This is a genomic window from Tsukamurella strandjordii (assembly GCF_039525985.1).
GTDB classification, from domain to species: Bacteria; Actinomycetota; Actinomycetes; order Mycobacteriales; family Mycobacteriaceae; genus Tsukamurella; species Tsukamurella strandjordii.
On record NZ_BAAAII010000006.1, the window covers coordinates 400,095 to 456,774 of the forward strand.

At 70.0% G+C, this 56,680-nt stretch carries 54 protein-coding genes (2 of these 54 only partly in view); 37 read left to right on the forward strand and 17 right to left on the reverse strand.

Annotated elements, in window-relative coordinates; genetic code table 11:
• Window positions 1-669, reverse strand: partial view of a class I SAM-dependent methyltransferase gene (locus ABD108_RS13095; RefSeq protein ID WP_220659296.1) — the 5' portion only. The gene continues 162 nt to the left of window position 1, outside the view; only the first 669 of its 831 coding nucleotides appear in the window; the start codon lies at window positions 667-669; its stop codon lies beyond the left edge, outside the window.
• Between the two features lie 108 nt (window positions 670-777).
• Between ABD108_RS13095 and ABD108_RS13100 the strand changes: the two genes are divergently transcribed.
• The 4 genes from ABD108_RS13100 (at window position 778) to ABD108_RS13115 (ending at window position 4,366) form a co-directional block, all read left to right on the forward strand.
• The gene (locus ABD108_RS13100) at window positions 778-1,440 is read left to right on the forward strand and encodes a flavodoxin family protein (protein ID WP_343930509.1); all 663 of its coding nucleotides are present in this window, start codon (window positions 778-780) and stop codon (window positions 1,438-1,440) included.
• 43 nt (window positions 1,441-1,483) lie between these two features.
• Entirely contained in the window at window positions 1,484-1,942 is a 459-nt protein-coding gene (locus ABD108_RS13105) for a DUF2505 domain-containing protein (RefSeq protein ID WP_255585891.1), read from the forward strand.
• Window positions 1,935-2,642 carry a nitroreductase family protein gene (locus ABD108_RS13110; RefSeq protein WP_220659293.1) on the forward strand — a complete coding sequence of 236 codons (708 nt, stop codon included), beginning with the start codon at window positions 1,935-1,937 and terminating at the stop codon, window positions 2,640-2,642. The genes ABD108_RS13105 and ABD108_RS13110 overlap by 8 nt, the downstream gene beginning before the upstream one ends.
• 113 nt (window positions 2,643-2,755) lie before the next feature.
• Window positions 2,756-4,366 (forward strand): hypothetical protein, encoded by a 1,611-nt coding sequence (locus ABD108_RS13115; RefSeq protein ID WP_305110914.1) that lies wholly within the window; start codon window positions 2,756-2,758, stop codon window positions 4,364-4,366.
• An 8-nt stretch (window positions 4,367-4,374) separates the two neighbouring features.
• Here the strand turns inward: ABD108_RS13115 and ABD108_RS13120 are convergent, their stop codons facing one another.
• Window positions 4,375-5,163, reverse strand: coding sequence for an SDR family NAD(P)-dependent oxidoreductase (locus ABD108_RS13120; RefSeq protein WP_343930510.1), 789 nt, complete (start codon window positions 5,161-5,163; stop codon window positions 4,375-4,377).
• A 50-nt stretch (window positions 5,164-5,213) separates the two neighbouring features.
• On the opposite strand from ABD108_RS13120, the gene ABD108_RS13125 reads away from it, so the two are divergent.
• On the forward strand, window positions 5,214-6,704 hold the full coding sequence (locus ABD108_RS13125; protein ID WP_220659290.1) for a flavin-containing monooxygenase: 1,491 nt from the start codon (window positions 5,214-5,216) through the stop codon (window positions 6,702-6,704).
• A gap of 35 nt (window positions 6,705-6,739) precedes the next feature.
• On the opposite strand, the gene zwf is transcribed toward ABD108_RS13125, so the two are convergent.
• From zwf to ABD108_RS13145, 4 genes are all read right to left on the reverse strand, one after another.
• The gene (gene zwf, locus ABD108_RS13130; RefSeq protein WP_220659639.1) at window positions 6,740-8,260 is read right to left on the reverse strand and encodes a glucose-6-phosphate dehydrogenase; all 1,521 of its coding nucleotides are present in this window, start codon (window positions 8,258-8,260) and stop codon (window positions 6,740-6,742) included.
• 89 nt (window positions 8,261-8,349) lie between these two features.
• The gene (locus ABD108_RS13135; RefSeq protein ID WP_220659289.1) at window positions 8,350-8,853 is read right to left on the reverse strand and encodes a M23 family metallopeptidase; all 504 of its coding nucleotides are present in this window, start codon (window positions 8,851-8,853) and stop codon (window positions 8,350-8,352) included.
• Between the two features lie 101 nt (window positions 8,854-8,954).
• Window positions 8,955-10,013 carry a M48 family metallopeptidase gene (locus ABD108_RS13140; RefSeq protein WP_220659288.1) on the reverse strand — a complete coding sequence of 353 codons (1,059 nt, stop codon included), beginning with the start codon at window positions 10,011-10,013 and terminating at the stop codon, window positions 8,955-8,957.
• A 9-nt stretch (window positions 10,014-10,022) separates the two neighbouring features.
• Window positions 10,023-11,210 carry a multidrug effflux MFS transporter gene (locus ABD108_RS13145; protein ID WP_343930648.1) on the reverse strand — a complete coding sequence of 396 codons (1,188 nt, stop codon included), beginning with the start codon at window positions 11,208-11,210 and terminating at the stop codon, window positions 10,023-10,025.
• Between the two features lie 231 nt (window positions 11,211-11,441).
• Between ABD108_RS13145 and ABD108_RS13150 the strand changes: the two genes are divergently transcribed.
• Window positions 11,442-12,806, forward strand: a complete 1,365-nt coding sequence (locus ABD108_RS13150; protein ID WP_220659286.1) for a dicarboxylate/amino acid:cation symporter — start codon at window positions 11,442-11,444, stop codon at window positions 12,804-12,806.
• A 102-nt stretch (window positions 12,807-12,908) separates the two neighbouring features.
• On the opposite strand, the gene ABD108_RS13155 is transcribed toward ABD108_RS13150, so the two are convergent.
• Window positions 12,909-13,721: an alpha/beta fold hydrolase gene (locus ABD108_RS13155; protein WP_220659285.1), complete on the reverse strand. Its 813-nt coding sequence runs from the start codon at window positions 13,719-13,721 to the stop codon at window positions 12,909-12,911.
• Between the two features lie 16 nt (window positions 13,722-13,737).
• Window positions 13,738-15,222, reverse strand: coding sequence for a carboxylesterase/lipase family protein (locus ABD108_RS13160; RefSeq protein ID WP_343930511.1), 1,485 nt, complete (start codon window positions 15,220-15,222; stop codon window positions 13,738-13,740).
• Window positions 15,223-15,310: 88 nt separating this feature from the next.
• Between ABD108_RS13160 and ABD108_RS13165 the strand changes: the two genes are divergently transcribed.
• The 10 genes from ABD108_RS13165 to ABD108_RS13210 all read left to right on the forward strand — a co-directional run bounded on the left by ABD108_RS13165 (window position 15,311) and on the right by ABD108_RS13210 (window position 24,075).
• Window positions 15,311-15,907: a TetR/AcrR family transcriptional regulator gene (locus ABD108_RS13165; RefSeq protein ID WP_343930512.1), complete on the forward strand. Its 597-nt coding sequence runs from the start codon at window positions 15,311-15,313 to the stop codon at window positions 15,905-15,907.
• A gap of 89 nt (window positions 15,908-15,996) precedes the next feature.
• Window positions 15,997-17,535, forward strand: a complete 1,539-nt coding sequence (locus ABD108_RS13170) for an alanine/glycine:cation symporter family protein (protein ID WP_343930513.1) — start codon at window positions 15,997-15,999, stop codon at window positions 17,533-17,535.
• A gap of 266 nt (window positions 17,536-17,801) precedes the next feature.
• Window positions 17,802-18,650, forward strand: a complete 849-nt coding sequence (rpsB, locus tag ABD108_RS13175) for a 30S ribosomal protein S2 (RefSeq protein ID WP_220659281.1) — start codon at window positions 17,802-17,804, stop codon at window positions 18,648-18,650.
• 48 nt (window positions 18,651-18,698) lie between these two features.
• A complete protein-coding gene (tsf, locus tag ABD108_RS13180; RefSeq protein ID WP_220659280.1) occupies window positions 18,699-19,523 on the forward strand; it encodes a translation elongation factor Ts in 825 nt (274 codons plus the stop codon).
• A 193-nt stretch (window positions 19,524-19,716) separates the two neighbouring features.
• Window positions 19,717-20,112, forward strand: coding sequence for a VOC family protein (locus ABD108_RS13185; RefSeq protein WP_305110903.1), 396 nt, complete (start codon window positions 19,717-19,719; stop codon window positions 20,110-20,112).
• Window positions 20,085-20,870, forward strand: coding sequence for a helix-turn-helix domain-containing protein (locus ABD108_RS13190; protein WP_305110901.1), 786 nt, complete (start codon window positions 20,085-20,087; stop codon window positions 20,868-20,870). Before ABD108_RS13185 ends, ABD108_RS13190 begins: the two co-directional genes overlap by 28 nt.
• A 10-nt stretch (window positions 20,871-20,880) precedes the next feature.
• Complete coding sequence (locus tag ABD108_RS13195) at window positions 20,881-21,804, forward strand: SGNH/GDSL hydrolase family protein (RefSeq protein ID WP_305110900.1); 924 nt, start codon at window positions 20,881-20,883, stop codon at window positions 21,802-21,804.
• 1 nt (window position 21,805) lies between these two features.
• Complete coding sequence (gene pyrH / locus ABD108_RS13200; protein ID WP_343930514.1) at window positions 21,806-22,573, forward strand: UMP kinase; 768 nt, start codon at window positions 21,806-21,808, stop codon at window positions 22,571-22,573.
• 48 nt (window positions 22,574-22,621) lie between these two features.
• Window positions 22,622-23,179 (forward strand): ribosome recycling factor, encoded by a 558-nt coding sequence (frr, locus tag ABD108_RS13205; protein WP_220659275.1) that lies wholly within the window; start codon window positions 22,622-22,624, stop codon window positions 23,177-23,179.
• Window positions 23,180-23,181: 2 nt separating this feature from the next.
• Window positions 23,182-24,075, forward strand: a complete 894-nt coding sequence (locus tag ABD108_RS13210) for a phosphatidate cytidylyltransferase (RefSeq protein WP_220659274.1) — start codon at window positions 23,182-23,184, stop codon at window positions 24,073-24,075.
• Here the strand turns inward: ABD108_RS13210 and ABD108_RS13215 are convergent.
• Complete coding sequence (locus tag ABD108_RS13215; protein WP_305110898.1) at window positions 24,072-25,346, reverse strand: MFS transporter; 1,275 nt, start codon at window positions 25,344-25,346, stop codon at window positions 24,072-24,074. The two genes, ABD108_RS13210 and ABD108_RS13215, sit on opposite strands and share 4 nt — an antisense overlap.
• Window positions 25,347-25,395: 49 nt before the next feature.
• A complete protein-coding gene (locus tag ABD108_RS13220; RefSeq protein WP_220659272.1) occupies window positions 25,396-25,776 on the reverse strand; it encodes a LapA family protein in 381 nt (126 codons plus the stop codon).
• Between the two features lie 57 nt (window positions 25,777-25,833).
• On the opposite strand from ABD108_RS13220, the gene rlmN reads away from it, so the two are divergent.
• Window positions 25,834-26,949: a dual-specificity RNA methyltransferase RlmN gene (rlmN, locus tag ABD108_RS13225; RefSeq protein WP_220659271.1), complete on the forward strand. Its 1,116-nt coding sequence runs from the start codon at window positions 25,834-25,836 to the stop codon at window positions 26,947-26,949.
• A gap of 42 nt (window positions 26,950-26,991) precedes the next feature.
• Here the strand turns inward: rlmN and ABD108_RS13230 are convergent, their stop codons facing one another.
• A complete protein-coding gene (locus ABD108_RS13230; protein ID WP_255585837.1) occupies window positions 26,992-27,255 on the reverse strand; it encodes a DUF2631 domain-containing protein in 264 nt (87 codons plus the stop codon).
• A 125-nt stretch (window positions 27,256-27,380) separates the two neighbouring features.
• On the opposite strand from ABD108_RS13230, the gene ABD108_RS13235 reads away from it, so the two are divergent.
• Window positions 27,381-27,692, forward strand: a complete 312-nt coding sequence (locus ABD108_RS13235) for a DUF952 domain-containing protein (RefSeq protein ID WP_343930515.1) — start codon at window positions 27,381-27,383, stop codon at window positions 27,690-27,692.
• 1 nt (window position 27,693) lies between these two features.
• Here the strand turns inward: ABD108_RS13235 and ABD108_RS13240 are convergent, their stop codons facing one another.
• Window positions 27,694-28,677, reverse strand: coding sequence for a DUF1707 SHOCT-like domain-containing protein (locus tag ABD108_RS13240; RefSeq protein WP_343930516.1), 984 nt, complete (start codon window positions 28,675-28,677; stop codon window positions 27,694-27,696).
• 45 nt (window positions 28,678-28,722) lie between these two features.
• On the reverse strand, window positions 28,723-30,555 hold the full coding sequence (locus ABD108_RS13245) for an SIP domain-containing protein (RefSeq protein ID WP_343930517.1): 1,833 nt from the start codon (window positions 30,553-30,555) through the stop codon (window positions 28,723-28,725).
• A gap of 110 nt (window positions 30,556-30,665) precedes the next feature.
• Between ABD108_RS13245 and dxr the strand changes: the two genes are divergently transcribed.
• From dxr to ABD108_RS13270, 5 genes are all read left to right on the forward strand, one after another.
• Window positions 30,666-31,808, forward strand: coding sequence for a 1-deoxy-D-xylulose-5-phosphate reductoisomerase (gene dxr, locus ABD108_RS13250; protein WP_343930518.1), 1,143 nt, complete (start codon window positions 30,666-30,668; stop codon window positions 31,806-31,808).
• A gap of 88 nt (window positions 31,809-31,896) precedes the next feature.
• Entirely contained in the window at window positions 31,897-33,135 is a 1,239-nt protein-coding gene (locus ABD108_RS13255; protein ID WP_343930519.1) for a M50 family metallopeptidase, read from the forward strand.
• Between the two features lie 16 nt (window positions 33,136-33,151).
• On the forward strand, window positions 33,152-34,303 hold the full coding sequence (gene ispG, locus ABD108_RS13260) for a flavodoxin-dependent (E)-4-hydroxy-3-methylbut-2-enyl-diphosphate synthase (protein WP_343930520.1): 1,152 nt from the start codon (window positions 33,152-33,154) through the stop codon (window positions 34,301-34,303).
• A gap of 33 nt (window positions 34,304-34,336) precedes the next feature.
• The gene (locus ABD108_RS13265; protein WP_343930521.1) at window positions 34,337-35,170 is read left to right on the forward strand and encodes a GNAT family N-acetyltransferase; all 834 of its coding nucleotides are present in this window, start codon (window positions 34,337-34,339) and stop codon (window positions 35,168-35,170) included.
• 50 nt (window positions 35,171-35,220) lie between these two features.
• Entirely contained in the window at window positions 35,221-35,697 is a 477-nt protein-coding gene (locus ABD108_RS13270) for a DUF456 domain-containing protein (RefSeq protein ID WP_343930522.1), read from the forward strand.
• Here ABD108_RS13270 and ABD108_RS13275 read toward each other — a convergent pair whose 3' ends face one another.
• Window positions 35,698-36,072 carry an ion channel gene (locus ABD108_RS13275; protein WP_305110886.1) on the reverse strand — a complete coding sequence of 125 codons (375 nt, stop codon included), beginning with the start codon at window positions 36,070-36,072 and terminating at the stop codon, window positions 35,698-35,700.
• 38 nt (window positions 36,073-36,110) lie between these two features.
• Here ABD108_RS13275 and ABD108_RS13280 point away from each other — a divergent pair, with 38 nt between their 5' ends.
• Window positions 36,111-36,842, forward strand: a complete 732-nt coding sequence (locus tag ABD108_RS13280) for an SDR family NAD(P)-dependent oxidoreductase (protein ID WP_220659261.1) — start codon at window positions 36,111-36,113, stop codon at window positions 36,840-36,842.
• On the opposite strand, the gene ABD108_RS13285 is transcribed toward ABD108_RS13280, so the two are convergent.
• The gene (locus ABD108_RS13285; protein WP_343930523.1) at window positions 36,843-38,138 is read right to left on the reverse strand and encodes an acetyl-CoA C-acyltransferase; all 1,296 of its coding nucleotides are present in this window, start codon (window positions 38,136-38,138) and stop codon (window positions 36,843-36,845) included.
• 124 nt (window positions 38,139-38,262) lie between these two features.
• On the opposite strand from ABD108_RS13285, the gene ABD108_RS13290 reads away from it, so the two are divergent.
• The 5 genes from ABD108_RS13290 (at window position 38,263) to ABD108_RS13310 (ending at window position 44,146) form a co-directional block, all read left to right on the forward strand.
• A complete protein-coding gene (locus ABD108_RS13290; RefSeq protein WP_343930525.1) occupies window positions 38,263-40,101 on the forward strand; it encodes a penicillin-binding transpeptidase domain-containing protein in 1,839 nt (612 codons plus the stop codon).
• 55 nt (window positions 40,102-40,156) lie between these two features.
• Window positions 40,157-40,717, forward strand: coding sequence for a GNAT family N-acetyltransferase (locus tag ABD108_RS13295; RefSeq protein ID WP_343930526.1), 561 nt, complete (start codon window positions 40,157-40,159; stop codon window positions 40,715-40,717).
• Between the two features lie 191 nt (window positions 40,718-40,908).
• Window positions 40,909-41,769: a type I methionyl aminopeptidase gene (map, locus tag ABD108_RS13300; protein ID WP_220659257.1), complete on the forward strand. Its 861-nt coding sequence runs from the start codon at window positions 40,909-40,911 to the stop codon at window positions 41,767-41,769.
• 2 nt (window positions 41,770-41,771) lie between these two features.
• The gene (locus ABD108_RS13305) at window positions 41,772-43,301 is read left to right on the forward strand and encodes a cobyric acid synthase (RefSeq protein ID WP_343930527.1); all 1,530 of its coding nucleotides are present in this window, start codon (window positions 41,772-41,774) and stop codon (window positions 43,299-43,301) included.
• Between the two features lie 11 nt (window positions 43,302-43,312).
• Window positions 43,313-44,146 carry an alpha/beta fold hydrolase gene (locus ABD108_RS13310; RefSeq protein WP_220659255.1) on the forward strand — a complete coding sequence of 278 codons (834 nt, stop codon included), beginning with the start codon at window positions 43,313-43,315 and terminating at the stop codon, window positions 44,144-44,146.
• A 113-nt stretch (window positions 44,147-44,259) separates the two neighbouring features.
• On the opposite strand, the gene ABD108_RS13315 is transcribed toward ABD108_RS13310, so the two are convergent.
• Both ABD108_RS13315 and ABD108_RS13320 read right to left on the reverse strand, forming a co-directional pair.
• Window positions 44,260-45,657 (reverse strand): mycothione reductase, encoded by a 1,398-nt coding sequence (locus ABD108_RS13315; RefSeq protein ID WP_343930649.1) that lies wholly within the window; start codon window positions 45,655-45,657, stop codon window positions 44,260-44,262.
• Between the two features lie 14 nt (window positions 45,658-45,671).
• The gene (locus tag ABD108_RS13320; protein WP_343930528.1) at window positions 45,672-46,664 is read right to left on the reverse strand and encodes an alpha/beta hydrolase; all 993 of its coding nucleotides are present in this window, start codon (window positions 46,662-46,664) and stop codon (window positions 45,672-45,674) included.
• Between the two features lie 134 nt (window positions 46,665-46,798).
• On the opposite strand from ABD108_RS13320, the gene mqo reads away from it, so the two are divergent.
• The 8 genes from mqo to ABD108_RS13360 all read left to right on the forward strand — a co-directional run.
• Complete coding sequence (gene mqo, locus ABD108_RS13325) at window positions 46,799-48,295, forward strand: malate dehydrogenase (quinone) (RefSeq protein WP_343930529.1); 1,497 nt, start codon at window positions 46,799-46,801, stop codon at window positions 48,293-48,295.
• Window positions 48,296-48,298: 3 nt separating this feature from the next.
• Window positions 48,299-48,730: a GNAT family N-acetyltransferase gene (locus ABD108_RS13330; protein ID WP_305110880.1), complete on the forward strand. Its 432-nt coding sequence runs from the start codon at window positions 48,299-48,301 to the stop codon at window positions 48,728-48,730.
• Entirely contained in the window at window positions 48,723-50,585 is a 1,863-nt protein-coding gene (locus ABD108_RS13335; protein ID WP_343930530.1) for a VWA domain-containing protein, read from the forward strand. The genes ABD108_RS13330 and ABD108_RS13335 overlap by 8 nt, the downstream gene beginning before the upstream one ends.
• A gap of 17 nt (window positions 50,586-50,602) precedes the next feature.
• Window positions 50,603-51,220, forward strand: coding sequence for a cob(I)yrinic acid a,c-diamide adenosyltransferase (gene cobO / locus ABD108_RS13340; protein WP_220659250.1), 618 nt, complete (start codon window positions 50,603-50,605; stop codon window positions 51,218-51,220).
• A 4-nt stretch (window positions 51,221-51,224) separates the two neighbouring features.
• A complete protein-coding gene (locus tag ABD108_RS13345; protein ID WP_343930531.1) occupies window positions 51,225-52,565 on the forward strand; it encodes a cobyrinic acid a,c-diamide synthase CobB in 1,341 nt (446 codons plus the stop codon).
• A 63-nt stretch (window positions 52,566-52,628) separates the two neighbouring features.
• The gene (locus tag ABD108_RS13350; RefSeq protein ID WP_343930532.1) at window positions 52,629-53,234 is read left to right on the forward strand and encodes a DUF4822 domain-containing protein; all 606 of its coding nucleotides are present in this window, start codon (window positions 52,629-52,631) and stop codon (window positions 53,232-53,234) included.
• Window positions 53,235-53,264: 30 nt separating this feature from the next.
• On the forward strand, window positions 53,265-54,500 hold the full coding sequence (gene cobA, locus ABD108_RS13355) for a uroporphyrinogen-III C-methyltransferase (RefSeq protein ID WP_343930533.1): 1,236 nt from the start codon (window positions 53,265-53,267) through the stop codon (window positions 54,498-54,500).
• Window positions 54,501-54,714: 214 nt separating this feature from the next.
• Window positions 54,715-56,680 carry the 5' portion of an MFS transporter gene (locus ABD108_RS13360; protein WP_425579787.1) on the forward strand. The gene runs 347 nt beyond the window's last position, so the window shows 1,966 of its 2,313 coding nt (coding positions 1-1,966); the start codon lies at window positions 54,715-54,717; its stop codon lies beyond the right edge, outside the window.

Below are 56,680 nucleotides of genomic sequence, written 5' to 3' on the forward strand. Positions count from 1 at the left end.
ATCGGCGAGAACCTCGGCGGGGCGATTCACGCCCCAGTGCAATGTGGAACCGGTGGTGCGGTTGAGCTTGTGCAGGCGCTGCGTCCGGATCGTGGGGCGGCTGTAGAAATCGATCTGCACCTCTCCCGCGCCGAAGCGATCGATCACCGAGCGCAACAGCGCGCCACCCTCCTCCCGAGTGAGATACATGCTGATCCCCTCGGCGAGCAGCAACGTGGGGCGATCAGCCGGAATCTCCTGCAGCCACGAATTATCAGTTGCGGAGGCGGCCAGGAGGCGGTAACCCGGACGCGACGGATAGACCTGACCGCGCAGCGCGATCACCGCGGGGAAGTCCACATCGATCCACCGCACCCCCGGTCCCGGTGCGATGCGGAAGATCCGGCTGTCGAGTCCGCATCCCAGGTGCACGACGGTCGCCTCGGGGTGCTTCGCGAGGAACTCACGCGTCCAGATGTCGTACTGGGCCGTGCGCACGGTGACGAGGGGGGCCCAGCGAGCGGAGACACCGAGCGAGCGCCAGTCGTAGTCGATGCCGGCCACCGCGTCCCGGGCGAACTCGTCCCCGAGCACCGGGCGCACGAAATCCGCGTCCAGCGCCTTGAGGTAGAGCGTGGTCAGCATGGTCTGGGCGGCGCCACTCAGGTCGACGGTGGCCTTGTTGGTCATGAGCCAACAGTACGTGACGATTGTAAATATGTCGCTCCGAAAAGTTCACCTAGGTGGTCTAGCGTTGCAAGTGCAACAAAGTGTCAGAAGCGACACGAAGGAGAACGAATGGCACAGGCTGCTCCTCGGGCACTGTTGGTGTCCTACAGCTTCACCGGGCAATCCGCCCGTCTCCTGCGAGCGGCGGGAGACGAACTCCTCCGGCACGGATGGAACGTGGTGCCGGCGGAGATCGAGCTGACGGACCGTAGATTCGCGCCGCGATTGGCGCACTTCCCGCTCCGGCGTGTGTGGCCGGACATGATGAGCCTTCTGCCCGCTCAGGTACGGGGGAGTGTGGGCGACATCGCCCTGCCTCCGGAGGTCTTCGACGGCGACTACGACCTGATCTGTATCGGATCGCCCACCTGGTGGGGGCGTGCGAGTCTGCCCGTTCGGTCCTTCCTCGCCTCCCCGCAAGGGCGAGAGGTCCTCTCCGGCCGGCGCTTCGCCGTGTTCATCGCCTGTCGTGACAGCTGGCGGGGCAACCTCGCCGAGGTCACGCGGCTCGCGGAGTGGCAGGGAGGCCGGTTCGCGGGTGAGATGCATGCGACCTACCCCGGGAATCAGATCACCTCGACGCTGTCGCTCACCAGCTACCTCGGCACGGGTGAACAGCGCGACCGCTACCTCGGAATACCCATCCCTCCGACGAATGTGCAGCAGGAGCACCTGGATTCGGCGCGCGAGTTGGCGGCGGCGATCGGCTCCACGAGCCCGGGAGGTCAGTGACATGTCGCGTCGATTCGAAGTCGAGACCTGCTCGACGGCGACCATGGATCAAGTCATGGGTGCCTTCGCGTCGCCCGACTACTGGGCAGCGCGATTCCACCACTTCGGCGGCGGCCTCGACCTCACATCGCTCGACGTCGACGGCGCAGGGGCGGTGATGGTCGAAGTCGTTCAGGACGTCGCGCGCACCGTGATGCATCCGCTACTGGCGGCGATGTATCCGCGCGACATCCGGGTGATCGCCGTCGAGCGCTGGGTGCCCGTCGGTGCCCGCGTGGAGGGTGCGATCACGGTGGATGTGCAGGGTGCTCCCGGCTCGGGAGTGGCCAGTGCGCGCTTGCGGCCCACGGAGACGGGGTGCCAGTTGTACGTGACCGGTGATGTGCGGGTGCGGGTCCCGGTGGTCGGTGGTCCGATCGAGCGCCTGGTCGCAGGCCAGGTGAAGACACACGTTCCCGATATTCAACGATTCACCGGAGAGTGGGCGCTCGCTCATGGTTGATCGCATCCCGCCCAGTGAAGCGGCCCTCGCCCGGTTGGACATGCCCCTCGTGGAGGCGATGCTCACGCAACGGGCGATCCGCCGTGTGCTGCCGGATCCGGTGGACGACGCCCTGGTGCTGCGGTGCATCGAACTGGCGCAGCATGCTCCCACCGGGCAGAACGGCCAACAGTGGGAGTTCGTCGTGGTCAAGGATCCGCGGATCAAGGAACGCCTGGGGCGGCGCTACCGCCAGGCCTGGAACTTCTACTGGCGCACGACGTACCGTCGGATCGCTGCGGCTGATGATTCGAAGGCGCGGATGGCCAAGGCCGTTCAGTGGCAGGTGGATCACTTCACCGAGATCCCGGTACTGGTGGTCGCCTGCCTGCGGTTGGGCGTCGGCGAGGGACGCGTTCCCGTGGTCCGTATGCCGCACGTCGCGGAGAGCGGGTACTGGGGGTCGATCTACCCCGCCGTGCAGAACCTGTTGTTGGCGGCGCGCGCGATGGGGCTCGGAGCATCGCTGATCACCATGCCGCTGTGGAATCTGCTGTCCGCCCGCAGAATCCTGGGACTGCCCGCCGAAGTGACACCGGTGTGCATCGTGCCCCTCGGATGGCCGCGGGGCCGGTACGGCCCGTCTGCGCGGACGCCGGTCGGCGATGTCACCCATCTCGATTCCTACGGCCGCAGGCGCTGGCTGAGGCCGCAGCCGTGACGATCTGCTCCGAATGTGTCAGTTCGAACGCAGACCTTCAGTCCCGGCGTTCCGACCGGTAACGTCGCCCGCGCTACAAAATTGCAAATCAACAACAAGGAAGGTTTGCTATCTTGAGATCGACTCGATCCACCTCCATGACCGTGGCCACCATGGCCGCCACGGGATTCTTCGCCGCCACCCTCCCCGTGCCGGCGGCCTCCGCCAACTCCGTCGCCAACATCCCGCTCAACGTCATCCAGACGATCGCCAACATGCCGGCGGCCCAGATCGACGGTGTCAACAAGACGTCGGCGGCCTTCGAATTGGGCGGCAACTGGTGGCTGTACCAACCCGGCAACGTACTCGGCTACGACCAGGCGGACATCGCGAAGGTCAACGGCATCACATCGCTTCTGATGCCGATCCCGGCCATCGCACAGGCCGTGGCGAATCCGATCAATGTCACCTTCGAGGCGAACTTCCCGATGACACCGGATTGCACCGGTGCACCCGCACCGTGTGCCAACCCGACGTACTGGGACAAGTACTTCAAGGTGATGCCGTGGCAGTTGATCCAGGGCGTCTCGTACGGAACGGTGCGTAACACCATCGACCCGTCGATCACGATGCCGTGGTCGAACACGACCCAGCGGATCAACGTCTTCGGGCTTCCGCAGGCGGTGTGGGAGACCCTGACGAAGACGCCCGAGGGATTCCGGCAGATGCCGACCCCGCAGCAGGTGTCCGCCGCGTACTCCCGGCTCGGGACCGCGACCTTCAACGCCCTCAATCCGTTCGTCGAGGGCACCTACTGCCTGCCGTGCCAGTTCGTCGTGAAGGGCGCGCCCGGTTCGCTGGCACGCATCCCCCTGTTCGGGAACTGGTACACCATCGCCGACTTCGGGCAGCCCTTCACCAGTGATGACTGGGTCGGCCGTCCCGCCGGAATCCCCAAGGGCGCAGACGTGGACGCGAAGTCGTTGTGGAGCCCCGAGGGGCAGGCGCGCGTGCAGGAGGGTGCCGATGAGGCCTTCCAACGGGTCCTGCGCGGAGACATCATCGATACAGAGCAGATCAAGAAGACCTTGGACAAGCTCGGTAAGGACTTCGACAAGGTCATTCCGAAGCCCGCCGATATCAGCGGCGCGGCCAACGCGGTCGGCGGCGACTTCGGCGCGCTGATGGCGAGCATCTCCTCCTCGTTCGGGCTGCCGACCGCCGTGCCGCCCGCCCCGGCCCCGGTCGCCCCGATCGCCGAGGGGGCGTCGTCCGCTTCAGCAGCGTCGCCTGCGGCCGTCGCCGGTGCCACAGGCGTCGGCACCGCGCGTACGGAGAAGCCGGCATCGGTGAACTCCGATTCGCCGGTCGGGTCGGGCTACCCCCTGTCGGGCAATGGATCCTCGACCAACAGCGGCGATGCGACGCGATCGACGGCGTCCACCAGCGGATCGGGGACGAGCGATCAGAGCCAGGCGCAGGTGACCCCCGCATCGACCGCCCCGAGTCGAGACGATCGCTCCGGATCGACCCGGACCAGCACGAGCGATTCCACCAGTGGCGTTACGACCGGGTCCGCAGCCGCGGAGTCGGCGGGTACGTCGGTGTCGGCGACTTCGAGTGCGACCTCGGGCTCCGCCGGCGGGTCGAGCGCGTCGTCCTCGTCGACGAGCAGTGATTCGTCGGCGGCCAGCGATTCGTCGGCCACCGGTGACTCCTCGACGGCCGGCGGCACGGCCAAGTAGGCGGCTCGTCAGCGCTTTCCGCGTTGACCCTCGCTGACTTCCGCCATCAGCGCATCGCTACCCGTCATGCGGCCCACCGTCGCTGAGGCGCCGGGAGCGATCGCGCTGATGGCGGTGGCCGCCCGCATGAGCCACGGAGCGACGGTGATCTCGCCGATATCGCGCTGTACGGCGCGAACCGTCGCCCGTGCCACCTGACCGGACGTCCGGGTCGCCATCCTCGGGACCCGGACACCGGAGTCGGCGAACATCCCGGCGTCCCGAATCGGCCCGGGCAGAACGGATGAGACGCCGACACCGTGAGGGCGCAGATCTTCCCGTAGGGCGAGCGCGAACCCTCTGAGGCCGAACTTGGTGGCGCTGTACAGGGCCATCCGCGCCGATGCCGATCGACCGGACAATGAGGAGAGGAAAACGATATGCCCCGTTCCACGTTCGCGCATTCCGTCGGAGGCGAACCGAGAGAGCAGGATGGGTGCTCGAAGATTCACGGTCAGAGCGCGGTCGAGTTCTTCGGAGCTGTACTCCCAGGCCAGACCCGACGCGGGGACCGCGGCCGCGTTCACCAGGATGTCGATCGGACCCGCCTCTGCCACGAGTGCTTCGGGGGTTCCGGGGTCGGTGAGGTCGGCCTCGAGGGCCCGGCCACCGACGCGATCAGCGACCTCGCGGAGCGCCGTACCTCTACGACCGGTGAGAACCAGATCGGCCCCACCGGCGGCGAACGCGGTGGCGAGCGCGGATCCCAATCCTCCGGAGGCGCCGGTGATGAGCACGCGGGCCGAGTGAATTTTCATGTGGCCCAGCGTACTCGCGACGATGAGATCGCAACGGGACGAGTGCGGCCATGACCGTGCCATCGGACGAACTCGACGTCGTCGTCATCGGCGCGGGATTCGGAGGAATCGGTGCCGCGATCGCGCTGAAGGGTCTCGGCTACGAGCGTCTGCTGGTGGTGGACCGGGAGGACGATCTCGGAGGCACCTGGCACGTCAATCGGTACCCCGGTTTGACGGTGGACGTGCCCTCGACGACCTTCTCCTACTGGTTCGAGCCCAATCCGAACTGGTCCGGGATGTACGCTCGGGGACCGGAACTCAAAGCCTATGCCGAACACGTGGTGGACAAGTACGACGTGCGTCGCCACATGCGCTTCGCCACGGAGGTCCGCAGCGCCCGGTGGGACGAGGCCGGTGGCCGATGGCACGTGGAGTTCGCCGACGGCGGATCCGTGCGCACCCGGTTCCTCGTGTGCGCGACCGGATTCCTGTCCAAGCCCGCCACCCCGGAGATACCGGGCATCGAGACCTTCGAGGGCACGGTGGTGCATACCGCCACCTGGGATGCCGAGCACTCCTTCACCGGCGAGCGCGCAGCGATTATCGGTACCGGTTCGACGGCTGTGCAGGTGATTCCGGAACTCGCGAAAGAGGTCTCCGAGCTCACCGTGTACCAGCGCACACCCATCTGGGTGATGCCCAAGCTCGACATCCGATTCGCTCCCGTGGTTCGGCGCCTGTTCGCCCGGTACCCGGCCACGCAACGCGCCGTGCGATGGAGCACGGACACCTTCATGGAATTCCTGATGGTCGTGGCGATGTGGCGGTACCGGTGGTTCCGACATCTCAACGTGTCCGCCGCTCAGGCTGCGCGCGCGCACCGATTCCTGTCGATCCGGGATCGGGGCCTTCGCTCGGCGTTGACACCGGCGTACGACTACGGGTGCAAGCGGCCGACCGTCTCCAACGCCTATTACCGCGCGCTGGCGCGACCGCACGTTAACCTCGACACCGCGGGGATCGAGCGGATCGAGCCCCGAGCGGTGGTGAGCACCGATGGAACCCGGCGACTCGTCGACACCCTCGTCCTGGCCACCGGGTTCGACGTCTGGAAGACCAACCTGCCGGCGCTCGAGGTGATCGGCCGGGATGGTCGCGACCTCGGTACGTGGTGGCGGGAGACCAGATTTCAGGCGTACGAGGGCGTCTCGATGCCGGCCTTCCCCAACCTGCTATCCCTCGCCAGCCCGTACTCCTGGGTGGGGCTGTCGTGGTTCAACACCGTCGAATACCAGATGCGGCACATCCGCCGGTTGTTCGGCGAGTTGCACCGCCGGGATGCGCGGGTCTTCGAGGTGACCGATGCGGCGAACGCCCGCTTCCTCGCACGCATGGAGCGACTGCTCGACGATTCCGTCTTCGTCCGAGGCGACTGCGCATCGTCGAACTCGTACTGGACCAACGGACGCGGGGAATCGCCATTGTTCCGGCCCACATCGGTCCGCGATGCGGTGCGGTCGCAGGACACCTTCCCCCTCGACGACTACGACTTCCGGTAGGTCGACGCCGGCGGTCCGGTGCGCGGCCGACGAGCTCAGTCGTGCCAGGCGCGTTCGAAGGGCAGACGCCACGCGTTCGGCGCGATCAACTGATGAATCGAGTTCGGGCCCCACGATCCCGGCTCGTACAGCTTGACCGGGGGCGGATCGTCCAACAGGGGAATCGAGCGCTCCCAGAGCGATTCGATGCCCTCGGCCGTGGTGAACAGCGTGTGGTCGCCGTGCATGGCATCGAGGATCAGGCGCTCGTAGGCCTCCAGCACGTCGCCCGCGCGGTCGGTGTCCTCGGTGGAGAACTGCATCGCCAGCTTCTCCAGCCGCATCCCGGGCCCGGGACGCTTGCCGTAGAAGGACAACGAGACCTTCGACTCGTCGGCCAGGTCGAAGGTGAGGTGATCCGGGCCCTGCTGTCCGATACCGGAACCCGCGGGGAACATCGACTTGGGCGCCTCCTTGAAGGCGATCGAGATGATCCGCATCCCGGACGCCATGCGCTTGCCGGTGCGCAGGTAGAACGGGACACCCGCCCACCGCCAGTTGTCGATGCGGGCCTTGAGCGCGATGAAGGTCTCGGTGTCGGACTCGGGGTCGACGCCCTCCTCGTGCCGGTAGCCGATGTACTGCCCGCGCACCACGTCGTCGGACTGGATCGGCTCCAGGGAGCGGAAGACCTTGTTCTTCTCCTCCGAGATCGCCCGCGGCTCCAACGCCGTCGGCGGCTCCATCGCTACGAAGGCCATCACCTGGAACAGGTGGGTGACCACCATGTCCTTGTACGCGCCCGTCGGCTCGTAGAAGGCGGCCCGGGCGTCGAGGCCCAGGGACTCCGGGACATCGATCTGCACGTGATCGATGAAGTTGCGATTCCAGATCGGCTCGAACAATCCATTGGCGAACCGGAAGGCGAGGATGTTCTGCGCCGCCTCCTTCCCGAGGAAGTGGTCGATCCGGAAGATCTGCTTCTCCTTGAAGGTCTTATGGACCTCCGCGTTCAGGGCGAGCGCCGACTCCAGGTCTTCACCGAAGGGCTTCTCCATGATCACCCGCGACCCCTCGGTGAGCCCCGCCTTCGAGAGCGTGGAGATCACCGACGTCGCGGCCTTGGGCGGCACGCTGAGGTAGAACAGGCGGCGCACGCGCTGCCCGCGGTCGGCACCGAGCTCCTTCTCCTTCTCGGCGACCGCCTTCGCCAATCCCTCCGGGCCGGCGGAGGTGTTCACGTACGACAGATCGGGCGCGAACTCCTTCCACTGCTCATCCGTCAGCTTGCGGGCACCGACCTCGTCGATGGCGGTACGGGCGAACTCCCGGAACTGCTCGTCGGTCATGTCGTCCAGGCTGGTGCCGATCACGCGCATATCGGGCCCGAGCCCGGAGACGGCGAGGTAGCCCAGGCCGCACAGCAGCTTCCGCCGCGAGAGGTCGCCGGTGGCGCCGAACAGCACGACGACCGTCGGATCGTGTTCGGGCTGCTTGCGCTTGTTGCCCCCCGAACTGCTCGGGTACGCGATGGTCTGAGCCTCCTGGAGCCGTTCCGCCTTCGCCTCGTCGTCCAACGGGGCCGTGGGAGCGCTGTCTGCGGGTTCGCCTGTCACCCGTGCATCGTTGCACTCCGGGCCCCGGCGCGCGCGCCGCCCCACCGAGCTCACGCCGGAGTCGGCCCGCCCGTGTCGGGCAGCAAGCGCACCGGTGCCGCCCCCACCAGCAACAACGGATTGAAATAGCGTGCCGCGTGGCCGGATCCCCGGCGCAGACCCCAGTGCAGGCAAACGGCGACAGGACAGCCCTCATGGCCCGCGGCGACGGATCCGATGGCCGTTCCCACCGCGACCTCGTCGCCCTCCGCGACGGCCGGTTCCGCGATGGGCTCGTACGTGGTGAGCAGGCCGTTCGGATGCAGCACCGAGACCACGATGCGGTCGTCGACGCGGCCCACATGGTGCACCCGCCCCGGTCCCGCCGAGTACACGGCCTGCCCCGCCGCCGCAGCCAGATCGACACCGCGATGACCGGGCTGCCAGCGCTTGTCCGGATTCGCGAACGGCCGGGCGACGGACGGCCGCGGATCCAGCGGCCAGTCGTACCCCGGCGCTGCCCGCGCGGGCGCGGCGGGCAACAGCAGGAGCAGGACGAGGACGACGCGACGCATGCTTCGAGGATGCGCGCCGCGATCCGCGCGGAATGCTCACCGGCGGGGCTCCTGTGGAGGAATCCCGTTCCTCCACAGGAGCCCGCCACCCCGGTTGACGATCAGTCCTCGTCGTACCTACGGGCCGCATTGCGGCGCCATTCGTCGATCTTGCGGCTCACGCCGGTGGCCACATCGGTGACGCCCTGGCCCACCGTGTTCACCGCGGAGGCGCCGTACTCGCGCAGCGTGGTGATCAGCGGGTCGGCGGAGGCGTCGAAGCTCTCCTTGTAGCCCTTGGCGGCGGACTTGAACTCCTCGGCGGGATCGGCCTTTCCGTCATCGGCGCGCGTTGGGTACTCGCCGCCCACGATCCGGCCGTAGTCGCCGCGCTCCACCCATCGATTGAGGTCGGCGGCGCGCAGCACGGAGAAGGGATGCGATTCCAGCTCCAGATTCAGCAGTTTGAGCACGCCGTCGCGCAGGTCCCCGGTGCGCTCGTACTCGGCCGCCTGCGCCAGGAAGCGCTGCGAGTCCATCGCGGCCAGCCGGGTGCCGCCCGCCGTCTTCATGTGCACGCGCAGCGCCACATCCGGATCCTGCACGCACAACAGTCCGGCGCGATCACCCGACAGCTCGGACTTGCGCTGCCACTCCATCAGCGCCGCGACCATCGCCCGCAAGCCCCAGCCGCCGATCGGTACCCACCCGAAACTGCCCGCCAACCGCAGCAGGTGCATCAGCATCGTCCGGTACACGGCGTGCCCCGACAACGCGTGACCCAGCTCGTGGCCCAGGACGAACCGCAGCTCGTCGTCGTCGAGCAGATCGAGCAGGCCCGTGGTGACCACGATGAAGGGCGTGTCCATGCCGATCGTCATGGCGTTCACGGCGGGCGACTGCACCACGTAGATCTCCGGCACGGCCTCGGCGTCGAGAACCTCGGCGCACTGCCGCAGCGTGGAATGGAGCGTGGCGAACTGCCGCTCGTCCGCCCGGACCCCGGAGGCCAGGTAGAGCAGGCGGTGCTGGCGTTCGCGCAGGAGCGCCGAGATGCCCTTGAGCAGGGTGTCGAAGCCCTTGAGGCTGCGCAGCGCGACGAGCGCGGCGCGATCGGCCGGATGTTCCCAGGCGCGGGTACTGATCCCCGGAAGAAGTATTTGTTGACCTGAAGATGTCATGTAGTAAATCTAGCTGGCGAGGGTTGGCGTTCGCTTGGCGACCACGAAAGCCATCAGGGCGCCCACGGCGCACACCGTCATCACCACGCCCAACACCACAGGGTTCCCGCCGATGCCCGCGAACAGCGCCGCCGCTCCACCGAGCACGAAACGCGCCGATCCCAGTGCTGCCGACGCCGTGCCCGCCAGCCTCCCGTGGTCCTCCAGCGCGAGCGCCGCCACCGTCGGCATCACCAGACCGAGGCTGGTCACGGCGACGAACAGCGCGACGATCACGAGCGGGAGCGCATCCGCGGTGAGCGCGAGCAGGGCCGCGCACGAGCCCACCGTCATGCCGGCCAGTCCGGTCCACACCAGAGCGGAGGTGGAGACGCGGCCGACGAGCCTGCCGCCCACCAGATTCGACACCAGTAGGCCCACGGCGTTCGCCGCGAAGACCACACTGAACTGTGTTGCGGTGTAGCCGAAATGCTCCTGGAAGACGAACGCCGACGTGGAGATGTAGGCGAACATGGCGGCGAAGGCGAGGCCGCCGGTCAGGGTGAGCGCCACGAACCGCCGATCCCGGGCCAAGGCGTAGTAGCCCGCGCCCACCGAACGCCAGCCCGAGGGGCGCCGCTCCGAGGCCGGCAGGGTCTCCGGGACCAACAGCGCCGCGACCGTGAGCAGCAGCACCCCGAGGACCGCCAGCACCACGAACAGTCCGCGCCAATCCATGACCCTCAGGAGCTGGGCCCCGGCCAGGGGAGCGACGATCGGTGCCACACCGCTCACCGCCATGAGGGCCGCGATCATGCGCGCCGCGTCGACCCCGTGGAACAGATCGCGCACGATCGCCAGGCTCAGCACGATCCCGGCGGCGCCCGCGAGCCCCTGCAGCAGCCGGGCCGCATCGAGCAGGTACACCGACGGTGCCACGGCGCACAGCAAGGAGCTCGCGATGAACAGCGCCATCCCGGCGATCATCGGCCGGCGGCGGCCGATCGAATCCGACAGCGGGCCCACCACGATCTGGCCGATCGCCAGGCCGATCAGACAGGTCGTCAGGGTTGCCTGGATGGCGGGCTGTGAGGCGCCCAGGTCCTCAGCGGCCGCAGGAAGCGCGGGAAGGTACAGGTCCGTGGTGATCGGGCCGAAGGATGAGAGCGAGCCGAGGATCAGGGCGATCCGGAGCTTCGGCAAGGCCGGGCGATCCATGTCAGTCACTCTTCTCGATCCTTTCTCGCACGAAGTATCACCCTACGCGGACCGCGGTTCGCTCAACGGTCCGCCGGGGCGCTACCGTGGTCCGGTGCAGTGTCTCCTGACGAGTCGACGGTTCGTCGACCAGGTGCAGACGGCCAGCGCGCTCTGTCGCCGCTGACGCCCGTCCGCCCACCCGCACCCTCTTCCTGATTCCAGGACCACATCTCTCTAAGGACGTCTGTCATGTCCACTGCCGCGACCTCGGCGAATGCTCCCTCACGTATTCCTCCGCTATTCAAGAACTTCGGCTTCCAGATCACGGTCGGCCTCGTCGTGGGCGTGCTGCTCGGCCTGCTCGCCCGCCGGATGGGCCCGGCCGCCGACGGGAACGAGAACTGGCTCGCCGGAACCCTCGACACCATCGGAACCAGCTACGTCAAACTGCTGACGGTCGCCGTGGTGCCCCTGGTGGTGACCGCCGTGGTCGCGTCGATCGCCAACCTGCGCAACGTGACCAACGCCGCGCGACTGGCCGCCAAGACGCTCGTATGGTTCGCGATCACCGCGTTCATCGCCGTGGTGATCGGCATCATCTTGGGCCTGGTGCTGCAGCCCGGTGAGCACACCACGGTGACAGGGGAGGGCAAGGCGCCCTCGAGCTCGGGCTCCTGGTGGGCCTTCCTCACCGGCCTGGTGCCGTCGAACTTCCTCGGCCTGCAGGCGAAGCTGTCGAACGGCTCGGTATCGCTGAGCTTCAACGTGCTCCAGGTCCTGGTGATCGCGATCGCCATCGGCATCGCCGCACTCAAGGTGGGTCAGAAGGCCGAGCCCTTCCTGCAGTTCAACGCCTCGCTGCTGGCGATCGTGCAGAAGGTGCTGTGGTGGATCATCCGGCTCTCGCCGATCGGTACCGCCGCCCTGATCGGCAACGCGGTGGCCACCTACGGCTGGAGCTCGATCGGCTCGCTCGGCGCCTTCACGGGCGCGATCTACCTGGGCCTCGCGATCGTCGGGTTCGTGGTGTATCCGATCCTCGTTCGTGCGCACGGGCTTTCGGTCAAGCAGTTCTTCTCCGGAGTGTGGCCCGCGGCGCAGCTCGGCTTCGTCTCCCGCAGTTCGATCGGCACCCTCCCGGTGACCGAGCGCGTCACCGAGCGGAACCTGGGCGTGCCGCGCGAGTACGCCTCGTTCGCGGTACCGCTGGGCGCCACCACCAAGATGGACGGCTGTGCCGCGATCTACCCGGCCATCGCCGCGATCTTCGTGGCCCAGTACTTCCACATCGACCTCCGGTTCACCGATTACCTGCTGATCGTGGTGGTGGCGGTGATCGGTTCCGCCGCCACGGCCGGAACCACCGGCGCCACAGTGATGCTCACCCTGACGCTGTCGACCTTGGGTCTCCCGCTCGCCGGTGCCGGCCTGCTGTTGGCGGTAGAGCCGATCGTCGACATGGGGCGCACCGCGCTCAACGTGACCGGCCAGGCGCTGGTGCCCACGCTCGTCGCGAAGCAGGAGGGCATCCTCGACGAGGACGCCTACAACGCGCCGCGCAAGGACGTCTACGCCGACGAGTCGGCCGAGGAGCGGGTCTCCGCTACAGCGTGAGCACCACCCGCGTCGGCGCAGGCCGGGTCGACGCCTGGGGCGCGCCGGACGAGCGCTTCGACGGCCCCGTGCGCTTCCTGCTCGACGGCCTCGCCGCGCGCTTTACCGAACTGAGTCCCGCCACAAGCGGCGCAGCGCGGCGTTCACCTCCGCGGGGTGCTGGGTGTGCGGGTAGTACCCGGGCACGCGCAGTCGCTGGGCGCCGATCCGGTCGGCCACCGCGTCCGCGCAGGCGAGGAGCGGTTCGCCCGCGTACCGCCGGTACTCCTCGGGAGCGTCCTCCCACGTGCCGGTGATGACCAGTGCGGGCCACGGCGCGGCGGCCAGCGGCTGCAGGGGCGGATCCGCCTCCCACACCGGTCGCTCACGCATCGACGTTCCTGCGGCGCGCAGCCGCTCGGGAGTCGGCGCAGGCATCGTCATCCCCATGCCCTCGGTCGAAAGTCGGAGGAACTCGGCCGGATCCAGGTCGAGCGTGCCTGCTGCGGGCCCGGCCTGGACGCGGGCCAGCAGGTCGCGCACCGCCGGGTGATCCGCGGCCGCTTGCAGAGCCGACGGCTGGATCAGGGTCAGCGATCGCACGGCCCCCGGGCGTCGCGCCGCGGCGAGCATCGCCGCGAGTCCGCCGTTCGAGTGCCCGACGAGGTGCGCGCCCTCCGGGCAGGTGTCGAGGAGCGCGACGAGATCCTCGGCGTCCACGTCGAAGTCGCTCCGATCCGGGTCGGGGGACCGGCCGTAGCCGCGGCGGTCCACGAGCAGCAGGCGCCTCTCGTCGGCGAGCGGACGCTGCGCGGCGAAGCCGTACGCGGCGTCGTCACCCCAGGTGAGGACGCCGTGCACGAAGATCGCGGGCGTAGCGCCCCGGCGGCTCGGATCTGTGGGCTGCCAGGTGGTGACGTGGACCGGTGGTGCCATCGCTGCCGGCACTCGCTCAGGCGGGGGCGAACGGTGCCGGCGGACGGCCCTGCCAGATCCGGCGCGACCGTTCCTCCGGATACGGCGCCGTCGTCGACGGGGCGTCGAGGAGTCGGGTGCTCCGCAGATCCGTGTCGTAGCGGGGCCAGCCCGGGTCGCCGGTGGCGCAGAACCGAACCCAGGTGTGGAGCAGCTCATCCGACACCGCGCGCGCCCCGTCCGGCGCGTCCTCGCCGAACAAGAGGACGCCGGTGGGGCAGTCCAGGGTTCCGAAGGCGAGCGGGACGTCGATGCTGTGGCAGGCGCCGTAGACCTCGGAGGCGTATTGCATCTCGAACAGGAACGAGGTGCCTCCCGCCTCGGCGTTCGCCTCCGCGAGCAGCGCCGTCGGCATGCGGAACGTGGCGTCCGAGTACACGATCTCCACCATGTGGTCCGCCGTCGCGTCCGGGTACGCGGCGCGGTACTCGGCGGGATCGCCGGGCGCGAAGCCCTCCAGTGCCGTGGCCGCGTCGTCCTCCGTGAAGGTGCCGCGCAGGCCCATCATGATGCTGAACAGGCGGAACTCGTCGCGCATGTGCCCGGCGAGCAGGTCGATGCCCGGGGCGCCGCCGGAACTGAGCGCGTCCCACGGGGTCTCCGACAGGAGGTCCCCGTCGATGATCGGGCACACGACGATCCCGAGCCGGGCGAGGCGGCCCCATCGTTCCCGGTGGGCGGGGGAGTCGACGCACAGCGCCGTGACCTCCTCGGCGAGACGTTGCGGCGGGACTTCTGCGAACCCCGCCGCTGTCGGCGCGACGCCGAGACGTTCCGCGAGCGCGTCCGTGACCTCCGATGCCAGCGCCGGGGTGATGTTCAGGCCGGGGACCGAATGGGTGATGGCCCGCCGGAACAGGGGCCGCGCCGACGGGATCGTGAGCAGGGCGGCGACCGATCCCGCGCCGCCCGACGTGCCCGAGATGGTCACCGCGTCGGGGTCGCCGCCGAACGCCGCGATGTTCCTCTGGATCCACTCGAGCGCGGCGATCTGGTCGAGCAGGCCTCGGTTCGACGGTGCACCGTCCAGCAGCGCGAAGCCCTCGGCGCCCATCCGGCACTGGACGATCACGACCACGAGGCCCTCACTCGCGAGCGCGGTGGGATCGAACATCGGGTCCGCCGCGGTGCCGGCCATGTAGCCGCCGCAGGAGATCCACACCAGGACCGGCAGTCCGGAGCCGGAAGGCCGGGCAGGGGCCGGGGTGCACACGGTGACGGTGAGCCAATTCGCATCGTCCGACGCCGCCGCCTGTGGACCGGGACCGGATTGCGGTGGCGGGGGACCGAACTCGATCGCGGGCCGGACCCCGTCCCAGTGGGGGACCGGCGCTGGGGCGGCGAAGCGCAGCGCCCCGATGGGCGGCTGCGCGTACGGGATGCCGCGGTAGATCGCGGTGCCCCCGACGTGCTCGCCTTCGACGATGCCCTCGGCGGTGCTGACGCGGGGATGCTCGCTCATATCGATCACCTCTCTGTGGCGTGTCGTCCCCTCGACGTTATCAGCCAGTTGTATTATTTCAAGCGTATTGAAACAGGAGGGGCGGTCGATGCCGAAGCAGGTCGATCATCGAGAGCGCCGGGAGACCATTGCCCGTGCGCTGTGGCAGGTGGTGAACACCCGGGGCGTGCTCCGGCTGAGCCTGCGCGAGGTGGCGAAGGAGGCCGGCATGTCTCACGGGCAGCTCCAGCACTACTTCGCGAGCCGCCAGGAGTTGCTGACCTTCGCCATGGACTTCGCCGCGGAACGGACCGCGGCGCGGGTGGCGAGCGGATTGGCGGAGCTCGGAGACGCGCCGCATCCGCGCGAGGTGCTGCGGCTGACCGTCGCCGAGATGTTGCCCCTCCACGACGACGCGCGGGCGACCAGTCGGATGAGCGCGGCCTACGTCCTGGAAGCGCTGCACGACGAGAACGTGCGCGCGCGCACCCGCGAGGGCATGCTCGCCGGGCGAGCCCAGGTGGTCTCCCTCCTCGCGCAGGCGATCGCGGATGGCAGTATCGACGCCCGGCGCGACCCCGAGGTCGAGGCCGACCGTCTCCTCGCCCTCACCGGCCTGACGCCCCTGCTCGACCTCGGCGTCATCGCCCCCGCGGGAGCCCTGGCCGCCGTCGACAAGCACCTCGAGGAGCTCTTCAGCGAGTGACCGCCGTCTTTGATGACGCTTTGGAAAATGTTTGTTTCGAATTGGTATAACGCCGCCACTGCGCCGATGTACTGGTTACGGTCGGGGCCATGTCGGAGCTGATCGCCACGCTGAACACGTACGTCTGGAGCCCGCCCCTGGTGTTCCTCTGCCTCGGCGCGGGGGTGTACTTCAGCATCCGGTCCCGGTTCGTCCAGGTGCGGCAGATCCCCACGATGATCAAGCAGCTCGTCGGCGGCGAGAAGTCCGACGACGGAGTGAGCTCCTTTCAGGCCCTGGCGATCTCGTTGGCCGGCCGGGTCGGAACCGGCAACATCGCCGGTGTGGCCACCGCCATCGCCTTCGGTGGCCCGGGTGCGCTGTTCTGGATGTGGGTGATGGCCTTCCTCGGCGCGTCCACCTCCTTCGTCGAGTGCACGCTGGGCCAGATCTACAAGGAACGCGACCGGCTCACGGGGGAGTACCGCGGCGGCCCCGCCTACTACTTCTCCCGCGCCTGGGCGCACACCCGATTCGCCCTCGCCGGCCGGGTGTACGGCCTCGCCTTCGCCGCGGTCACTGTGCTGGCCTGCGGGCTGTTGATGCCGATGGTCCAGGCCAACTCGATGGCCGTCGCGATGGACGGCGCCTGGGGCGTCCAGCCCTGGGTGGCCGCGGTCGGCATCGTGATCGTGCTCGCCTTCGTGATCATCGGCGGCGTCAAGCGGATCGCCACCTTCGCCACCGTGGTCGTGCCCTTCATGGCCATCGTCTACATCGCGGCCGCGCTCATCGTGATGGCCTTCAACGCGTCGGCCGTCCCCGAGGTCTTCAAACTGGTGATCGCCTCCGCGTTCGGCCTGGAGGCGGGAATCGGCGGCGCCGTCGGCGCGGCGATCATGTGGGGCGTCAAGCGCGGCATCTACTCCAACGAGGCGGGGCAGGGAACCGGCCCCCACGCCGCGGCGGCGGCCGAGGTCAGCCACCCGGCGAAGCAGGGCCTGGTCCAGGCCTTCGCCGTGTACGTCGACACCCTCTTCGTCTGCTCCGCCACCGGTTTCCTCATCCTCAGCACCGGCGCTTACCGAGTGTTCGACGGCGACGACCAGACCGCGCCCGTGATCGCCGACGGCGGCGCGCTCACCGGCGACCCCACTGTGGGCCCCGCCTATCCCCAGCAGGGCTTCGACACCGTCTTCAACGGCGCCGGCGCGAGCTTCATCGCGATCTCACTGGCCTTCTTCTGCTTCACCACCATCGTCGCGTACTACTACATGGCCGAGACCAACCTGCGCTTCCTCCTCGGACGCGCGGCGACCTTCGTGATCCCCGGCCTGAACTCGCCGCTCGGGCGCACGCTCACGATCCTCCTGCAGGCCCTGATCCTGGTATCCGTCGCGATCGGGGCGGTCTCCGAGGCCAAGGACGCCTGGGCGATGGGCGACCTCGGTGTCGGCCTGATGGCCTGGCTCAACGTGCTCGGCATCCTCGTCCTGCAGAACGCCGCGTTCGCCGCGCTGCGCGACTTCGAGCGCCAACAGAAACTGGGGATCGACCCGCAGTTCGACCCGGCCGGCCTGGGCATCGTGGGCGCCGACTTCTGGGACAAGCGGGCCGAGGAGCGCCGCACCGATCCCGTCGACGCCTGACCTCGGCGCGTTCGCCGACCTGCGCTGAAACGACGATTTCGCAGGTCGTCGCCCGCGGCGTACACTGGATTCGCGCTCCGTCCCGATGGCGGAGTGACTACGCGTGTTCCCCAGGCGCCCCATGGGCGTGCCGTGCAGCGCGGTCTCCCTCGCACGAGGGAGTGCAGCGCGGCGGAACACCAGGACACCGCGCACCGTCTCGAACCGCTGACCAGTGGATTCGGGGCAGTCGCGGCGTGTGAAACTGCAACTACGAAAGAGGCATCATGGCTGTCGTAACCATGAAGCAGCTGCTGGACAGCGGCGCGCACTTCGGTCATCAGACCCGCCGGTGGAACCCGAAGATGAAGCGTTTCATCTTCACCGACCGCAACGGCATCTACATCATCGATCTGCAGCAGACGCTGACCTACATCGATAAGGCCTACGAGTTCGTCAAGGAGACCGTTGCCCACGGCGGCACCGTCCTCTTCGTCGGCACCAAGAAGCAGGCCCAGGAGAGCATCGCCGAAGAGGCGACCCGCGTCGGTATGCCCTACGTGAACCAGCGCTGGCTGGGTGGCATGCTCACCAACTTCCAGACGGTCCACAAGCGTCTTCAGCGCATGAAGGAGCTGGAGACCATGGAGCAGACCGGTGGCTTCGAGGGTCGCACCAAGAAGGAAATCCTCATGCTCACGCGTGAGAAGAACAAGCTCGAGCGCACCCTCGGCGGTATCCGCGATATGGCCAAGGTTCCCTCGGCCATCTGGGTCGTGGACACCAACAAGGAGCACATCGCCGTGGGCGAGGCCCGCAAGCTGGGTATCCCGGTCATCGCGATCCTCGACACCAACTGCGATCCCGACCTCGTCGACTACCCGATCCCGGGTAACGACGATGCGATCCGCTCCGCCGCTCTGCTGACCAAGGTCGTGGCTTCCGCCGTGGCCGAGGGCGTGCAGGCCCGCGCGGGTGTCGCCGGTGGCGACGCCAAGCCCGAGGCCGGCGCCGGCGAGCCCCTCGCCGAGTGGGAGCAGGAGCTCCTGGAGTCGGCCACCGTCGCCACCGCGGCGGACGAGGCCAAGGCCACCGAGGCTCCGGCCGAGGCGCCCACCGAGACCCCGGAAGCCTGATCGTTTTCCGGTCGCACGACCTTCCCTCTTACGTAAGGAGCCGCATACATGGCGAACTACACCGCCGCTGACGTCAAGCGTCTCCGCGACCTCACCGGGTCGGGGATGATGGACTGCAAGAACGCGCTCACCGAGACCGACGGCGATTTCGACAAGGCCGTCGAGGTGCTGCGCATCAAGGGCGCGAAGGACGTCGGCAAGCGTGCCGGTCGTTCCACCGCCGAGGGCCTCGTGGCCGCCAAGGACGGCGTGCTCATCGAGCTCAACTCCGAGACCGACTTCGTGGCTAAGAACGCGGAGTTCCAGGAGCTGGCCGAGGCCATCGTGACCGCCGCCGCCGCGTCGGACGCCGCCACCGTCGAGGCCGTCGAGGCCCTGACGATCGACGGCGAGACCGTCGCCGCTCGCATCGAGGCCGCCTCGGCCAAGCTGGGCGAGAAGCTGGTCCTGCGTCGCGTCGCTCGGTACGACGGCCCCGTGGCCGTCTACCTGCACAAGCGCAGCTCGGACCTGCCGCCCGCCGTGGGCGTCCTGGTCTCGTACTCGGGCGAGGGTGACGCTGCTGCCGAGGCCGCTCGCGGCGCCGGCATGCAGGTGGCCGCGCTCAAGGCGCGCTACGCCAGCCGGGACGAGGTTCCGGCCGACGTCATCGAGAACGAGCGTCGCATCGCCGAGGAGACCGCGCGTGCCGAGGGCAAGCCGGAGCAGGCGCTGTCGAAGATCGTCGAGGGCAAGACCGTGGCCTACTACAAGGACACCGTCCTCCCCGACCAGCCGTCCGTGACCGACAGCAAGAAGTCGGTTCAGCAGGTGCTGGACGAGGCCGGCGTGAAGGTGCTCGCCTTCACCCGCTTCGAGGTCGGCCAGGAGTAATCCTCCACCGCAGCAACGACCCGGGCCGGACAGTCATCACGACTGTCCGGCCCGCGTCGTTTCCGCCGTCGCACCGATTGCGACACCGTGACCGTGCATCGCGACCTGCGGTTTTCATCGTCGTAACTGTGTTCAATGGAGGCGTGCGGATTTCTTCAAGCCCGAACGGCGCGGCGGCTGTCAGCCTTGAGGCATGAACACCACACGCACAGACAGCAACATCTGGCCCGGACTCACCTACACCGATCCGCTCGCGGCGCGGGAATGGCTGCGCCGCCTCGGCTTCGAGGACGGCATCCTCGTCGAGGGCGACGGTGACGGCGAGGTGATCCACTCCGAGATGCTCTGGCCCGACGGCGGGCGCGTCATGATCCACAGCGCCTGCAAACAGGACAAGACCTTCTCCGTCCCCACCGGAAGCGGCAGCCTCTACGTGGTGGTCACCGACCCCGACGCGGTGTACGCCCGCGCCACCGAGCTGAAGGCCACGCTGGTGCGCGACATGGCCGAAGAGGACTATGGGTCCCGAGGCTTCTCCATCGCCGACTCGGAGGGCAACACGTGGAGTTTCGGTACGTACGCGGGCTAGCCGAGCCCGGCGTCGCCCGCACGGTGGCGTACGACATCGGCGGAGTGCTCCCGGGCACCCACCTCGCCGTCCCGTCGCCGGCCCTCACCCTGATCGTCGACCTCGGCGACGGCCTCGACCTCACCGGGCCGGGCCTCGACGGCAGGACCAGCTTCCGGGTCTGCATCTCGGGGATGCACCACGCGCCCTACCTGGTGCACCACGAGGGCCTGCAACGCGGCGTCCAGGTGGACCTGCCGCCGAGCCTGGTCCGGGCCCTGACCGGCGCCCCCGCGGCCGAACTCGGCGGCGAGGCGATCGAACTCACCGACCTGCACCCCGAGCTCGCCGCCGAACTGGCCGGCCGCGTCGGTGCCGCCGCACCCGCCGACCGCGCCCGCGTCGCGGCGGGCGTCCTCGCCCGGCACGCGAGCACCGCACGCCAGGTGCAGCCCGACGCGGCCGCCGCCTGGGCCCACCTCGCCCGCCACCGGGGCGCGGTCACCGTGGCCGACCTCACCCAGCGGTCGGGGTGGTCGGCCCGCTACCTGGCGATGAAGTTCTCCGCCGAGTTCGGCATGAGCATCAAGGCCGCGGCGCGCCTCATGCGCTTCGACGCCGCCCGGCGCGACCTCGAGGCCGGCGGCAGGCCCGCCGAGATCGCCGCCCGGCGCGGATTCTCCGACCAGGCGCATCTGAGCCGCGAGGTGCGCGATTTCCTGGGGATGACCCCGTCGGCCTACCTCGCGCTGCGAGAAGGCGAGTTTGCGGCTGTGTAGTGTCGCCGGGGTGCCCAGGACCCGTCGTGCGATCGCAGCCGCGCTCGTGATGTGCCTGATCCTGATGACTGCGGCCTCCACCTTCATCGGCGGCGGCAGCGGCTACGTGCACTACCAGTCGAATGCGACCAGCTACATCCCCGACCTTCCCGGCGGCGCCCAGTACGTGTCCATGGGCGACAGCTACGCGACGTCCGGCTCGCACCGCAAGGTGCAGGCGATGGACCTGTGCACCCGCAACGGCGACGATCTCGGCCACGTGCTGGCCCAGCGGCTGCAGCCCTACTCCTTCACCGACCGGGCGTGCGCCGGCGCCACCCTCGACGATCTGACGCAGCCCTCGCCGAAGCCGAACACCTCACCGCAGCTGTACGGCGTGGGACCGTACACCCGCCTGGTGACCGTTCTCGCGGGCGCCAACTCGATGGGCTTCGGGGGAGTGGTGATGCACTGCTTCGCCGAGCCGGACGAGCAATGCCGCGCCGTCTCCGAACAGAACCTCCCCGGCACCCAGGGATGGGCCTTCGTCCGGGCCCAGTACGCGGCCACCGTCGACGCGATCCGCAAAGCGGCCGCACCGGACGTGCGCATCGTGCTCGTCGGCTACCTGCCGCTGTTCACACTCTCCGGCCCGGAGAACGCCGCCTGCCTCGACAGCGCGGGCATCCCCGCGGAGAACGTCGACCACTGGCGCCGCTGGTACCGCGGCATGGAACAGCTCATCGCCGAGGTGGCCGCCGACCGCGGCGCCCTCTACATCGCGCCGCCCACCGAACGGCCCGCCTGCTCGCCGGATCCCTATGTGGCCCTGGGCGGAGTGAAGCTCAAGGAGCAGGAGCCCGAGGCCAACGGACTGCACCCGACCCTCGCCGGACAACGCGCCGTGGGCAACCTGATCGAGGACCGGCTCCGAGGAATCGATCGGCCCGCATAGGATGGGGTCCGTGACAGACGTTGCCCAAGGAACCCAGCAGGACTCTCCACAGGAACAGGGGCGGCACGGCTACAAGCGCGTGCTGCTCAAGCTGGGCGGTGAGATGTTCGGCGGCGGCGAGGTGGGCCTCGACCCCGACGTGGTGAGCACCGTCGCGCAGCAGATCGCCGAAGTGGCCCGCAGCGGCCACGAGGTCGCGGTGGTGATCGGCGGCGGCAACTTCTTCCGCGGCGCCGAACTGCAGAACCGCGGCATGGACCGCGCCCGGTCCGACTACATGGGCATGCTCGGCACCGTGATGAACTGCCTCGCTCTGCAGGACTTCCTGCAGAAGGAGGGCGTGGACACCCGCGTGCAGACGGCCATCACCATGGGGCAGGTCGCGGAGCCCTACCTGCCGCTGCGCGCTCGGCGGCACCTGGAGAAGGGCCGCGTGGTGATCTTCGGCGCGGGCATGGGCATGCCCTACTTCTCCACCGACACCACCGCCGCACAGCGCGCGTTGGAGATCGGCGCCGAGGTGGTGCTCATGGCCAAGGCCGTGGACGGCGTCTACGACAGCGACCCGCGCACCAACCCCGATGCCACCATGTTCACCGAGATCACCCACCGCGAGGCGCTGGAAAAGGGCCTCAAGGTGGCCGACGCGACGGCCTTCAGCCTCTGCATGGACAACAAGATGCCGATGCTGGTGTTCAATCTCCTGGTGGAGGGGAACATCGCCCGCGCCGTCGCCGGCCACAAGATCGGCACGCTGGTCCGCCCCTGACGGACCGCCGCGCACCCCTCACCGACTGACGAACGAAGGACGAAACCAGTGATCGACGAAGCACTCTTCGACGCCGAGGAGAAGATGGAGAAGGCCGTCTCGGTGGCCCGGGAGGACTTTCAGTCGATCCGCACCGGTCGCGCGAACCCCTCGATGTTCTCGAAGGTGGTCGTGGACTACTACGGCTCGCCCACGCCGATCACGCAGATCAGCTCCATCACCACCCCCGAGGCCCGCCTCGTGGTGATCAAGCCCTACGAGGCCAACCAGCTGGGCAACATCGAGACCGCGATCCGCAACTCCGATCTCGGCGTGAACCCGACCAACGACGGGCAGCTCATCCGCGTCGCGATCCCGCAGCTCACCGAGGAACGCCGCCGCGACCTGGTCAAGCAGGTCAAGAGCAAGGGCGAGGACGCGAAGGTCTCCATCCGCAACGTGCGTCGCAAGGCCAATGAGCAGCTCGCCAAGATCGAGAAGGACGGCGACGCCGGCGAGGACGACGTGGCACGCGCCGAGAAGGACCTCGACAAGACGACCGCCAAGTACGTGGCGCAGATCGATGACCTGGTCAAGCACAAGGAAGCCGATCTGATGGAGGTCTAGCCGTGGCTGATACCCCGGAATCGGCGACCGGAGATCCCGGCGCCGGATCTGCGCCGCCGGCCAAGCGGCAGATCAGTGCCGGACGCAACCTGCCCGCCGCCATCGCGGTGGGCGTAAGCCTGGGCGCGATGATCGTCGCGATCCTGGTGTTCGCTCCGCACCTGTGGGTGCCGCTCGTCGCCGCCGCCGTGGCGGTGGCCACCTGGGAGGTGGTCAAGCGGTTCCGCGCCGCCGGCACCAACCTCGAACTGTGGCCGATGCTGATCGGCGGCCAGGCCATCATCTGGCTGTGCTGGCCGCTCGGCCCCGAGGGTGTGCTCGCCGCGTTCACCGCCACCGTGCTGGTGTCGATGATCTGGCGGCTCCTGGGACATCAGAGCACCGCCGCCCCGAACTCCTTCACCCGCGACATCTCCACCACCGTCTTCGTGCTCGCCTGGATCCCGCTGTTCGCGTCGTTCGGCGCGATGCTCGTGCTGCCCGACAACCGCGGGCCGCAGCGCGTGGCGGCGCTCATCATCCTGGTCGTGTGCTCCGACGTGGGCGGATACGCCGCCGGAGTGCTCTTCGGCAAGCATCCGATGGTGCCCGCGATCAGCCCGAAGAAGTCCTGGGAGGGCTTCGCCGGCTCGATGGTCGCGGGCGCGATCGGCGCCGTGCTGGTGCTGAAGTATCTGCTCGACGTGAACCCGGTGTGGGGCCTGCTGCTGGGGCCGGTCGTGGTGATCACCGCAACCCTCGGCGACCTGCTGGAATCGCAGGTCAAGCGCGATCTGGGGATCAAGGACATGGGAACCCTGCTGCCCGGCCACGGCGGCCTCATGGACCGCCTGGACTCGCTGCTGCCCAGCGCCGTCGTGGTGTGGGCCGCGCTCACCGCGTTGATGGGGAGCTAGCCGGCCGGATTCGCCGGGCGCCGCCGCACCACCTCGCGCAGCGGTCGCGGCGTGATGTTCTCCCGGCGACGCGCCTTGCGGCGCGTCACGATCACGCCGATCAGAGCGATCGCCCACAGCGGGTACTGCGCCATCCAGGCGGCGCGGAAGCCGTCGAAGCTGAGACCTGCGCCCGAGCCCATGATCGAGCCCATCGCCTGGATCAGCACCAGGCTCGCCAGGAAGCCGCCGATGTTCACCATGCCCTGCGCGGTGCCCAACACCCGGGTGGTGTTGAACGAGCGCGCGTAATCGAAGCCGATGGCCGAACTCGGACCGCCCACCGAGATCACCAGGACCAGCAGCGTCAGCAGCCAGACGGGGGACGGCTCGTCGCGCACCAGGACCACCGTCCACACCGCGGCGCTCCCCAGGATGATCGCGATCACCATCCACGAGCGGCGCAGCGGGAAGCGACCGGTGAGGTAGCCGATCACGGGGCCCGATGCCAGCGTCGCGACCACACCGAAGCTGACGATCGCACCCGCCGTACTCGACGGGAGTCCCTGTCCGAGAGTCAGATAGGGCACGCCCCACATCAGCATGAAGGCGGTCACCGAGAACATCGCGCCCATGTGCGTGAAGAAGCCGAGACGGGTACCGGGGTGCATCCACGTCGACCGCAGGATGCCCGGGATGTCGCCCACGCGGACGGTGACGCGCGGCGCCACCCGGTCGGGCGGCGCGTCCCGGACCAGTGTCAGCACCGCGATCGCCGCGACGAGTCCGAGGCTGGCCGCGCCCACGTAGGCGGGTGTCCACCCGGACGCGTGCAGCAGCGCCAGGAAGGGAACGGCCGACAGGATCTGGCCGAGCTGGCCGGTCATGCCCGTCAGCTGGGTGACGAGCGGGATGCGACGCACCGGGAACCAGGCGGGCACCAGACGCAGCACCGAGACGAAGGTGAGGGCATCGCCCACGCCGACGGCGACGCGGCCGGCGATGGCCACGGGGAGGGACTCGGTGAGCGCGAGCGTCATCTGGCCGGCCGCCATGATCATCGCGCCCGTGAACACGAGCCGACGCGATCCGAACCGGTCGAGCAACAGGCCCGCCGGGATCTGCATCCCCGCGTAGACCACGAGCTGCAGCACGACGAACGCGGACAGCGTCGCCGGTGCCGCGCCGTACCGCTCACCGGCCTCGGTGCCCGACACCCCGAACGAGGTGCGTTGCAGCACACCGATCACATAGGCGAACGTCGCCACCGACCAGACGACCCACGCACGCATGCGCCCATCGTTTCACCGAGGCGCGGTCGCGCTCACGGCGGCCCGGATGTCAGTCGCGCAGCTTCTTCGCGGCGCGGCGCAGTTGGAAGATCCGCAGGCCGCCCGCGGAACCCACGACGAGCGCGCCCAGGATGGCCGCGATCAGCAGGGACACGCCCAGCGGCAGGTTCGCCTCCCAGAACAGCAGGTTGATCTGGGTGTTCTGCTGGTTCTGCACGATGAAGGCGAGCAGTACGAGCAGGATCACCGCGCCACCGACCAGCCCGGACCACAGCGACGCCGACCGGGTGTGCTTGACCTGGTCGTAGGCGTCGAGAGTCACCCCGCCGTCCTTCTTCGCGGGCGCGCCGGACTGTTCCTCGGGGTCGGTCGAGGCCGGAATCTTCACGGGCTCTTCGCTGTCCCGAACACGGTCTTCGTTCGCTGCCATGCGGCATATCCTGCCACCTGATCGCGCACTGCGAAACCGTGGGACACTGGAGTGGACATGAGTACTTCTCTGCCCCTGGTGTTCGACGCGCCCAAGCGCGGCAAGCCCCCGCGCCACCTGGCCGACCTCACCGACGACGAGCTGCAGCAGGCCGTCGTCGACCTCGGTCTGCCCAAGTTCCGCGCGAACCAGCTCGCCCGTCACTACTACGGCCGGCTCGAGGCCGACGCGGCCACGATGACCGACCTCCCGGCCGCCGCGCGCGGCACCGTCGGCGAGGCGCTCCTGCCCGAGCTGATGACGCCCGTGCGGCACATCGCCACCGACAGTGGCACCACCCGCAAGACGCTGTGGCGCCTGCACGACGGCACGCTGCTCGAATCGGTGCTCATGCGGTACACCGACCGCGCCACGCTGTGCATCTCCAGCCAGGCCGGCTGCGGTATGGCGTGCCCGTTCTGCGCCACCGGCCAGGGCGGCCTCGATCGCAACCTCTCCACCGCCGAGATCGTGGACCAGGTCCGTAGTGCCGCGAAGGCCATGCAGGACGGCGACGTGGCCGGCGGGCCGGGGCGCCTGTCGAACGTCGTCTTCATGGGCATGGGGGAGCCGCTCGCCAACTACAAGCGGGTGGTGCAGGCCGTGCGCCGGATCGTCGCACCCGCGCCCGAGGGCCTGGGTATCTCGCAGCGCCACGTCACCGTGAGCACCGTGGGCCTCGCGCCCGCGATCCGCAAGCTGGCCGACGAGGGCCTGTCGGTGACGCTCGCCGTCTCGCTGCACACCCCCGACGACGAGCTCCGCGACACCCTGGTGCCGGTGAACAACCGGTGGAGCGTGGCCGAGGTGCTGGACGCGGCCCGCTACTACGCCGACAAGACCGGCCGCCGCGTGTCCATCGAGTACGCGCTGATCCGGGACGTGAACGATCAGCCCTGGCGGGCCGACATGCTGGGCGAGAAGCTGCGCAAGAAGCTGGGCCAGTTCGCGCACGTCAACCTGATTCCGCTCAACCCGACGCCGGGCAGCGAGTGGGACGCCTCGCCGAAGGACCGGCAGGACGAGTTCGTGCGCCGGGTGATCGCGCAGGGCGTCTCGTGCACCGTGCGCGATACCCGCGGTCAGGAGATCGCCGCGGCCTGCGGTCAGCTCGCGGCAGAAGAAAACGCCTGACCCGGCGGGTCAGGCGTTCTCGGGTGGAACGGGGCGGCTAGCTCAGTTCTTCCACTTGCCGCGGCTGGAGTACCAGTTGATCACGATGGCACCCAGGATGGCCACGGCGAAGCCGACCAGCCAGATGTCCTCGGTCTTGCCGGGGTGGTTGCCGATGGTCATGCCCAGCAGGAGCAGCGCGAACAGCACGCCGGCGACGCGGGCGGCGTTCGGTGCGTTGCCGCTCCAGCCCCAGTCCTTCGAGGGCACGTCGGCCTCGTCGACCGTCGAATTGCTCTGCTGACGCTCCAGGTCGGTGGTTGCCACTGCGCGTTCTCCTTCGTCGCTGCCTGCCGCCCGGGAGGCTGAGCCCCGGGATATGTACGAATCCTATCCCGCTACGACCGGCTGTCGTATCAGGGGCGCCGCAAATCACCGGTAGCGTCGGGCGGGTGATCTTCCACCTCGCCTTCGTCACCGACTGGGATACCGCTCAGGCCGCCGGCGAATACACGATGTCGACCCGCGGCGCGTCGCTCGCCGACGTCGGATTCATCCACGCCTCCACCGCCGAGCAGTGGCGCGGCGTGCGGGAGCGGTTCTACGCCGACGTTCCCGCGTCCGATCTCGTCCTGCTCTCCATCGATCCGACGGGCCTCGATGTGCGGTACGAGCCGCCCGCCCCGGGCGTCGACAAGCTGTTCCCGCACATCTACGGCCCGATCCCCGTGTCCGCGGTGACCGGGACCGCGCGGATCGACTAGGTCACGGAACGACGGTGCCGTCCGGCGCCAGGATCAGGGTCGAGCTGGTGCCCGCCGGTCCGGTGTAGTCGATCGTGACCGCCGTCGCCGCGAACGCGACTCTGGTCGGCTCGCGGACCGTCCGGGTGATTCCGGGCGCATCGGCGATCGCGGTGGTGATGGCGTCGAGGTTCATCAGATCGGGTGCGAACCGGGCGCCGGTCTGATTGCGCAGGTCGGAGGAGTATCTCCACATGCCGTCGCGGAGCTCCCAGGTTTCGAGGTTCTCGGGATCGTCGGGGAGGGCGAGTGTGGCCACGGGGCCCCACTGGTCGATCGTCAGCGAGACGACCGCCACCGGTTTCAGTGCGGTGGTCATCGACTCGTAGGCGGCGCGGATGTTCGTCGACGCCATCGGATTGCCGACCAGGCGCACACCGGCCACGGGCTCCGGCGGCTTCTTCGCGGGTGGATCATCGGGTAGGGCCCTGCCGTTCTGGTCGCGGCAGTTCTTGCCCTCGCTGTCGCAGATCCGGGACCACTGAGGGCCCCCATCGCCGAACGTTCCTCCGCTCGAGTCGTTCATCGCCTTCGCGACGCCCCCGATGAGCACGGCGGTGAGGACGATCACGACCACGAAGATGAGCGCGGTGGAGGTGGTCGAGTCGACGGACGATTCCGCCCGTGTGACCTTCGTCGACGGCGGTTTCGCAGGCGCGGGTACGGGTGCGGACGGCGTCACCCGGGCGGGTGTCGCCGGGCGGTCCGTGGGTGGTGCGAGGAACGAGGGCGCCGCGACCTGCAGATCGTCGACGAGGCCGGTGAGTTCGCCGAGCGTGCTCGCGCGCAGGGCGGTGGCGACCCGGTCGCGATGTTCGGCACCGTCGAGCTGACCGTCGGACAGGGCGCTGTCGAGCAGGCCCATGACCTCCTCGCGATCGGCGTCGCGGGCGCGCTTGCCCGCACCGCCGAATTTACGTTCGTTGGAGTCGAAGTTTTCCGACATGCATCGCAGCGTAGCCGTTGCGATGGGAAACGAGTACCCGGAGGCTCAGGCGGGCGTCCCGTCGAACTCGACGACGAAAGTTCCCCAGCCGAGCGGCGCGATCCGGTGCGCGGCATCGTCGGCCAGCGCGGCGATCTCGTCGGCGGTGCGCACGCCGCCGCCGTGCAGGCACAGTGCCCGCAGATCGGCCTCGGTCTCGTGATCGTCCGTGGTCTCCGGATTGAGCACGTCACCGACGAAGGCCACCGTCCCGGCGCTGCCGCGCAAGGTCGAGAGCAGTAGGCGCGCGTCCGCGTCCGGGAGCGTCTCCAGGAAGTCGATGCCGAGGACGAGGTCGAACCGCTGCGGCAGCGGCGCGAAGACCGTTGCGGGCGCGGCGGTCACGCGCGCGCGACGCTCGGGGGCCACCACCGCGTACTCGCGCTCCACCGTGCTCGGCATCCCGATCAGCGTCACAGACACCTCGGGGAGCAGCCGGGCGAGGTTGTCCGCGTACACCCCCGCGCCGTCGCCGAAGACGGCCACGGTGCGGATCGCCGCGAAATCGATCGCCTCCGGGAGGGCGGGCGCGCGATAGGTGGCCCAGCGCGTGGCGTGGGCGTGCAGTTGTTCGGCCAGGTCGTCGTCGGTCCGGCGCGCCTCGCGCAGCGTGCCGCCCTCGAACGGGACGGCCCGGCCGGTGCGGACGGCGTCGACCAGCCGCGTGAAGGGCAGGTCGAGGCGCGTGCGCAGGCGGTCGTTGTGCAGGCTCCCCGGCAGGATCTCGTCGGGGTCGGTGAGCAGCTCGCCGCGCGCCGTCAGCGCGTAGCCGGACCCGTCCCGCGTCACGAACTCCAGCAGCGCCAGATGCCGCAGCAGCTTCTCGGTGGCCGCGGGATCGGTCCCGCAGGCGGTGGCGATCGCCGACGCCGTGGTGGCGCCCTCGTCGATCGCGGCGAAGATGCCGAGGGTCACGCCGGCGCGGATCGCGAACGGCGGCAACAGCTCCGTGAGCTCATGGATCTCGGAGGCGAGGTTCTGATCCTGGCTGGTGTCCACGAGCTCCGCGTCGCCCTCGACCGTCGCCACCTCGCGGTGGCGCCAGTACCCGGTGATCTCCACCCGATCCTTGTCCAGGCCCTTGTCGTTCTTCGCCCAGCGCCGCAGCGGCTTGATCGTCAGCGTCTCGCCCGCCACCCACAGGTACGGGCGCTCGCCGCGCCACCGCGCCTGCTGCACCGTCTCGACCATGCGCGACTGCCCGCCCGACTCCGAGCGGTACAGCCAGACGAACTCCACATCGCCCTGCGTCCGCAGCTCCTGCCGGTGCGCGGGCTCGGCGACCTCGATGATCGCGGTGGCCTTGAACCCCGGGGGCAGCAGTTCCAGGCAGCGCCCGATGGCCGGCAGCGCGGTCTCGTCGCCGCCCAGCAGGAGCCAGTCCACATCGCGGGGGAGCGCGGCGGAGTGCTTCGGCCCGGCGATGAGCACCTTCGAACCCACCTCGGCCCGCCGGGCCCACGTGGCGGCCAGGCCGGTGCCGTGCAGGACGAAGTCGATGCTCATCTCGCCGGCGTCGGCGTCGATCTCGCGCACCGTGTACGTGCGGGCGTGCTCGAACGACCCGTCGGTCCAGTCCACGCGGCCCTGATCGGTGTTCTTCGGCACCTCGAACGGGAACTCGCCGGTGTGCAGATCGGGGAGGAGCACCTTGACGTCGTCGTCGAAACCGGTGCTGCGTACCGGTGGCAGCTCCACCCCGTCCCGGACGTGCGTGTCCATCGCCGGGCCGCCGACCACGATGCGTCGCATCCCCGGTGTCACATCGGTCACGCGGAGCACGTCGAATTCGCGCAGGCAGATCGGGAACACCGCGCCGTCGCGGAGAGTGCTGGCCATCGTGGCGGGCCTTTCGTCGGGATTCCGTACTTCACAAGGTTAGCCTGGCCTGTGCATGGCGAGGAGTGGCGGACCGTCGGGCCCCGAGTGCGCGCCGATACGCTGAGGCGGTGACCACCCGCGTCCTCATCCTCGGCAGCACCGGCTCCATCGGCACCCAGGCGCTGGAGGTGATCGCCGAGAACCCGGACCGGTTCGAGGTGGTCGGGCTCGGTGCCGGCGGCGGCAATCCCGACTTGCTCGCGCAGCAGGCCCGCGCGACCGGAATCGACGGCGCCCGGATCGGCATCGCCGATCCCTCCCGCGCCGGCTCCTTCGACGGCGCGCTGACGGGCCCGGACGCCATGACCCGCCTGGTGGAGACGGTCGAGGCCGATGTGGTGCTCAACGGCGTCGTCGGCAGCCTCGGTCTCGGCCCGACCCTGGCCGCACTCGACAGCGGCGCGCGGCTCGCGCTGGCCAACAAGGAATCCCTCGTCGCCGGCGGTTCGCTGGTGCTGGGGCGCGCCGCGCCCGGCCAGATCGTGCCCGTCGACTCCGAGCACTCGGCCATCGCCCAGTGCCTGCGCGGCGGTACGGCCGCCGAGGTCGACCGGCTGATCCTCACCGCGTCCGGTGGCCCGTTCTTCGGCCGTACCCGGGCGGAACTGGCCGATGTCACACCCGCGCAGGCTGCGCAGCACCCCACCTGGTCGATGGGGCAGATGATCACCCTGAACTCCGCCACGCTGGTGAACAAGGCGCTCGAGGTGATCGAGGCGCACCTGCTGTTCGGCGTGCCCTACGACCGCATCGACGTGACCGTGCACCGGCAGTCCGTGGTGCACTCGATGGTCACCTTCGTCGACGGCGCCACCATCGCCAAGGCCTCGCCGCCGTCGATGAAGCTGCCGATCGCGCTGGCGCTGGGCTGGCCCGATCGCGTCCCCGGCGCGTCCGTGGCCTGTGATTTCACCCAGGCGCACACCTGGACCTTCGCCCCCGTGGACGACGAGACCTTTCCCGCGATCGCCGTCGCCCGCGATGCCGGCACCCGGGGTGGCAGCCTGACCGCGGTCTTCAACGCCGCCAACGAGGTGGTCGCCCAGGCCTTCCTCGACGGACGCACGTCCTTCCTCGCCATCGTCGACACCGTCGCGCAGGTGGTGTCCGACGGTGCGCAGTGGCAGGCCGAGCCGCGCGACGTGGCCGATGTGCTCGCCGCGGAGGAGTGGGCGCGCGCCCGTGCGGCGACGCTCGTCGGCCTCGCCTGACCCGACCCGAGGTCCACGGATTCGGCCCTGAGCGGAAGCGCCGATCACGTGGTCCGCACCACTGCCGCGCCCCGGTATTCTGGACGCCATGATGTATGGCCTGGGTATCGCGGCGTTCGCGCTGTGCATCCTCGCCTCGATCGCGTGGCACGAGTGCGGGCACATGTGGGCCGCACAGGCCACGGGGATGAAGGTGCGGCGCTACTTCGTGGGCTTCGGGCCCACGCTGTGGTCGACCCGGCGCCCGAAGGGCCCGGACGGGATCGAGTACGGGGTCAAAGCGCTGCCTCTGGGCGGCTTCTGCGATATCGCCGGAATGACGCTGATGGACGAGCTGAAGACGCCCGTCGAGCAGGAGAAGGCGATGTACAAGCAGGCCGCGTGGAAGCGGCTGTTCGTGCTGTTCGCCGGACCGGCGATGAACTTCGTCCTCGGGATCGTCCTGATCTACGGCGTCGCCGTGGTGTCCGGCCTGCCCGCCATCAACACCCCCGCGCAGGCGGCCGTCGCCGGCACCGGCTGTGTCGCCGAAGCCACGACCAAACCGACGCCGGAGGGTAAGCCCGGCCAGCCGATCGGCGAGTGCAAGCCCAGCCCGGCAGCGCAGGCGGGCCTGCAGTTCGGCGACGTCATCGCCTCGGTCAACGGCACTCCCGTGAACGCCGAGACCGTGATCGACGCCCTGCAGAAGGCCTCCGGGCCGATCGCCCTCGGCATCGTCCGGGACGGCCGGGACCAGACGATCACCGTCGATCCCATCATCTCCAAGAAGTGGCGGTCGACCCCCGACGGTAAGGACTTCGCCGAGGTCACCGGGCCCACCATCGGCATCACGGTGGGCACGCTCGGTGTGACGAACCACTACAACCCGCTCACGGCGATCGGCGGCACCGCGGCGTTCACCCTCGACCTCGGTCAGAAGACCGTGGTCGCGATCGGCCAGCTGCCGCAGAAGGTGCCGGCCCTGATCGACGCGATCAAGGGCGAGAAGCGCGGCCTCGACACCCCGCAGTCCATGGTGGGCGCCGCGATGATCGGTGGCGAGGTGGCCGAGCGCGACATGTGGCAGGTCTTCTTCCTGCTGCTCGCCGGCCTCAACCTCATGCTGGGCCTGATCAACCTGCTGCCGGTGCCGCCCTTCGACGGCGGGCACATGGCCGTGGTGATCTTCGAGAAGCTGCGCGACCTGGTGACCGGCCGCAAGGGCGGCCCCGTCGACTACATGAAGCTCGCGCCGCTGACCTACGTGGTGCTCGCCCTCGCCGGCGGGTACATGCTGTTAGTGCTCACCGCCGACATCGTCAATCCCATCAAGCTCTTCAACTGAACTGGAGTAGCAGCACATGTCCGTAGGTTTGGGAATGCCGGCAGCCCCGGCCCCGACGCTCGCACCCCGCCGCAAGACCCGCCAGCTCAACGTGGGCGGAGTCGGCGTCGGCAGCGACAGCCCCATCTCGGTGCAGTCCATGTGCACCACCAAGACCCACGACGTGAACGCCACGCTGCAGCAGATCGCCGAGCTCACCGCGTCCGGCTGCGACATGGTGCGCGTGGCCTGCCCCCGGCAGGAGGACGCCGATGCGCTGCCGATCATCGCCAAGAAGGCGAACATCCCGGTGATCGCGGACATCCACTTCCAGCCGAAGTACATCTTCGCCGCGATCGACGCCGGCTGCGCCGCCGTGCGCGTGAACCCGGGCAACATCAAGGAGTTCGACGGCCGCGTCGGCGAGGTGGCGAAGGCCGCCGGCGCCGCGGGCATCCCGATCCGCATCGGCGTCAACGCCGGCTCGCTCGACAAGCGGCTCATGGAGAAGTACGGCAAGGCCACCCCGGAGGCGCTCGTCGAGTCGGCGCTGTGGGAGGCCTCGCTGTTCGAGGAGCACGGCTTCGGCGACATCAAGATCTCGGTCAAGCACAACGATCCGGTGATCATGGTGGAGGCCTACCGGCAGCTGGCCGCGCAGTGCGACTACCCGCTGCACCTCGGCGTCACCGAGGCCGGCCCCGCCTTCCAGGGCACCATCAAGAGCTCCGTCGCCTTCGGAGCCCTGCTCGCCGAGGGCATCGGCGACACCATCCGTGTCTCCCTCTCGGCCCCGCCGGCCGAGGAGATCAAGGTGGGCGATGCCATCCTGCAGTCGCTGAACCTGCGGCCCCGCAAGCTGGAGATCGTCTCCTGCCCGTCCTGCGGCCGCGCCCAGGTCGATGTCTACAAGCTCGCGAACGAGGTCTCCGCCGGGCTCGAGGGCATGGAGGTGCCGCTGCGCGTGGCCGTCATGGGCTGCGTCGTGAACGGTCCGGGCGAGGCCCGCGAGGCCGACCTCGGTGTGGCCTCCGGCAACGGCAAGGGCCAGATTTTCGTCAAGGGCGAGGTGATCAAGACGGTGCCCGAGGCGCAGATCGTGGAGACCCTGATCGAGGAAGCCCTGCGGATCGCCGAGGAATCGGGGGATAGTGAGGGGAGCGGTACCCCCGTGGTCACCGTGTCCTAGGTAGGCCGTCGCGAAGAGCGTGAGGAGTCGCCCGTGTTGAGGATGCTGCACGAGAGGCCGGTCCCGCCGCGGGATCTGCCCAAGGTGCTGGCCGTCCTCGATGCGGATCCGGTGGCCGCCTGCATGGTGGCCGGGCGTGTCCAGGAGTACGGCACCGATCCCGGTTCGCTCGGCGGCGAGCTGTGGTCGCACCGCGATTCCTCCTCCGCCCTGTGCTTCGCCGGGGCGAACCTCATGCCGCTGCGCGGCGATCTCGATGCGATGCGGTACTTCGCCGGCCGCGCGGGCCGCGGTGCGCGCACCGCCGCATCGGTGGTCGGTCGCGCCGAGCTGGTGCTGCCCCTGTGGTCGGACCTCGAATCGTCGTGGGGCCCGGCGCGGGAGGTCCGCGAGGAGCAGCCGTTGATGGTCATGGCCGGTCCTTCGCGCGCGCCGCACACCGGTGTCCGGCCCGCCCGGATGGCGGAGCTCGACCGCTACCTCGATGCGTCGATCGCGATGTTCACCGCCGAGGTCGGCATCGACCCGCGCATGGGCGACGGGGGCCGCGCCTACCGCCGCCGCGTCGCCAACACGATCCTCAGCGGCCGCGCGTACGTGCTCTTCGACGGTCCCGAGGTCGCCTTCAAGGCCGAGGTCGGGGCCGTTTCGCGCACCGTCGGACAGATCCAGGGCGTATGGGTGCGGCCCGACCTGCGGGGGCGGGGTCTCGGTGGTGCCGGAACGGCGGCCGTCGCCGACGCGGTGCGGCGCACCGGGCGGGTGCCCAGCCTGTACGTCAACAGCTTCAACACCCCGGCCCGCCGCGCCTATGAGCGGGTGGGATTCGAGCAGGTCGCGACCTTCGCCACGGTCCTGTTGACCTGAGTGCGTCACGGCACTCGTGTAAGAGAACGCCTTGCCCTTACTATTCGTGCGTGAATACGTGGGGGTACGTCGCGGTCGTCGCGCTGATGGTGGTCGGACTGTTGGGGATCGTGATCCCGGTGCTGCCGGGTTCCACCCTGGTGGCGCTGGGCGTCCTGATCTGGGCGATCTTCACCGGCGGGTCGGCCTGGGGCGTCTTCGCCGCGGCGCTCGGCTGCATGGTGATCGCGTGGGTGGTCAAGTACTTCGTGGGGCACCGCACCATGGCCAAGGCCGGGGTGGGGAAGTGGTCGCTCGTGGCGGGCGGCGTTTGCGGGATCGTGCTGTTCTTCGTGATCCCCGTGATCGGGCTGCTGATCGGCTTCATCGGTGGCACGTTCGTCGCCGAAGCGCTGCGCCTCAAAGACGTTCGGGCGGGCTGGACCGGGGCGATCGCCGCGACCAAGGCCGCGGGACTGCTCATCCTGATCGAACTCGCCGGCGCGCTGTGCGCCGTGGGGATCTGGTTGCTCGCCGTGCTGAACTGATCAGCCCTGCGGCTCATCGCCCTGGCCGCGCTTGTTGAGCCGACTGACCTTCTCGGTGTTGTTCTGCACGATCGAGCTCGCGAGGGAACCGCCCACCGTCACGAACAGCCCCACCACCAGCACGGCGTAGACCAGCGTGAAGATCTTCGACAGGGTCATCGTGGGGTTGAGATCGCCGTTGCCCATCGGGAGCCCCACGGATACGGCGTAGAACAGCGAATCGATCACCGACCACTTCTCGGCGAGGGTGTAGAAGATCGTCGCCGCGGTCACGATGATGATCAGGCTGAGCACCGCGCCGCGCATCGACGGGTCCCGCCAGCTGGTGCGCACCGCGCCGAAGAACCGCTTGAACATCAGTGTCAGGCCCAACATCACCCCAGCCTAACGAGGCCCCCGCGTAGGGTGTCGGCATGCGATCCGAGGTGGCGGGACTGTTCGATCTCACCGGACGCACCGCTCTGGTCACGGGGGCCAGCTCGGGGATCGGCGCGGCCATCGCGGAGGCGCTCGACGGTGCCGGGGCTCGCGTCCTGCGCACCGGCCGGGACCGTGACCGGCTCGGACCCGAGGGCATCAGCGCCGACCTCGCCGACGGGGTCGACGATCTCATCGCGGCGGTCGACGCGCGTGCCGATGCCGTCGACATCCTGATCAACTGCGCCGGGACCAATCCCCGCCCGCCGCTCGCCGAGATCGACGATGTCCTCTACCGCGAGATCCTCGCGGTGAACCTCGACGCACCCTTCCGGCTGGGACAGCACTACGGTCCGCGGATGGCCGCCCGCGGCTGGGGCCGCATCATCAACGTCGCCTCGACGCAGGCGCACCGCGCCTTCGGCAACAGCGGGGCCTACGGGGTCGCGAAGGCGGGGATCGCCGGACTCACCCGTTCCCAGTCGGAGGCCTGGGCCGCCCGCGGCGTGACCGCCAATTCGCTGACCCCCGGCCTGATCGCGACACCGATGACCACCGCCGTCCTCGCCGATCCCGAACGCGCCGAGTACTTCCGGCGGCGCGCCCACACCGGGACGCTCGGCGCACCGTCGGACTTCGCGGCGGCCGCGGTCTTCCTGGCGGGGGAGGGCTCACGGTTCGTCACCGGCCAGAACCTGTGCGTCGACGGTGGCCTCTCGGTCACCTGATCATTCGACCCGTTCCAGCACCACGCTCGCGCCGTGCCCACCGGCCGCGCAGATCCCGAGCAGCGCGGTCTGCTTACCGGTGCGGGCGAGCTCGTTGGCCATCGTGGTCACCATGCGGGCCCCGGTGGCGCCGAAGGGATGTCCGATCGATACCGAGCCGCCGTGCACGTTCAGCTTGCCCGGGTCGATCTCGCCCACCGGGGTATCGCGGTCGAGTCGCTCCGCCGCCCACTCCGGGCTCGCCAGCGCATCGAGGACCGACAGGGTCTGGGCCGCGAAGGCCTCGTGGATGTCGACGAGGTCGACGTCGTCCAGCTCCAGGCCGGCCTTGTCCAGCGCACGCGGCATCGAGATCGCGGGGCCGATGAGCACCTCGTCGGCGGGGTCGACACTCACGTAGCTCCAGGAGCGGATCGCGGCCAACGGGGCCAGGCCGAGTTCGCGGGCCTTGTCCTCACTCATCACGAGCACGGCCGCGGCACCGTCGGTCAGCGGGCTGGCGTTGCCCGCGGTCACCGTGCCGTCGCGGTTGAAGACGGGGCGCAGGGAGGCCAGCTTCTCGGCGCTGGTGTTGTCGCGGACCAGGCCGTCGCGGGTCACGGTGGTGCCGTCGGGCGTGGTCACCGGGACCACCTCGTCGTCGAAGCGGCCCGAGGCGATGGCGGCGGCGGCCCGGGCGTGCGACCGCGCGGCGTAGGCGTCCTGCGCCTCGCGGGAGATGCCGTGGATCTTCGCCATCTTGTCGGCCGATTCGCCCATCACCTCTCCGGTGGTGCGCTCGGAGATCTTCGGGCGGCTCGGCAGGAGGCCGGTGAACGGGGCGAGCCCCAGCGCGGCACCCACGTAGTCGCGGATCGAGGGCTTGCCCAGGGCCAGCGGTGCCGCGGCCTGGACCAGCTTGTTCGGCAGGTTGACCGAGGCGTTCGACACCGAATCGGAGCCGCCCGCGATCATGATGTCGTACTCACCGCGCTCGATCGCGGCGGCCGCGGTGGTGATGGCCTGTAGGCCGGAGGCGCAGGCGCGGGTCACGGTGTGGCCCTCGACGCCGTGGCCCAGGCCCAGGTCGATGGCCACCTCGCGCGCGATGTTGGGGGCGCCGGCGGGCAGGATCACGCCGCCCCAGACGATGGCCTCGATCCGGTCCGCGACGGCGGGGACGCGGTCCAGCAGGCCCTCGACGGCGCGGCCGGCGAGGGCGATGGTGTCGAGTTGGGCGAAGTCGCCGAAGGCGCGGACGAAGGGGGTGCGGGCGCCGGAGACGATCACGGCGCGCCGGCTCGTGGGAGTGGACATGGCGCTATCTTACTCATGAGTCAGTTCGGTGTGCGGCGCACCGCGGTGAGGTCACTTGCGTCTCAGTCTTCACAGGCCCGCGCGGCAACCCGGCCCGGTCCGCGCACCGTCATACCCTGTCCCGGTGAAGAACCTGCGCACCCGTGTCGTCGTGATCGTCGCCCTCGTGGCGATGGTCGTGTCGGGCGGCTGCGCAACCGCGAACATCAACGGTCCCGGTCCGGTGGCCGTGCGCTTCGGTGCCGCCCTCGCGGACAAGGATCTCGACGGCGCCGCGAACCTCACCACCACGCCCTCCGCCGCCAAGAAGATGCTGCAGGGCACCTTCGAGGGTTTGCAGGCGCGGGGCGTGAAACTCAAAGTGGGGCAGGTGCGTACGCAGGGCTCCACGAGCGCCGTGGACTACGAGTACGTGTGGGATCTGCCCGCCGACCGCGGTAGGTCGAACCGCACGTGGAGCTATCAGGGCACGTTCACCGCGGTACAGGAGAACGGCCAGTGGAAGGTGCGCTGGGACCCGACGGTGCTGCACCCCCGGCTCGGCGCCAATCAGACGATGGTGCTCAAGGCCCTCGCCGCGCCCAAGGCGCCGGTGAACTCGGCATCGGGTGGGTCGGTGCTGGTGCCCGGTGTGGTGACCCGGATCCGCCTGGAGGCCTCGAAGGTCACCGCGCCCACCACGGTGCTCGACGTGGCCGGACAGCTCACGCGCGCACTGCAACCCATCGTCCCGGGGCTCGACCCCGTGCAGCTCACCGAGCAGGCCACCTCGTTCCAGGGGCCCTACGTGGTGGCCACCGTGAACCAGGACGATCTGCGCAAGCTGGCGGGCGATGTGACCGCGCTGCCCGGCGTCACGCTCGTCGAGCAGGCAGATCTGGTGTCCACGGACCGCACCTTCGCGCCCGCGCTCATGTCGTCGATCAAGAAGAACGTGGAGGGCGATCTCGGCGGCACCGACGGCTGGGAAGTGGTGGTGCAGGCCGATACCGGAGCCCAGGTGGTCACCCTCACCAGCACGCCGCCGAAGACCGCCGCCTCCGCCACGGTGAGCATCTCGCCGATCGCGCAGGCCGCGGCGCAGGCCGCGGTGAACACCCGGCGCGACCGGCAGTCGATGATGGTGGTGATCCAGCCGTCCACGGGGAACGTACTGGCCGTGGCGCAGAATCCGGAGGCCGACAAGCTCGGGTCGCTGGCCACCTCCGGCCTGTATCCGCCGGGGTCTACGGGGAAGATCGTCACCGCCACCGCTGCGATCTCCACCGGCACCGCGACGCCCGACACGATCGTGCCGTGCCCCGGAACACTCACCATCGGCGAGCGCGAGGTGCCCAACTACAACCGGTTCGCGCTCGGCGACGTCACCATGCAGCGCGCCTTCGCCCGGTCCTGCAACACCAGCTTCGCCTACCTCGGATCGAAGATGGCCTTCGACGCACTGCCCACGGCCGCCGCGGAACTCGGCGTCGGACCCGAGTACGACATCCAGGGGCTGCCGGTGGCCTCCGGCCAGTACCCCACGCCCAAGGCCATGGTGAACCAGGTCGAGGACAGCTTCGGCCAGGGCGAGGTGCTGGTGAGCCCGTTCTCCATGGCGCTGGTCGCCGCGGCAGTGGCCAAGGGCGGCGCGGTCACTCCGCAGCTGCTGCTGGGCAAGCCGACCAAGGTCGACGGTGACCGCCCGCCGCTGGATCCCCGGGCGGTCGACGGGGTGCGGGCCATGATGCGCGAGGTGGTCGCCTCCGGTACCGCCGAGCTGATCCGCGGGTCCGGCGACATCCTGGGCAAGACCGGTGAGGCCGAGGTCGAGGGCGGCTCGCACGCCTGGTTCGTGGGCTACCGCGGCGATCTCGCCTTCGCGACGATGGTGGTGCTCGGTGGCAGCTCCGACAACGCCGTCGCGGTGACCAAGGAGTTCTTCGACCGGTTCGACGCCCCGGTCGGCGCCGTCCCGAACTGACCGGGTCCCACGGAATTCGGTTGCCCCGCCCCGAAGGCCGGGGAAGGGTGGCGGCATGGGCATCGAACTGATCGCGCCGCGCGCAGACCTGCACGAGGAGTGGTTGCGCAATGTCGCCGAGTGGGGCGATACCGCGCATCATCCGGGGGCGGGCAGCGCGCTGGCCCGCGGTCTCGATCGTCGTGATCCGGCCGGATTCGCCGCCTGGGTGGACCGGCTCGCCGCGAACGCCACGGTCGAGCGGACCGACACCGTGGTGCCCGCGACCAATCGCTGGATCGTTCGGGGCGATCGCTACCTGGGAGCGATTCAGCTCCGCCACGAACTCACCGAGATGCTCGCCGAACTGGGCGGCCACATCGGCTACCACGTGCGTCCCTCGGAGCGCCGGAAGGGCGTCGCCGGCGCTGCGCTCGCACTGATGCTCGCCGAGGCCGCCCGCCTCGGCCTGCCCGAGGTGCTCGTCACCTGCGACGACGACAACATCGGCTCGCGCCGCACCGTCGAATCGGCCGGCGGCGTCCTCGCACGAATCCGGCCCGTCGACGATTACGCCCGCGCGCACGGCTTCACCGCGCCTCTGTGCCACTACTGGATCCCGACCTCCCTGACCTAGCTCCTCCTCTGACCTAGCCCCTCCTGACTTAACAGCGATATGTGTAGGCATCCGCCCAGGACGTCGTGTGGGCTAACGCAGTTAAGTCAGGTTGGGGGCGGAAGAAGAGGGGTGGGAGGGGGAAGTGGAGGGGATGGGAGGGGGATGGGGAGGCGGGGCGACGGGGCGGCGGGGACGATTAGGCTGGAGGGATGACCCGCGCTGCACTCGTCCCCGGCACCGTCTCGCCGCGGCTGGCCGTCCCGTCCCAGATCGCGCGCCCCGAGTACGTCGACAAGAAGTCGGCGAACGAGGGCAACGAGCCGTGGGTGCAGACCCCGGAGACCATCGAGAAGATGCGGCTGGCCTCGCGGATCGCCGCCGACGCGCTGCAGGCCGCGGGCGCGGAGGTGGCGCCCGGAGTCACCACCGACCACCTCGACCGGGTGGCCCACCAGTACATGATCGACCACGGCGCGTACCCGTCGACCCTGGGCTACCGCGGCTTCCCGAAATCGTGCTGCACGAGCCTCAACGAGGTCATCTGCCACGGCATCCCGGACTCGACCGTGATCCAGGACGGCGACATCGTCAACATCGACGTGACCGCCTACATCGACGGCGTGCACGGCGACACCAACGCCACCTTCCTCGCCGGCGACGTCTCCGAGGAGCACCGCCTGCTGGTCGAGCGCACCCGCATCGCCACCGAGCGCGCCATCAAGGCCGTCAAGCCCGGGCGCGAGCTCAACGTGGTCGGCCGCGTGATCGAGGCCTACGCGAATCGGTTCGGCTACACCGTGGTCCGTGACTTCACCGGCCACGGCATCGGCGAGACCTTCCACAACGGCCTCGTGGTGCTGCACTACGACGAGCCGAACGTGGACACCGTGCTCGAACCCGGCATGGTCTTCACCATCGAGCCCATGATCAACCTCGGCGGCCTCGACTACGAGATCTGGCCCGACGGCTGGACCGTGGCCACCACCGACAAGAAGTGGACCGCGCAGTTCGAGCACACCCTCGTCGTGACCGACGACGGTGCCGAGATCCTCACGCTGCCCAGCGCGTAAGCGTGGATCTCCACGGCGCACTGCTGATCGCCGGCGCCACCAGCGACGCCGGCAAGTCCACCGTGACCGCGGGCCTGTGCCGGCTGCTCGCCCGCAACGGTGTGCGGGTGGCGCCGTTCAAGGCGCAGAACATGTCCAACAACTCCGTGGCCACCGTCGAACCCGATGGGACCTCGGGCGAGATCGGCCGCGCACAGGCGACGCAGGCGCTCGCCTGCGGTCTGGCACCGTCGGTCCGGTACAACCCCGTACTGCTCAAGCCCGGCAGCGACCGCCGCTCCCAGCTCGTGCTGCACGGCCGCGCCGTGGGCGATGTCGGCGCGAAGGACTACGTCACCCGCCGCCGCTGGCTGCTCGACGAGGTGACCGCCACCCTGACCGCGCTCCGCGAGGACTTCGACGTGGTGCTCTGCGAGGGCGCCGGGAGCCCCGCCGAGATCAACCTGCGCGCCACCGACATCGCCAACATGGGACTCGCCCAGGCGGCGGACCTCCCCGTGCTCGTGGTGGGCGACATCGACCGAGGGGGCGTCCTGGCGCACCTGGCCGGCACCGTCGCCGTGCTCTCGCCCGCCGATCAGGCCCGCATCTACGGGTTCTTGATCAACCGGTTCCGCGGCGATCCGTCGATCCTCGAGCCCGGCCTGGACCAGCTCGCGGAGATCACCAAGCGCCCCACGCTCGGCGTGCTGCCGCACCTGCCCGACCTGTGGCTCGACGCCGAGGATTCGCTCGCCGCACTCGGCACCGACCTCGTGGGCCCCGGATCGCGCCGCGCCGACGCCCTGCAGGTGGCCGCCATCGCGCTGCCCCGGGTGTCCAACACCACCGATGTCGAGGCGCTCGCCTGTGAGCCCGCCGTGACCGTCCGCTGGACCACCCGTCCCGCCGATGTGGCCGCCGCCGACCTCGTGGTGCTGCCCGGCACCAAGGCCACCGTCTCCGACCTCACCTGGCTGCGTGAGCGCGGGCTCGCCGCGGCCCTCGCGGCCCGCGCCGCCGCCGGACGCCCCGTGGTCGGGATCTGCGGCGGGTACCAGATGCTCGGCCGCAGCATCACCGATCCCACGGGCGTCGAGGCCGCGCCTGGCAGCCGCGTCGAGGGCCTCGGCCTGCTCGACCTCGACATCGAGTTCGGCGCCCGCAAGTGCGTGCGGACGGTGGCGGGCACCGGCCTCGGCGTACCGGCCACGGGCTACGAGATCCACCACGGCGCCGTCGTACGGACCGGCGAGGCACCGCTCCTCGACGGACCCGACGGTCCCGAGGGGGCACTGCACGGCGCCGTCCTCGGCACCCACTGGCACGGGCTGTTCGGCGCCGACGAATTCCGGCGTGCCTACCTGCGCCGCACCTTCCCCGGTACGGACCTCGGCCCGGAATCCAGCTACGACGGTGCGCGATCGGCCCAGCTCGACCGGCTGGCGGACGCGATCGAGGAGCACTGCGATGTGGACACGATCGTCGCACCTTTGCAACGGTCTGGCGTGTTTTCGGCCATCCTGCCGCCGCTTCGCATCGTCAGTGACTAGCGTTATCCACCATGCCGATCGATACTCCGAGCACGGTGCAGGTTCCCGTGGGGTCGTGGACCTTCGACGTCTCGGTCGGGGGACCTGAGCACGGGGTTCCCGTGCTGCTCTTGCACGGGTTTCCGCAGACCGAGGAGTGCTTCGACCAGGTGCGTGAGCGCCTGCACGAGGCCGGATTGCGCACCGTCGCGCCGCGGCAACGCGGGTACAGCGCCGGCGCGCGACCCGAGGGCGTCGACAACTACACGATGAAACAGCTCGCCGAGGACGCCGCGGGTGTGCTCGATGCGCTGGAGATCCCGTACGCGCACCTCGTGGGGCACGGGCTGGGCGCCACCGTGGCGTGGCACTTCGCCGCCGCGTACCCGTTGCGGGCGATGAGCCTCACGGCGGTCTCCTTCGGGCACCCGTCGGCCTTCGGCGAGGCGATGGCCTCGGATCCGGACCAGCGGCAGCGGTCGCGATACCTGGAGCTGTTCCTCACCGAGGGGGAGGCGGAGAAGCAGCTGCTCGACAACAATGCGCGCACGCTGCTGGCGACGGCGCCGGGAGGCGGTATCGACGCGGTGGCGAACAACGCCACGCTGACCGCGGGATTGAACTGGTACCGGGCGAACATGGTGCCCGGTGGCGAGGGCCTGGACTGTCCGGTGATCGAGGTGCCCACCACGCTGGTGTGGGGCACCCGCGATGCGATCGCGGGACAGGCGCAGGCCAGGGGCACCGCCCGGTACCTGCGGGCCGATTACCGGCTCAGCGAGGTACCCGACGGCGACCATTGGCTTCCGCTGCGCGCCCCCTCGGCCCTGGCCTCGGAGATCGCGCTGCGGACGCTACGGAACTGACCTACTTGTCGGAGCCGCAGCTGCAGCTGTCGCCGCAGGAACAGTTCTCACAGGTGCAGTTGGGGTTGGAACAACCGGGTGCATTCAAATCATCGTGATTCATGCATATGACTCTATCGCTCGGTGTGCAGGCCGAGCAAGGCGTTCTCCACCAGTTCCGGCAGCGCCGGATGGATCCAGTACTGGCCGCGCGCGAACTCCTTCGCGGGGATCGAGAACGACATCGCCGTGATCGCGGACTGGATCAGCGCCGAGGCCTGGTGCCCCACGATGTGCGCGCCGACCAACAACCCGGTCGAGCGGTCGGCGATCAGCTTGCACATGCCCTCGGGATCGCCCATGGCCCAGCCGTAGGCGATATCGGAGTACTTCTGCTCCGCCACCGCCACATCGATGCCCCGGTCCCGGGCCACGGCCTCGGTGAGGCCCACCGAGGCCACCTGCGGGCGGCTGAAGACGGCGCCCGGCACGAACCGGTGATCAGTGGTGGCGGCCGGAGCATCCCACCCGGACAACAGGTTCTCGGCGACCACCCGGGCCTCGTGATTGGCCACGTGTCGCAGTGGGAAGGGCGTGCTCACATCGCCCAGCGCCCACACCCCGCGCACCGGGGTGCGCTGATGCTCGTCCACCGGGATGCGGCCCGCGTCGTCGAGCTCCAGCCCGATGGCCGATGTGGCCAGCGTGTCCCCGTTCGGGGTGCGGCCGGTGGCCACCAGCAGGACGTCACCCGCCACCGTCGAACCGTCGGTGAGATCGACCTCCACGCCGTCACCCACGGCGCGGGTGGCCGTCACCTCGGTCGACAGTCGCACGTCCCAGCGCTGCGAGACCTCCTCGGTGAAGAGCTCCGCGATCGACTCGTCCTGCGAGCGCAGCAGCCGCGGACCGCGCGCGATCACCGTGACCTCCGCGCCGAGTCCGGCGAAGACGTGCGCGAACTCCGCGGCGATGTAGCCGCCGCCCACGATGATCACCCGTCCCGGCAGCGCGTCGAGCCGCATGATCGAGTCGTTGGTGTGGAACGGGGCCGTGCCCTCGGCGAAGACCGGCGGGATCACCGGGCGTGAGCCGGCTGCGAGCACCACCTCCCGGCCCGCGACCACCGTGCCGTCCGCCAACTCCAGGCGGTGCACGCCGTCGCCCGAGTCGGGCAGGAACCACGCCTCCTGCTGGAAGACGGTGATGTTGGGGCACTTGTCCACCCGGTACCGCAGCCCGCCCGCCGCGTACCGGTCGATCCGGCCGAAGACGCGGTCGCGGATCGCCGGCCAGTGCGTCGCGGTGATCTCGGCGTCCACGCCCACGGGCCCCGCGTCGCGCGCCTCGTCGGCCACATCGGCGGGCCATACGAACATCTTGGTGGGGATGCAGCCCACGTTGAGGCAGGTGCCGCCGTAGGCGCCGTTGTAATCCATGCCCTTGTCGACGATGGCGATCGAGCGGTCGTCGAAGCGCTCGTCGGGAATCGTGTTCCCGGCGCCCGACCCCACGATCACCAGGTCGAAGATCTGCTCGCCCATCGTCATGCCTCGATCTCGCGCGCCAGCCACCCGCGCAGCTCCGCGTACGCCCGATCGCGCGCCGGCTGCTCGGACAGGAAGACGTCGTGCTTGGCCTCGGGGATCGGCACCACGGTCAGCCGATTACCCAGGGCGCCCGACCACTTCGCGATCTGCCGGGTGTCCAGCACGATATCGGCGCGGGCCGCCTCGGGGCTGTACTCCTTGGGCGCGAAGCTCTTCGTGGACCGCAGCACGAGCGACGGGACGCCCACATCGAGGCCGCGGTGCAACAGGCTGTGCGCCACCCGGACCGCGCGCAGCCACCCGAACCGCACGGGGAATCCCTCGATCGGCTTGATCCGCACATCGAAGTCGAACTCACCGTGCTCGCTCGCGTGGATGGTCTGCCCGTAGACGCCCACCGCCTCGACCGGCACGATGCGGGTGCCCACCGCCTTGCCGATGAGCTTGACCACCGGTGTCGCGACCTCGCGCAGCACCGCCGAGCCCTGCAGGTCGAACCACGGGCTGTCGAGCACCAGGCCGATGACCGGGGAGGTGCGTCCCGCGCGGCGGCGGCGATCGAGCCACAGCGGGGTGATGAGCCCGCCGGTGGAGTGCGCGGCCACCACGACGCCCAGGCCCGGGTGCTCGGCCTCGATCGCGGCCACCGCCAGATCGAGCTCGGTGTCGTAGACGCTGAAGTCGGTGGCGTAGTGCGCCGACTGCCCGTCCCGCAGCGACCTGCCGCACTTGCGGAGGTCGAGCGCGTAGAAGGCGTAACCGCGATCGGCGAAGAACTCGGCGACCGCGGTCTGGAAGAAGTAGTCCGAGAAGCCGTGCACCCACAGCACAGCGCGTTGTGGGTCCTTCGGGCCTGCAACATGCTTGACCAGGGTCGCCACGATGTCACCACCGGGCTCGCCGTCCGGGTCGGGCCCCAGGTCGAAGGTGTGCGCGACGTAGTCGTCGCCGAGGATGTCGGGGGAGTAGGTCAGCTCAGTGGTCGCCACGCCATCACTGTAGTGAGCGCGGCCACCCGACGTGCCGCGCGTGGGCCCGCCGCCGCGGAGTAAGGTTCTGGCCCAGACGCGAGGTCTGGCAACCCGGCCTCGAATGCGAAACACCTCGAGGAGTGAATAGCCTGATGGCCCGTAACGTGATCACCACGGACGTCGCGCTCGTGGGAGCCGGGATCATGAGCGCCACGCTCGGCACCCTGATCCGCAAGCTGGAGCCCAGCTGGTCGGTCTCGGTCTTCGAGGCGCTCGACGCCGCGGCCGCCGAGTCGTCCGATCCGTGGAACAACGCGGGCACCGGCCACTCCGCGCTGTGCGAGCTGAACTACACGCCGCAGGCCGCCGACGGCTCCGTGGACATCAGCAAGGCCATCGCGATCAACGAGCAGTTCCAGGTCTCGCGCCAGTTCTGGGCGTACGCCGTGGACGCCGGCATCCTCGAGAAGCCCGCCGAGTTCATCAACCCGATCCCGCACGCCAGCTTCGTGCACGGCGCCGACAACGTCGAGTACCTCCGCAAGCGCTACGACGCGCTGTCCGGCCAGACGCTGTTCGAGGGCATGGAGTACTTCACCGACCCCGCCACCTTCAGCGAGCGGCTCCCGATCATGGCCGCCGGCCGCAACTTCGGCGATCCGGTCGCCGTGAACTGGTACGAGGGCGGCACCGACGTCGACTTCGGCTCGCTCACCAAGAAGCTGGTCAACTTCATCGGCAAGGGCGGCTCGGTGCACTTCGGCACCAAGGTCACCAACCTCAAGCGCACCAAGGACGGCTGGCGGCTCACCGTCAAGAACCAGCGCACCCTCGAGATCACCCACGTCGACGCGCGTTTCGTCTTCGTCGGCGCCGGCGGCGGCGCGCTGCCGCTGCTGCAGAAGTCCGGCATCAAGGAGGCCAAGGGCTTCGGCGGCTTCCCCGTGTCCGGACAGTTCTTCCGGTGCCACAACCCCGAGCTCATCGACAACCACGCCGCCAAGGTGTACGGCAAGGCCGCGGTCGGCGCTCCGCCGATGTCGGTGCCGCACCTGGACACCCGCGTCATCGACGGGAACAAGGGCCTGCTGTTCGGTCCCTACGCCGGCTTCTCGCCCAAGTTCCTCAAGGCCGGCAAGTACACCGACCTCCCGATGTCGGTGAAGCCGAACAACCTCATCCCCATGCTCGCCGTGGGCATGAAGGAGATGGGCCTGACCAAGTACCTCATCGGCGAGCTGACCCAGTCGCCCGCCGACCGCGTGAAGACGCTCTCGGAGTTCGTGCCCCGCGCCGAGGGCAGTGATTGGGACCTGATCACCGCCGGCCAGCGCGTCCAGGTGATCCGCAAGGGTCCCGGCGGCGGCAACCTCGAATTCGGCACCGCCGTGATCGCCGCCAAGGACGAGTCGATCGCCGGCCTGCTGGGTGCATCCCCGGGCGCATCGACCGCCGTGCCGGCCATGCTGGACGTGCTCGGTAAGTGCTTCCCCAAGCACATGCAGGCCTGGAAGCCCTTGCTGCAGGAGATGATCCCCTCCTACGGCACCACCCTCAACGACAACAAGCCGCTGTTCCAGCAGGTGTGGGACTGGACCGACCGCACGCTGCAGCTGGCGCCCGGCGTCGGGGCAGATTCCCAGGGCTGATCCGTGCTCCGCGCCACCGGCGATGAGCTCGATGCGCGCACCCTGTACGCGTTGCTGAAGCTGCGTGCCGAGGTCTTCATCGCCGAACAGCAGAGCCCGTGGCTCGACGTGGACGGCCGGGACCTCGACCCGTCGACCGTGCACCTCTGGCTCGCCCAGGGCGATGCGGCGGTCGCCACCGTCCGGGTCACCGACGAGGGCGACGGCGTGGTGCGGATCGGCCGGGTGTGCGCGGCACCGTCGCACCGCGGACGCGGCCTGATCGGCGGACTCATGGCGGCCGCCCTCGCCGAGACCGGCGCTCGCCCAGCACTGCTCGATGCGCAGACCCACCTGGAGCCGATGTACGCCAAGTACGGCTTCGCCGTGTGCGGGGACGAGTTCGTCGAGGACGGCGTCCCGCACGTCCCCATGAGGAGGGCCGCCGATGTCTGACCGCTACCCGTTCAGCGCGATCGTGGGGCACGACGAGCTGCGCCTCGCTCTCGCACTGTGCGCCATCGCCCCCGCCGTCGGCGGCGTGCTCGTGCGCGGCGAGAAGGGCACCGCGAAATCGACTGCGGCGCGGGCGCTCGCACCGCTGCTGCCGCCCCGCCCCGACGGATCGCCGGCCCGGCTGGTGGAACTGCCGATCGGCGCCACCGAGGACCGCGTGGTGGGCTCGCTGGACCTGCACCGCGCCCTCGGTGAGGGCGCCGTCGACTTCACGCCGGGCGTGCTGGCCGACGCCGACGGCGGCATCCTCTACGTGGACGAGGTGAACCTGCTCTCGGACCACCTGGTGGACGTCCTGCTCGACGCCGCCGCGATGGGGAGGGTCAGCGTGGAGCGCGATGCGGTCTCCCGGTCGTACCCGGCGCGATTCGTCCTGGTGGGCACCATGAACCCGGAGGAGGGGGAGCTGCGGCCGCAGCTGCTGGACCGCTTCGGGCTCGCCGTGGACGTGCACGCCAGCCGCGAGGTGGACACCCGCGTCGAGGTGATGCGCCGCCGGCTCGCCTTCGAGGCCGATCCCGAGGAGTTCGCCGCCCGGTACGCCGCCGACGATGCCGCACTCGCGCAACGGATCTCCGCGGCCCGGGACCGGCTCCCGCGGGTGGTGCTCCCCGATGCCGAACTGCGCCGGATCGCCGCCGTCTGCGCCGCCTTCGATGTGGACGGCATGCGCGCCGACCTCGTGATCGCCCGCGCCGCAACAGCGCACGCCGCCTGGCGCGGGGCCGACGAGGTCACCGAGGACGACGTGCGGATCGCCGCGGCGCTGGCCCTGCCGCACCGCAAGCGCCGCGATCCCTTCGACGAGCCGGGCCTCGACGATCACGAGCTCGACCAGGCCTTCGACGACGCCCGCCAGGACGCCGCCAGCGACCCCGATCCGGACCCCGATCCCGACGGCCCCGACGGCGGTGGCGAGCCCTCGGATCCACCTCCGCCGGCAGCTGATTCGGTCGGCGATGCGGACGAGGGAACTCCGCAGGGCGCCCCGATCCCCACCGGCCGGCACCGTACCGTCGGCAAGCTCACCGTGCCGGGGCTCGGCACCGGCGGCGCCACCGGTCGCCGTTCCAAGGCGCGATCCGACCGCGGCAGCGTGGTGCGGGCGGCACCCGCCGGCACCGGGACCGGCCTGCATCTCGTTGCCACCCTGCGCGCCGCCGCCCTGCGGCAGGGCGCGCGCGGCCGCACCACCGGACCGCTCCGCCTGGCCGGCGACGACCTGCGCTCGCCGATCCGCGAGGCCACCGAGGGCAATCTGGTGGTCTTCGTCGTGGACCTGTCCGGCTCGATGGCCGCCCGCGACCGGCTCGCCCTGGTCGGCGAGGCCGCCGTCTCGCTCCTGCGGGATGCCTATCAGCGCCGCGACAAGGTGGCCGTGATCGGCTTCCGCGGTGCCGAGGCCACGCTGCTCGTGCCGCCCACCCGGTCCGTCGACGTGGCGGTGGGCCGCCTGGCCCGCGCCCGCACGGGCGGACGGACCCCGCTCGCCGAGGGCATCGTCGAGGCGCGACGTCTGCTCCGCCGGGAGGCGCTGCGGCCGGATGCCCGCCTCCCGCTCGTGGTGCTGCTCACCGACGGCCGCGCCACCGCCGGCCGCGGTCCGCTGCCCCGCGCGGTGGCCGCCGCCGCCGGCCTGCACGCGGACGGGCACGCGAGCGTCGTGGTGGACTGCGAGACCTCGATGGTCCGCCTCGGACTCGCCGCGCGCATTGCGAACGCCGCAGGCGCAGAACTGATCCCGCTTGACGGACTCGGCCCGCGCGGTCTCGCGCACGCCACCCGCGCAGCCTGAATCGAAGGAGACGCCTCGTGCCCCAGGGCAAGGTCGAATCGGTGCCGCAGGACGGCCTCACCACCCGTCAGCGTCGGAATCAGCCGGTGCTCGCCGTGCACACCGGCCCCGGCAAGGGGAAGTCGACGGCCGCCTTCGGCATGGCCATGCGCGCCTGGAACCAGGGCTTTCCGATCGGCGTCTTCCAGTTCGTCAAGAGCGCGAAGTGGAAGGTCGGCGAAGAGGCCACCATGCTCGCGCTGAACGAGCTGCACGAGCGCACCGGAGCCGGCGGCCCCGTCGAATGGCACAAGATGGGCCAGGGCTGGTCCTGGCTGCGCCGCGACGACGACGCCGAACAGGACCACGCCGAGGCCGCCCGCGCCGGATGGGCGGAGATCTCCCGCCGGCTCTCGGCGCAGCAGCACCGGTTCTACGTGCTCGACGAGTTCACCTACCCGCTCAAGTGGGGCTGGATCGACACCGAGGAGGTCGTCGCCACCCTGCTCGACCGCCCCGGCAACCAGCACGTGGTGATCACCGGCCGCGACGCACCGCAGGCGCTCATCGACGCCGCCGATCTGGTGACCGAGATGACCAAGATCAAGCACCCCATGGACGCGGGACGTAAGGGCCAGCGGGGCATCGAATGGTGACCGTGTGGTGACCCCCGCGGTCGTGATCGCGGCGCCGGCCTCGGGCAGCGGCAAAACCACCATCGCCACCGGGCTGATGGGCGCGCTGGCCCGCACCGGCACCGTCGCCCCGTTCAAGGTGGGGCCCGACTACATCGACCCCGGCTACCACGCCCTCGCCGCCGGCCGCCCCGGCCGCAACCTCGATCCCGTGCTGTGCGGCGAGCACCGCGTGGCGCCCCTGTACCGGCACGGCGCCGCGGACGCCGATATCGCGGTGATCGAGGGCGTGATGGGGCTGTTCGACGGCCGCATCACCGGCGACGGTCGTGCCGAGGGCATCGGCTCGACCGCCGATGTCGCCGAATCACTCGGCGCACCGGTGATCCTCGTGGTGGACGTGCGCGGCCACTCCCAGTCGCTCGCCGCGCTGCTCGCCGGTTTCGCCACCTACCGGCCCGGGGTGTCCGTGGCCGGCGTGATCCTCAACCGGGTGTCCAGCGCCCGCCACGAGCGCGTGCTCCGCGACGCGTGCGCGCACGCGGGGATCGAGGCCGTCGGCGCCGTGCCCAGCGCCGCCGAACTCGACGTCCCGTCTCGGCACCTCGGGCTGATCCCCGCCGCCGAACGCGGCGCCGCCGCGCTCGACGCCGTCGCCGCGATGACCGACCTCGTCGCGCAGCACGTGGACGTCGCGCTGGTCCGGGCGATCGCACGGCGGGTGCCCGACGGTCCCGCCTGGGACCCGGCCGACGAGGTGACCCGCGCCGGAAGCCCGACGGTGGCGCTCGCCGGCGGTCCGGCGTTCAGCTTCGGCTACGCCGAACACGAGGAACTGCTCGCCGCGGCGGGAGCGGTCGTCCGCCGGTTCGACCCACTCACCGATCCGCTACCCGAGGCCACCGCCGCGGTCGTCCTGCCCGGCGGCTTCCCCGAGGTGTACGCGGAGAAACTGGCCGCCAACGCGGAGTTGCGCGGGCAGATCCGCGCGCTGGTCGCGGGCGGGGGCCTGGTGCACGCCGAGTGCGCGGGCCTGCTGTACCTGGCCGAGACGCTCGACGGCGTGCCGATGTGCGGTGTGGTCCCGGGCGCCGCCACCTTCACCCCGCGGCTGCGTCTGGGCTACCGCGACGCCGTCGCGCTCACCGCCGGCCCGCTGTTCACGGTGGGGGAGCGCGTGACCGGGCACGAATTCCACCGCACGCACCTCGCCGCGTCGAGCACGCCGGCCTGGGGTTGGCGCGACGGTGACGGCGCCGCCGCGGTCGACGGACATGTGGCACCGGGCGTGCACTCCTCGTATCTGCACGTGCACCCTGCCGGATACCCCGAGGTCGCCGAACGCCTGGTCAGAGCCGTGGTCTGAGGAGTTCGTCTCACCACGATCGGCAATGCTGACTCGGCCCGGCCGGTGCGGTATGAACTGTGCATGCACAAGACCGTGAAGACCCTCGCCGTGACCGCCGTCGCCGCCGCCCTCGTCACCACCTCCGCCTGCGCCGCCGGTTCCTACGCCGCGCCCGGTGCCGGATCGTCGTCCTCCTCCGCCAAGCCCAGCGCCTCCGCCAAGCCCAGCGCGTCGGTCAAGCCGAGCGCGTCGGCCAAGCCCAGCGCGGCACCGTCGTCCAGCCGCCCCACCCCGGTCCAGGCCGGCACCCCCGCCGCCACCCTCGCCGCCACCGCGTGGGAGACCACCGGCGCGAAGAACGCCCAGGGCGAGAAGGTGGCGCTCACCGACGCCAACGTCAAGAACTACGTCGGGTGGGCCTACTTCAAGAAGGACGGCACCTTCACCCTCTACAACCTCGACGACACCGCCAAGGGCCAGGGCGACTGGTCGGTCTCGCCCGACGGCAAGACCCGCACCATCGTGGCCAAGGACAAGTCGGGCAAGGTCCAGTACCGCCGCGTGGTCGACATCGTCAAGCTCACCGACTCCGAGTTCACCTACCGCGTGTACCCGGACGCCTCCAACAAGGCCGTGTACTACGACATCGTGCACACCCCCACCAAGCACGCCGAGCCCCGCGCGTAACTCCCGGAGCCGCTCGCTAGGCTTTCCGGAATGACGAGTGCCACGCCCGCGCGCGATCCCTACCTGGTCGGACTGGATCTGCGTGGCCGCAAGGTGGTGCTGATCGGAGCCGGAACCGTGGTTCAGCGTCGTCTGCCCCCGCTGCTCGCAGCGGGGGCAGACGTGCATGTGGTGGCGCCCGAGGCCACCCCGGCCGTGGAATCCACGCCCGGCATCACGTGGCACCGCCGCGAGTACGCCGCCGGCGACCTGGCCGGCGCCTGGTACGCGCTCGCCGCCACCGACGATCCGGACGTCAACGCCCGGGTGGTGGCCGAGGCCGAGGCGCAGCGCACCTTCTGCGTCCGCGCCGATCTGGCCCGGGAGGGCACCGCCGTCACGCCCGCCACCGTGGCGACCGACGGGCTGCAGGTGGGCGTGCTGGCCGCCGGCGATCACCGACGGTCCGCGGCCGTGCGCAACGCGCTCGGCGCCGTCCTCACCGGCACCGAGGCCGCGCGCCCGAGCCGCAAGCCCGAGGGCGTGGCCCTGGTCGGCGGGGGACCGGGCGATCCCGACCTCATCACCGTGCGCGGGCGCGCGCTGCTGGCCGTGGCCGATGTGGTGGTCGCCGACCGGCTCGCGCCGCCGCGGCTGCTGGCCGAACTCGCCCCGAACGTCGAGGTGATCGACGCCGCCAAGGTGCCCTACGGCCGGGCGATGGCGCAGCAGGCGATCAACCAGGTGCTCATCGACCGCGCCCGGGAGGGCAAGTTCGTGGTGCGGCTCAAGGGCGGCGACCCCTATGTCTTCGGCCGCGGCTACGAGGAACTGGAGGCGCTCGCCGCCGAGGGCATCCCCGTCACCGTGGTTCCGGGCATCACCAGCTCGATCGCCGCACCGTCGGCCGCCGGGATCCCGGTGACCCACCGTGGCGTGACGCACGAGTTCGTCGTGGTCTCGGGCCACGTGCCGCCCGGCCACCCCGACAGCCTGGTGGACTGGGATGCGCTGGGGCGGCTGCGCGGCACCGTCGTGGTGCTCATGGCGGTCGAGCGGCTCGGCGTGATCGCCGACGCGCTGATCGCGGGCGGACGGTCCGCCGACACCCCCGCCGCCGTGGTCGAGAACGCCACCACCGGCGGGCAGCGGACCGTGCGCGGCACGCTCGCGACGATCGCCGCCGACGCCGCGGCCGCCGACGTGAAGCCGCCCGCCGTGCTCGTGGTGGGTCCCGTCGCCGGTTTCACGGCACCGGACGCGTCCGAAAACCCAGCCGCCGGGTAGCTTTCGGGCGTGTCGCCGCAATTGTGACGGGCGCCGGTCACGCTCCCGGATCGCCCCGCGGATCGGACCCCTGGACTGGGAAAACAGGCGCGGATGATGGGTGCAGACCGCACGCAGTTGCTGTCACTTCCGCAACATGAGCCTCAAACAGCACCATGATTGATTTCCGACGGAGTTCTACCAACCGGTAGCCTCGGACCCCATGACCTCAACGATGGCCCCCGGGGCCCCGGCGCAGACGTATCGCGTCAAGGGAAGCGCTCTCGGTCTCGCCATCGTGGTCCTGTCCGGCATGATGTTCCTCGCCGTGCTGGACGGCACCGTGGTGTTCATCGCAATGCCCAGCATCCAGGACGCGATGCACCTCTCGGACGCCGCGAAGATCTGGGTGTTCGGGGCCTACGTCCTCACCTTCGGCGGGTTCATGCTGCTGGGCGGCAGGCTCGGCGACACCTTCGGCCGCAAGAAGATGTTCATCTTCGGCGTCTCCGGATTCACCATCGCCTCCCTGCTCACGGGCTTCGCACCGAACGAGGCCCTCCTGCTCGCCGCGCGCGCGGGACAGGGCTTCTTCGCCGCCATCGCCTGTCCCACCGCGCTCGCGCTGATCGCCACCACCTTCGCCCCCGGTAAGGCCCGCAACCAGGCCTTCGCGATCTTCGGCGCCATGGCCGGACTGGGCTCGGTCGCGGGCCTCGTCGCCGGCGGTCTGCTCGCCACCATCGACTGGCGCCTCGTCTTCTGGATCAACATCCCGATCGGCATCGTCTGCGTGATCGGCGCGATCGTCTCGCTGGAGGAGTCCACCTCCGAGCGCCGGCACGCGCTCGACGTCAAGGGTGCGATTCTCGCCGTCACCGGCTGCGTCGCCGGTGTGTACGCGCTGACGATGGGCCCCGAGGTGCACTGGCAGTCGCCGTCGGTGTACATCGCCGCCGTCGTCTGCGTGGTGAGCCTTGCGGTCTTCCTGCAGGTCGAGCGCACCGCGAAGAACCCGATCCTGCCCTTCTCGCTGTTCCGCAACAAGAACCGCGTCGCCGCGATGGTGGCCATCCTGGTGTGCGGCGCGCTGATCCCCACCCTGGGCTTCTACGTGGCGCAGACCTTCCAGCAGGTGCTCGGCTACACGCCGCTGCAGTCCGGCCTCGCGCTGGTCCCGTTCGCCGTGGGCATGGGCATCTCCGCGCCGATCTCCGGCAAGCTGGCCCTGAAGTTCCAGCCCCGCTGGCTGGTGGCCATCGGCGGCCTCATCGTCTTCCTGCCGTGCCTGTACGTGCCCACGCTGATGACCAGGGACCCGGCCACGGTCGACTACTTCCCGTACATCGGCATCCCGGTCTTCATCATCGGCCTCGGCGTCGGCTTCGCCATGATCCCGCTGCCCGTCTGCGCCCTCGCCGGCGTGCGTCCCTCCGAGACCGGTCCGATGTCGGCGCTGGTCGAGGTGTGCCAGAACCTGGGCGGCATCATCGGCCTGGCCTCGGTGCAGGTGCTGGTGACCTCGCGGATCATGAAGGAGGGCGGTCCCACCACCGGTGAGATCACCCACGACCTGCTCACCGAGTCGCAGCGCCAGGCGCTGGCCTCGGGGTACGGCCTGGCGTTCATCGCCTGCGCGGCGATCCTCATCCTCGCCGGCCTGGTGGTGGTGCCCTTCATGCGGTTCACCCCCGAAGAGGTGGCCGAGGGCCAGGCGGCGCAGGAGTCCAACAAGTCCGGCGGCTCGATCCCGTCCACCTCGTTCCCGGCGCAGGCCTTCGAAGAGGACGACGTCGACGACGACTGGGAGCCGCTCGAGGGCGACGTCACCTCCGGGTCGTTCGCGGCCATCCGGCGCGAGGACTTCGATCGCGCCTACAACGAGCAGCCGGGCGATCCCGAGCCGGTGTACTTCACCGACCGCTTCCGCGCGATCAAGCGCCCGCAGGAGCCGCAGCCGCCGACCGCGCAGGTGCCCGTGGCACCGCCGCAGCGCCCCGTCGGGCCCTCGCAGCCGCAGCAGGCCTACTCGCACCCGAGTGATCCGCTGCCGCGCCGCACCTCGCAACCGGGCGACGATCTCGCGGGAGTCGCGCGACCGTCGGGCCCGATCCGTCGCGAGAGCGCCGATCTGCAGCGTCCCGCCGTCCCGCCGCGGCCGGCGCCCGCACCGCGGCCCGCGCCGAGCGCGCAGTACCCGG

Excerpts from the sequence above, each read along its gene's own strand:
- ABD108_RS13100 (WP_343930509.1), top strand. The coding sequence starts at position 778 with ATGGCACAGGCTGCTCCTCGGGCACTGTTGGTGTCCTACAGCTTCACC.
- ABD108_RS13105 (WP_255585891.1), top strand. The coding sequence starts at position 1,484 with ATGGATCAAGTCATGGGTGCCTTCGCGTCGCCCGACTACTGGGCAGCG.
- ABD108_RS13110 (WP_220659293.1), top strand. The coding sequence starts at position 1,935 with ATGGTTGATCGCATCCCGCCCAGTGAAGCGGCCCTCGCCCGGTTGGAC.
- ABD108_RS13120 (WP_343930510.1), bottom strand. The coding sequence starts at position 5,163 with ATGAAAATTCACTCGGCCCGCGTGCTCATCACCGGCGCCTCCGGAGGA.
- ABD108_RS13125 (WP_220659290.1), top strand. The coding sequence starts at position 5,214 with ATGACCGTGCCATCGGACGAACTCGACGTCGTCGTCATCGGCGCGGGA.
- ABD108_RS13135 (WP_220659289.1), bottom strand. The coding sequence starts at position 8,853 with ATGCGTCGCGTCGTCCTCGTCCTGCTCCTGCTGTTGCCCGCCGCGCCC.
- ABD108_RS13140 (WP_220659288.1), bottom strand. The coding sequence starts at position 10,013 with ATGACATCTTCAGGTCAACAAATACTTCTTCCGGGGATCAGTACCCGC.
- ABD108_RS13145 (WP_343930648.1), bottom strand. The coding sequence starts at position 11,210 with ATGGATCGCCCGGCCTTGCCGAAGCTCCGGATCGCCCTGATCCTCGGC.
- ABD108_RS13150 (WP_220659286.1), top strand. The coding sequence starts at position 11,442 with ATGTCCACTGCCGCGACCTCGGCGAATGCTCCCTCACGTATTCCTCCG.
- ABD108_RS13155 (WP_220659285.1), bottom strand. The coding sequence starts at position 13,721 with ATGGCACCACCGGTCCACGTCACCACCTGGCAGCCCACAGATCCGAGC.
- ABD108_RS13160 (WP_343930511.1), bottom strand. The coding sequence starts at position 15,222 with ATGAGCGAGCATCCCCGCGTCAGCACCGCCGAGGGCATCGTCGAAGGC.
- ABD108_RS13165 (WP_343930512.1), top strand. The coding sequence starts at position 15,311 with ATGCCGAAGCAGGTCGATCATCGAGAGCGCCGGGAGACCATTGCCCGT.
- ABD108_RS13170 (WP_343930513.1), top strand. The coding sequence starts at position 15,997 with ATGTCGGAGCTGATCGCCACGCTGAACACGTACGTCTGGAGCCCGCCC.
- rpsB (WP_220659281.1), top strand. The coding sequence starts at position 17,802 with ATGGCTGTCGTAACCATGAAGCAGCTGCTGGACAGCGGCGCGCACTTC.
- tsf (WP_220659280.1), top strand. The coding sequence starts at position 18,699 with ATGGCGAACTACACCGCCGCTGACGTCAAGCGTCTCCGCGACCTCACC.
- ABD108_RS13185 (WP_305110903.1), top strand. The coding sequence starts at position 19,717 with ATGAACACCACACGCACAGACAGCAACATCTGGCCCGGACTCACCTAC.
- pyrH (WP_343930514.1), top strand. The coding sequence starts at position 21,806 with ATGGGGTCCGTGACAGACGTTGCCCAAGGAACCCAGCAGGACTCTCCA.
- ABD108_RS13215 (WP_305110898.1), bottom strand. The coding sequence starts at position 25,346 with ATGCGTGCGTGGGTCGTCTGGTCGGTGGCGACGTTCGCCTATGTGATC.
- ABD108_RS13220 (WP_220659272.1), bottom strand. The coding sequence starts at position 25,776 with ATGGCAGCGAACGAAGACCGTGTTCGGGACAGCGAAGAGCCCGTGAAG.
- rlmN (WP_220659271.1), top strand. The coding sequence starts at position 25,834 with ATGAGTACTTCTCTGCCCCTGGTGTTCGACGCGCCCAAGCGCGGCAAG.
- ABD108_RS13240 (WP_343930516.1), bottom strand. The coding sequence starts at position 28,677 with ATGTCGGAAAACTTCGACTCCAACGAACGTAAATTCGGCGGTGCGGGC.
- ABD108_RS13245 (WP_343930517.1), bottom strand. The coding sequence starts at position 30,555 with ATGGCCAGCACTCTCCGCGACGGCGCGGTGTTCCCGATCTGCCTGCGC.
- ABD108_RS13255 (WP_343930519.1), top strand. The coding sequence starts at position 31,897 with ATGATGTATGGCCTGGGTATCGCGGCGTTCGCGCTGTGCATCCTCGCC.
- ispG (WP_343930520.1), top strand. The coding sequence starts at position 33,152 with ATGTCCGTAGGTTTGGGAATGCCGGCAGCCCCGGCCCCGACGCTCGCA.
- ABD108_RS13275 (WP_305110886.1), bottom strand. The coding sequence starts at position 36,072 with ATGTTGGGCCTGACACTGATGTTCAAGCGGTTCTTCGGCGCGGTGCGC.
- ABD108_RS13280 (WP_220659261.1), top strand. The coding sequence starts at position 36,111 with ATGCGATCCGAGGTGGCGGGACTGTTCGATCTCACCGGACGCACCGCT.
- ABD108_RS13285 (WP_343930523.1), bottom strand. The coding sequence starts at position 38,138 with ATGTCCACTCCCACGAGCCGGCGCGCCGTGATCGTCTCCGGCGCCCGC.
- ABD108_RS13295 (WP_343930526.1), top strand. The coding sequence starts at position 40,157 with ATGGGCATCGAACTGATCGCGCCGCGCGCAGACCTGCACGAGGAGTGG.
- map (WP_220659257.1), top strand. The coding sequence starts at position 40,909 with ATGACCCGCGCTGCACTCGTCCCCGGCACCGTCTCGCCGCGGCTGGCC.
- ABD108_RS13310 (WP_220659255.1), top strand. The coding sequence starts at position 43,313 with ATGCCGATCGATACTCCGAGCACGGTGCAGGTTCCCGTGGGGTCGTGG.
- mqo (WP_343930529.1), top strand. The coding sequence starts at position 46,799 with ATGGCCCGTAACGTGATCACCACGGACGTCGCGCTCGTGGGAGCCGGG.
- ABD108_RS13335 (WP_343930530.1), top strand. The coding sequence starts at position 48,723 with ATGTCTGACCGCTACCCGTTCAGCGCGATCGTGGGGCACGACGAGCTG.
- ABD108_RS13350 (WP_343930532.1), top strand. The coding sequence starts at position 52,629 with ATGCACAAGACCGTGAAGACCCTCGCCGTGACCGCCGTCGCCGCCGCC.
- cobA (WP_343930533.1), top strand. The coding sequence starts at position 53,265 with ATGACGAGTGCCACGCCCGCGCGCGATCCCTACCTGGTCGGACTGGAT.